Here is a 53,903-nt window from a genome sequence, read left to right on the forward strand (position 1 = left end):
GTTCCGTTCCAGCGTGGACCGTCGAGCGGTTGCGGAAAGCCGCTGATCTGCTGCGTGCAGCGGCCCTGCCCGTCGGACGCGCTGTTGATTGCGGCCTTGCCGGTGACGAAAGCAGCAATCGCGCGACGCTCGTCGTCGTTGCGCTCCTTCGCCATCGCGGCCATGCTGCCGGAGGTCAGCGTCCCCAGCACGTGATCGAACGACATCGCCTGCATGGCGCCGCGCGCGGGCGCGCGGTTCTGGGCATCGCCGGCATCGTGACATTGCGCGCAGTGGGTTGCGTAGAGCGCGGCGCCGTCCTGCTGCGCCAGTGCTGGCGTGGAGCACCAGATCAACAGAGCCGCTACGGCAAAACTCGGCTTCATGGCGTTCTCCGGTATCGTCGGCACGCGACCTAAAGACCGCGTCACACAACCTGAAGTGTATCGCCAGTGCGATCGCGGAAGCAATGGACGTTCCGCCTGCGTCCGTCACATCGCCGTGGCCATGCGGATACGATCGGGCAGTTCATCCAGACGCAATAGGGCAAGGCTCTTGTCGCGCCAGCCGCCGCTGCCCTCCTCGCAACGCTCGTTGATCAGCGCGCGCGGCGACGGCCAGTTGAATGGTGCCTTCTCCATGTTCAGCGCGCGCCAATCGCCATCCGCGCAATCGCGATTTGCATCCCATTCTGGAAATGTCGTGACCAGCAGGAAGCCCGCGCCGCTTTCGGCAAAGCGGGCCACGGCGCGGGCGATGTTGTCGAAGCTCAAATGAACCAGGCAGTCCCGGCACAGGATGACATCTGCGCGCGGCAGCGCATCGCGCGTGATGTCGGCAACGAGAAACCGGCCGGACAACTCGCCGCCGGCCACGCGCCGGCGATTGGTCTCGATCAGCGACGGCACGATGTCGATGCCGGTGTAGTCGAGGTCGAGCTTGATGCGGCCGATCCAGCCGGCATCGCCGCAGGGCGCATCGAGCAGCGAGCGCGCGCCGAGCCGTTGCAGCAGGGGAGGAAGCTCCTCCCGGATCGCGGCGGTCGCCGGGTCCTCCGAGCCGAGGCCCGAGACTGATGTGGCCGCGCCCCACAGGTTGGTCCGCTCGATCCGCTCGAACCGCGCGGCGAGATCGAGGCCGTCAAAGCTCTCGCGGTCCGCAACGAAGCGCTCATGGGCGAGCACGAGTGGACGATTGGTGATCATCGGGCGGGACTCGCGTCAAGACTCCGTCGCAAGCACACTATACAGTCGACGCGTCGCCTCCGAAATCTCCCTGGCGCGAGTTCGCTGATGATTACCCGACGAACGGCCATGACCGGCATCGCCGCGCTGCTGACGTCTATCCCTGCACACGGTGCACCAGGCGAACAGTTCAGCGTCACCTCCGGCAATGACGGCCTGCCTGTATCACGTTACGCGGCGACGGTGGCCGGGAAGCGCCCTGCCGTGATCGTGCTGCACGGGTCCCGCGGCATCGAGCTTAGGCTCCGCGCCTACGAGCGATATGCCGATGCGCTGTCCGCCAAGGGCATCGACGTCTATTTTCTCCGCTATATGACACCGGCCGATACGGCCGCGCTGACGCCGAAGTCCAGCACGCATGAGAGCCGCGATGCCTATCACACGACGCGGTTCGACGATTGGGCCGACACGGTCTCCGCCACCGTGACGGCCATCCTGGGCCGGTCCGACAGTTCCAGGCGCATCGGCCTGCTCGGCTTCTCGCTGGGCGGCTACGTCGCCGCCGACACCGCCGCGCGGGACACGCGTATCGCCGCGCTCGCGGTGCTCTATGGCGGCATCCCCGACGCTATGGCCGCCAAGGTCAAGCACCTGCCGCCCCTGATCGCATTGCATGGCGAGGCAGACAGGAACGTGCCGGTCGCGAAGGGACGGCAACTGGTCGAGCTCGRCAAGTCGGTCGGCGCCGAGGCCGAATTCGTGCCCTATCCAGGCAAAGCCCACGGCTTTGATTTCTCCGACACCGACCCGATGACATCCGATGCGATCGATCGCGTCACACGGTTCTTCCAGCCAAGGCTCGCCGCCTGACCGAGGCGGGTCACGAAGATGGCTCCTGACCGCAGATTGGACCGAAGTTCAACATCAGGTAGCATTCAGCCCGCATGCGCTCGACCACCAGCAAAGAGAAGGCCAAAATCGTTGCCGGCGCCGTGACGGCCGTCGTCATGACGGCGATGCTGTTGGTGTTCGCGCTCGGCCTCTTGCTTCCGCATTAGGCGCGGTGAGCGCGGCGGACGAGTGCCGCCGCACACACTTACGCCGCGCGCACGGTCCGCAAGAATTTTCCGACTTCGTCCTTCAGCCGGTTGCTGTCGGTCGCCAGCATCTTGGCGGTCGAAAGCACCTGCGAGGACGCCGAGCCGGTCTCGGCCGCGCCGCGCTGCACGTCGGTGATATTGGTGGAGACCTGCTGGGTGCCGTGAGCGGCCTGCTGCACGTTGCGCGAGATCTCCTGGGTCGCGGCGCCCTGCTCCTCGACGGCCGCGGCAATGGTGGACGACACCTCCGACAGCCGCTCGATCGTCGCGGAGATGTCGCGGATCGCGTTGACGGATTCCTGGGTCGCGGTCTGGATGCCGGAAATCTGCTGGCTGATCTCGCCGGTCGCCTTCGCGGTCTGCTCGGCCAGCGTCTTCACCTCGGAGGCGACGACCGCGAAGCCGCGGCCGGCCTCGCCGGCGCGTGCCGCCTCGATCGTGGCGTTCAGCGCCAGCAGGTTGGTCTGGCCGGCAATGGTGTTGATCAGCTCGACGACATCGCCGATCCGCGCCGCCGCGATCGAGAGCTCGCTGACCTGCGCGGTCGTGGTGCGCGCCTGGGTGACGGCCTCGCCCGCCATCCGCGCGGATTCCTGCACCTGCCGGCTGATCTCGTTGACCGAGGACGACAGCTCCTCCGTGGCGGTCGCAACCGACTGCACGTTGCCGGTGGCTTCACCCGAAGCGACCGCGACCACCGAGGTCAGCTCCTGCGCGCGTTGCGCGGTGGTGGCCAGCGTCGAGGACGACGCTTCGAGCTCGGTGGACGCCGAGCCCACCGTCTCGATGATCTCGCCGACCGCGCGTTCGAAGCCGTCGGCCAGGTTGACCATGTCACGGCGGCGCCGCTCGGCAGCCTGCTTCTCGATCTCGAGCTGCGCAGCCTTGAGACGTTCGACCTCGAGCGCGTTGGTCTTGAAGACTTCGACGGTCCTGGCCATGTCGCCGATCTCGTCGCTCCGCTCCTTCTCGGGCACCTCGGTCTTGAGATCGTTGCGGGCGAGACCCTCCATGGCGAGCTTGAGCCGGGCGATCGGCCGGGACATCGCATYGAGGCCGATGAACAGCGCGATCGCGATGCCGACGATCAGGCCGCCGGCGCTGACTCCGATCACGGTCCAGGTCGCGGATCTGGCGTCGCGGTTGATGGCTTCCTTGCGGGTGCTGACCGCCCGTGCGGACTCGGTCACGAACTGGACGATGCGTGCGAGGGCCGCGTCCAGCACCGGATCGCACTCCTTGTGCGCACGTTCGGCGGCCTTGGCATTCTCCTCCACGCTGCTTGCCTGCGCACCGGCCTGAAGTACCGGATCGCAGCTGGCGAACGCGGCCTTCAGCTGGTCCCCGATGCTCTTGACCTGGCTGGCGCGCGACGGGTCGTCCTGCACGGCCGCATCGAGGTACTGACTGATTTCGGTGCGGTTCTGGTTCGCGATCTTGAGACGGCCAGCGTTGCCCGCCTCCGTCGCTTCGGTGAAGACCGCATAGAGCGCGGCATGATAGGTCTCGGCGCGGCGCTGGGCCCGCGTCAGGTTGAGCGCCGAGGATTGTGCGGCGGAGAGTTCGGCAAATCCGTCGACGGTCGCCGAAAGTTCACGCGCGGCGAAGCCGGCGACGGCGAGCATCGCGCATCCCATCACCGCCACGATCAGTGCGACCTTCCATACGATTTTCAGATTGTTCAAAAAGCTCATCACAGCCGTCCCAATGCTTCTGCCGACGCATAATCCCAGCAACGGGCATTGGAACCGGTGGACGCTAAGATTTAATGCCAAATCCCCCGAGCAGTCTTACGGAAAAATAACTATTCGGGGGGTCGACGTAAGCCTCGCGTAAGCTTCTGCCTGTTTTGGGGGCGTGATCCGGCCGGAACCGGTCGACGGCGTCAGCCGTTGTCGCCCCATGCGGATCAAGGAAGAAAACCGAAACATGTTTCTGCTGGCGACGGTGACGCTATGCTCTGTCGCCGTGGCCGGCACCGTTGCGCTGTTCGAGCTGGCACCAGGACCGGCTCCGGCAACGCAGGTCGCCGAACGCGCGGCGATCGACCTTACGGCTCCGACGCCGGTCCGGGTGGTGGGCGCGCCGTTCGAGCCCAACATCAACCCGCGCGAGCGATAGCGCTCACGTCGGCGATGCCTCTGTGCCCGCCTCGGGCCGGCCTTGGGCCCGCGCCAATTCCTCCACGAACGCGATCACCTCCGCCCGCTTGTCGGGCGGCAGGGACAAGAACGCACGGACGAGCCTCAGGCCCTGCGCTTCGTCCCACTGGTCCGATTTGACGTCCATTCCCCACTGTCGGGCGGGCGGGAAAAATATGCAATCCCCAGCCGGACACCTCCTTGATTCGGCCGGCCAGCTTTGCTGGAATAGCTCCAACAGAGGTGGACCATGAAGTGGATCAGCGAGCGCGACGCACTGATCGCGCAGACAATGGCCTTCGTCCAATCGGTGACCGGCAAGAAGGGTGACGTCCATCCGCCGGAGAGACCGACGGCTGCACCGGACGTGCCGGTGGGGACCGTCACCGTCGAGACCGTGGCGGTCGAGATATTGCCGGTCGAGATCAAGCCGCCGCCAGTCCCGCTCGCCCCGCCCGTCATGATCCCGCCAGCACGGACAAGCGGCGATTTCCGCTCCGAGATGCAGGCCCGCATCGCCAATTTCCGCAAGCATCAGGAGCGATTCGAGCGTGAGCGGGAGGAGTATTGCGCGGCGACCCTGACCAGGCTCCGCGCGGCCATTCGCGACCCCTCCCTCCGTCCGCCAGCCGAAAACTAAGGCCGACGGTCGATCAGACACCTACAGCCAGGACCAAACCAACCAGAGATTGGCCGCACAGGCGCTGAGCAATCCCAGCGTCAGTGGCAGCAGCATGTGCCCGCAGCAGGTCTTGAGGTCAGTCGTCATGGCCGAAAACATCCGCTGATTCCGGCAAATGAGTCCCAGGGATTCTTTTTTTTGGGATTCAGGACTCGTTAAAGACTCAGGGTCCGCGGCTCCGATCACGCCCCCGTGATCGTCCCGGAACCCCCTGCCCCATGAAGCCGTTAACGCGCTTTCCGGGAGCGGGAAGAATGCCCTACGCCCTGTTCTGCAACGACGCCCAAATCAGCAAGGCCTATCCCAGCGAGGCCGACGTCTGGCAGCTCGCTCAGCAAAGCGGCCTCGTCGTGGATGTCAGCACCGACGACCAGCGCCACGGGCCGCGCCGGGTCCTGGACAATGATTACGAGATCAAGCCCTGCCGGGCCGCCCAAGGCGAGGACCCCGCCAGGAACAAGGCCGAGGCCGAGCAGCAGTCGAGGATGGAGCTTGAGCTGAATTCCTGAGGTTCGGCCGCAAGCCCAGGGTATCTCAGCGAGGGATCTCTCAGGGGGTCGCGGTCGCCAGCGAGGCTTGCTCGCCCGCCAGCACCACGCAGGCCTTGCGGCGGTGCAGCCCGCGGATCGCGCCCGTTACCTTCAGCACCTTGCCGGATGGGCAGGAAGCGTCCTTGACGAAGGCCACCTCATAGGGTGCCAGCATCAGAGGCTCGGATTTGAGGATTGTCTGTGCAGCGCACGGCAGGGAGATGAAGCACGAGAGCACTACTGCCGACACAAAGATACGCATGTCCGTCGTCCCACCAGCCCGGTAATTCTCATATAACGCCTTCCGGAGCGCGAGTTCCGTAGGCGGCAAAAATTATTTTTGCTTTACGCCAGTCCCATGACGCGCGTGAGAACGCGCGCGCCAGACCGTTTGCTTGCAAATGACGCGCCAGATGGTTCACGCAAAGCAAACAACAGGCAGGTAAACAAGGGTCTGGTGGCAAACGAAAGGCCGGCGTGAGCCGGCCCTTGTCAGGTCGTGGTCGCTGTTGGGCGTCAGTAGCGCGAGGCTGCCGGTCCGCCCCAGCCGAAGCGGTAGTTCACACCGACCTTGACGGTATGCTCGTCCTCCCGGCCCCGGACGCCGACGACGTCGGCCGGACCGGAGGTGAAGGTCGTGCTGCCAAAGTTGTAATACTGGTACTCGGCCTTGGCCGACCAGCTCGGTGCGAACATGTATTCGAGGCCGGCACCGACAGTATAGCCGTCCTTGTTGTTGCCAGTGGCGGTGAAGGGCTGCGCCACGCCGGCGACGTTGACGCCGAGGCCGCCATTACGCCAGGCGTAACCGCCCTTGGCATAGACCAGCGCCGGTCCCCAGGTGTAGCCGATGCGGCCGGTCACCGACCCGAGCTGGTCGGTGTTGGACGTCACCTGCGTCCCCAGCGGGAACGTGACACCGTTGTTGTTGGTCGGCAGCCAGGAGTACTGGGCCTCGATACCCACCACCCAATTGGGCGCGAACTGGTAGTCGAAGCCGCCCTGCACGCCGCCCAGGAAGCGGGCGTCGCTCGACTGGAAGCTGCTGTCACCGGCGAACGCGCCGCCGACATGGCCGCCGATGTAGAAACCGGTCCAGTTGTAGATCACCTGCGGCGGCGTATAGGCGGGCGCCTTGGTATAGGTGCGCGGCTGCATGTCGGCCGCGGCGGCCGGTGCAGCCAGCGCCAGCAGAGCGACGGCGCCCAGCAAAATCGTCTTCATGATCATCCCCGTTCTTTCAAATTCGACACTCAGGAAACAACGTGGCGTGAATTAGGTTGCTTCGCGGCGATGCCGGAACGTTGATCGTCTGTAACTGTGACGGGTTGGCAACAACGCGATTTTGTTCCGTCACACCTGCTTGCACCGACTGTTTTCGTCGTCTGCGCAAGGCGGGCTGTAACGATCTGTCGCAAGGCAAACCAGCCCCGTTCAAAGCTCGCCAAATTGTGATCCAGCGGCTCCGGCGGCCCCTGTCCTAGCACCTGCCGATGAAGGCCGGCTTTGCGCTACCGCGCCATCTTTTCCAGTTCCGGAAAGGGTGCGTAAACCGCACCGGCGCAGAGCTCGCCGGCGCGATCGACGATGCGGTCGCCCCGCCCGTTGACGAAGACGGCGGCCCGTTCGCGCATGCCCTTGTAGCTGCCGTCAGTCTCGCGTGGCGTGAAGTGCAGGCAGGCGACGTAGAACTGCCGTCCGCCGATCTCGCGCAGCACCGGATCGGCCATGCTGGCCTCGCGCACGCCGACGGGATTGTTGAGGTAAGCGCGCATCAAGGCCAGCGTGTCACTGCGAAAATTGTCGGGAAACGGCTGCGGCCCTCCCGCCTGGGTCCCCTCCATCAGGGATGGACGATCACCGTCGCTGCCGAAACATGCCGCGAGCGCCAGCGGCAAGACCATAACCAACGCCAAGATCACCGCACGCTTCGCCAATCGCCCCACAGGCCACGCTCTCCGCTCGATCAGACTCGGAGGATGTTCTAGCTCCAAGGTTGCACGAAGGGAATTCGCTCCTGCTCGTAGGCTGCGCAAATAACGCACCGCCCCGCCGTCGGCGCCTGCGCTTTCGCGCTGACGCCGAGACGACGGGCCGGGCCTGAATTCCGCACGCGGCGGCGGGCAATGCCAGGGATGCCGCCGCGCCGGATCAGTCGTTAGCTGCGCTTGTCGATGGCCGCCGGCTTGGTCACGTCAGGCTGCGCCTTCAGCGACTTCTTGGCCGACAGATGCTTGTTGTGGTGGCGATGCGTGCGCACGGCCTTGTGCTCGTCGGGCGTGACCGCGGCATTGGCGTTCATCGCCTTCGACTTGGTATCCACCTTGGCGTCCGCCTTGACGTCGGCGGCCTTCGTGTCGGCCTTGACGCCGGCCTCGGGTTTCACGGCGGTGGTCGACACCTTGGTCTGGCTCTGGTCCGCCTTGATCACCGGCGCGGTCGTGGTGGTCTTGCCGGCTTCAGCGGCGAAGGCCGGGGCTGCGATTACGGAAGCGGCGAGCAAGGCTGCGGAAATGGTCTTCAACATGGTCGGTCTCCTCTTTGAAGGATCTTGAGGCGGCGCCCTCTCGCCTACTCTTCGATCGTGGGTGGAGCCTAGGCGGCGTGCACTGAACCCAATCTGAAGCCCGTCGCAGGCTTCTGTTCATCTCGATGACAAGTTTGTCATCTGCGGAGGGGCGAATAGATCGTGCGAAGCGGGAATGTTTTTGCCCGCTGGGTGTTCCGGTCTTTGGGCAATCGTGTAGGATCGCCACGTTCCATACGGGAGAAGATAGATGCGCAAACTTTCCATGCTTCTGGTACCGGGGCTTGTCTCGATGGCGTTGGCCGCCGGACCGATGCTGACCAGCGCCTACGCCGCGGGCAGCGACGAGCCCTCGCCGCCGCCAAAGTCGGACAGCTCGGCCAAGAAGGGGAAGAAGAAGAGCTCCTCCATCAGCGATCCCAAATTCCTCGCGGCCTATCGCGCCGCCTACACCACGATCTACGACGGTCACGACTACACGAGCGCGATCGGCCAGCTGAAGTCGCTCGAGCGCGACGACGTCGCCGACGTCGCCAATTTGATCGGCTACTCCTATCGCAAGCTCGGCGACTACCAGTCGTCCAAGGTCTATTACGAGATCGCGCTGAAGGACGATCCGAACCACGTCCGCACCTGGCAGTATTACGGCCTCTGGCAGCTCGAGCAGGGCAACCGCGAACAGGCGCAGTACCACCTGAACAAGATCGCCTCGCTCGCCGGCACCGACAGCTCCGAGTATCGCTCGCTCGCCGCGGCGCTCGACAAGCCGACCGGCGCGACGCTCGTCTACTGAGACATCGCATCCTCGAACGAAACGAGCGGGCACAACCTCGGGGTTGTGCCCGTTCCGCTTTCTCGGTTAGCCTCTCGCATCAAGTGCTCCCCTCGCAAATTGGTGCGCAATGGATACGTGGCTGCGATCCGCGATCGACTACATCGGCTCCTGGATCGAATTCCAACAGACGACATTCCAGCAGCCCGGCGTCATCGTCGCATTTGCCCATCGCGGCGAAATCGTCGCCGAGCACGCCTTTGGTCTTGCCAATCTCGACACTGGCGAGAAGCTCACCCCGCGCCACCGCTGCCGTATCGCCTCGCACTCGAAGAGCTTTACCTCCGCCGGCATCATGAAGCTGCGCGACCAGCGCAAGCTCCGGCTCGACGACACGGTCGGCCAATATGTCGGCGGCCTGCACCCGCGCGTTGCCGAGACGACGATCGCGCAGGTGCTCTCGCACAGCGCGGGGCTGACGCGCGACGGCGCCGATTCCGGGCAGTTCATCGACAACCGTCCCTATCTCATGCGCCGCTTCCCAAGGGCGCATCGTTCGCGCGCGGCCACACGCGAAAAGTGCCCTTGGGCGAGCGTTGCGTGATCCCCGGCGACAATCCGACGCACGCGATGGCATCCGCTACGGGCTTCGCCGCCACCGCCGGCGATACGGCCCGCTTCTTCGCGCAGCTTGCGCCCAACGCCAGGAAGAGCGTGCTCTCAGTCGCAAGCCGCCGCGAAATGACCCGGCATCACTGGCGCATCCCGCAGAGTTTCGAGGCCTATTACGGCCTTGGCATCAACGCCGGCAAAACCGACGGCTGGGACTGGTTCGGCCATGGCGGCCATTTTCAGGGTTACATCTCCCGGACCTGCTCCATCCCCGCTTGCGAGCTCGCGATCAGCATCCTCAGCAACTCCATCGACGGCGCGGCGCCGTTCTGGATGGACGGCGCGATGCAGATCCTGCGCGTGTTCAGGACTCGCGGCGCCCCCGACCGCCGCGTGCGCGACTGGAACGGCCGCTGGTGGACGATCTGGGGCGCAACCGATCTCGTCCCCGCGGGCAACCGCGTGCTGGTCGCCAATCCGCAGTTCATCAATCCGTTCATGGATGCCGCCGAGATCGAGGTCACCGGCCGCGACACCGGCAAGCTCGCCTGGGCTGCCGGGTACTCCAGCCACGGCGAGCCGGTGCGCCGCGTCCGTGACGCGCGCGGCAAGGTCAGCGACATCTGGATCGCCGGCGCCAATATCAAGCCGGAGCGTGTCGTGGCACGCGAGATCGCGCGGAGATATCCGCCGCGCAAGCGGCGGCCTACTCTCGGATAAGAGCCTCGACCTCGCTCCGAAACGCCTGCCGCGAGCCGTCGCGCGAATAGAACATGTGGCCACCGGGATAGACGACGAACTTGACCCGCTGCGTGGCGAACGCCGGAAGCTGGTCGAGCACCCGCTTCGATCCGAAATAGGGCGTGGCGAGATCGAATAGGCCGTGCGCGACCAGCACGTTCAGCTTTCCGTCGGTGGCGAGGATCTGGCGCAGCTCCGACACCGACTGGGGCGGGTTGATGCCGCGGCCGAAATCCCAATTGCCCTCGACGGCGCCGTTGAGGACTTCATAGGAGCCATCCGGCCGCCAGTTGAGCTTGCGCGTGAGAACATCGACGGCCGCACTCGTCAGCGGCGCCTGGAGCGCATCGCCCGAGGGATCGCCGAACCGGGAGCTGCTCGAAGCCGGATAGGGATCATAGCCTCGCACCGAGGCGTCGTAGCGCCCCGTCACCTTGCCGTTCTTGCGGTCGAACTCGCGGCGGAATTCACCGACGTCGAAACGGCYGGCGAGCCGGCGGCTCACGGCCTGATCGATCCCGGTAAGCTCGGCGACCTTGTCGGCAAGGCGATTGGTGGCCTCCTTGTCCGCCTCGCCCTTGACGAGGTCGGCCAGGAACTCGCCCCGCGCGTAAGCCTCGACGTCGGCGAGATCGGCGCGCTTGACCGGCCCCTTGGCTTCGCGCGCCACCGCGACATAGCTCGGCAGCGTCGCGACATATTGCAGGAGGCTGGTGCCGGTGAACTCGCGGAAGTCCAGGAGCGGCGACACCAGGATCAATCCCCTGACGCCGACGCCATGCTGGAGCTGCAACTGGCGCACGACCTTCGGCCCGCGAATGCCGCCATAGCTTTCGCCGCCGACATATTTCGGCGAGGTCAGCCGGTCGTGCTTCTCCAGCCAGCGGCGGATCACGAGCGCGATCGAATTGACGTCGCCGTCGACTGAGTAGAAGGACTTGCGCGCGTCCTCGCCGCTGGCAACGAAACGGCTGTAGCCGGTGCTGACGGGATCGATGAAGACGAGATCGGTGAAGTCGAGCCACGTCTCCGCGTTCGGCTTCACATCGGGTGAGGCGGACGGCGACAGGGCTTCGCCATCGAGCGGCAGCCGCCACGGACCCGCAGCGCCGAACTGGAGCCATGCCGAGGACGCGCCGGGACCGCCGTTGAACAGGAACGTCACGGGGCGCGTCGCGCGGTCGGCACCATCGAGCTCATAGGACGTATAGGCGATGTCGGCGAGCGGCTCACCCTTGCCGTCGAACACGCGGATCGAGCCGGCCGTCGCGGTGAAGTCGAGTGCGCGGCCCGGCAGATCGAGCGTCTGCTTCGTGGTCGAATCCGACGGAAGTCGATGCGGCTCGGCGGCGGACGATGAACCCGGTGACGCGCCTGGCGTGTTGCCGCCGCGCCCACCACCCTTCTGTCCCGCTGGGGCCGCCGTCTCGGCGCGCGGCTGCGGCGGATCGTCCGCGCGGGCAAATCCCGCGAGCGCGAAAGTCGACACCGCCAGTACCAGGGTCGCGCGGCGGAGCGCCGGCAAACGCATGACCATGATCGTTCTCCTTGTCCGGCTGCGAGAGCCGGCGAGCATCGCAAGGCTAGCGAGAAATTGCGACGGTTTGGGGGATAGCCGGCCCGGCGGCGCCTGAAGAAGCCGGGCGAGCACAAATCGACCCGGATTTGCCCTGAATCGGGATGGACGCTGTTTGCCTTGAACAGCGGTCCTTCTCGACAATGGAGGCCCAGGTCGTATAGACGAGCCCGGCGGAACTTTCTCCAGCCAGCGGCCCTGCCCGGAAGCCATGACCAAGCCAGCGCGATACAACCGGATCGCCTTTGTCGCGAGCCCAAGCAGCGAGGCGCAAACCGCCTTCGGCCAGCTCACTCGGGACTATGGCAATTGCGACCCGAAAGACGCCGATGTCGTGGTCGCGCTCGGCGGCGACGGACTGATGCTCCAGACGCTGCACCAGAACATGCACTCGGGCAAACCGATCTACGGCATGCACCGCGGCACCGTCGGCTTCCTGATGAACGAGTATTCGACGGTCGACCTTCGCGCCCGTCTCGAGGCGGCGCAGGAATCCGAGATCAACCCGCTCCTGATGCGCGCCACCGACGTCAACGACCGCGTCCACCTGCATCACGCCATCAACGAGGTCGCCCTGTTCCGGCAGACCTTCCAGGCCGCGCGCCTGCGGATCCTGATCGACGAGCGCGAGCGCATGGCTGAGCTGATCGCCGACGGCATCATGGTGGCGACGCCCGCCGGCTCCACCGCCTACAATCTGTCCGCGCAGGGACCGATCCTGCCGATCAACGCCGCGCTGCTGGCGCTGACGCCGATCAGCGCCTTCCGCCCGCGCCGCTGGCGCGGCGCGCTCCTGCCCAATACGGCTTACGTCGTGATCGAGGTGCTGGAGGGCGACAAGCGGCCGGTGGCGGCGGTGGCCGACCATGACGAGGTGCGCGACGTCCGCCGCGTTGAGGTGCTGTCCGACAAGACCATCTCGATGCGCATGCTGTTCGATCCCGGCCATAGCCTGGAAGAGCGCATCCTGCGCGAGCAGTTCGGCTACTGAGCGCCGGCGCGGATCACTGGCCGCAAGACTGAATCGATTCCAGGCCGCCCGCCATGGCGGGATCACCGAGCAGATCGAAATCCCTGACGACGGGAACGAAGCTCTTCGTCTCCGACGTCATCAGATAGATCCTGACAGGCAGCGATCCCTGCGGCGCTGCGTTCGCGCGACAGAATTCCTTGGCTGCCACGCCGAGCCCCATCGACCCGCGTTTGCCTTGCTTCCCCTGCTCGACCATCGACGCACGTAGCGCTTCGAAGCGCGCAGCATCGCCCGGCGACAAGCGATAGGCGTAGGTCGAGGAGCCCAGCGGCGGCGCAGGCAGGCCGGCGCGATCTCGCGGGTCGCTCATCTCCATCATGGCGAAGCTCGTCCTGGTCTCGGCCTCGCCGGCCACTTTGGTGACGACGTCGAGCTTGACGCCGCCCGAACGTGGCCGTAGCGCGTCAGGCAACTGCACGGCGACGCGCAGCATCGACAGATCCGTCGTCCTGGCATCGATGCGGGCAAGCGGCGGGATCGATGTCAGCGGCACCGAGCTGCAACCGGCAAGCATGAGCGCAGCCGCGCTCGCAAGAACACGCGCCAGGCGGTTCATCGCAGGCATCTCCAATCTGGACTTGAAGGATTGGCTAGGCTGATTTCCGGCCGGCCCCGTGCGGCTCCAGCGCGTCGTCCGCGTTCTCGGGGACATATTCCAGGATATCGCCGGGCTGGCAGTCGAGCACGGCGCAGATCCGCTCCAGCGTGTCGAAGCGGATGCCGCGCACCTTGCCCGACTTCAGCAGGGAGACGTTCGCCTCCGTGAGCTCGATGCGCGCAGCAAGCTCGCGCGACCTGATCTTGCGCCTGGCGAGCATGACGTCGAGGTTGACGATGATCGGCATGGTCAGATGATCTCGCTGTTCTCGTGCCACATGCGAACGGCATCGGCCATCACGGTCGCGAAGGCGACGAGCGCGAGGCCACTCAGCACCGACAGCACATGCGACTGCTCGATCCCGAACATGACCACGAGCTGGCCCGGCTGGTTGGCCCGCGTCAGGTTGAGCGTGGTGAGCATCTGCACCAGCGGCGATATCAGCGCGTTGACGATCAGCGCGAGACCCATCCGGCGGATGCGCCAGGCGTTGTCAGTCACGAAGACCTCGCCGCGCGCGAAACGGGAGAACAGCATCGAGAGCCGCAACAGAGCGTAGAGGACAGGCGCAAGTCCGATCAGGCTGATCAGGGCGCCGGCGAGGCGCGTACTGAGGTTGAGCGTGAAGGGCCGCGCCCCCAGCGGGGATTGGGTCGCGATCCAGTGCCGGAGCATCTCGTCGCTCGACCAGAGCAGCGGCACCGCAAGCACGGCGCCGGCGACGCACAGGAGCGCGCCGACGGCCACGATCCGTCCGATGCGCCGCAACCGCGGCTCGACCGGCGCAGGAAAAGGAAACGCGACGACGCTCATCGGACTAGCCCCCATCCAATTGTATATTTTTATCGTTTTACAATAAAAAATGGTAGAATTACGATATTAACTTCTCCCCTTCTCACGCACGCCGCGAAATGCCGGCAGCAACCCTTCCTTAACCCTCGCCGCGATATGGTTAACGAAAGTTGACCGCTCCGGCCCAGGCGTCATGTTCCGCATCGATTTCAACAAGCTGCGCTTCCTCGTCTGCGACGACAATCCGCACATGCGCCGCATCCTGCGGACGCTGCTGCACTCCTTCGGCGCGCGCGAGGTTTACGAGGCCGAGGACGGCGCCACCGCGCTGGAAATGTACAGCCATTACGTGCCCGACATCGTCATCACCGACTGGGCGATGCCGATCTTCGACGGGCTCGAGCTCGCGCAGATGATCCGGCAGCCGGAATCCAAGGGCAATCCTTACGCGCCGATCATCATGCTGACCGGTCATTCCGAGAAGCGCCGCGTCACGGTCGCGCGCGATGCCGGCGTCACCGAATTCCTGGCCAAGCCGATCTCCGCCAAGGGCCTTTACCAGCGCATCCTCAACGTCGTCGCCAATCCCCGGCCCTTCATCAAGACCAAGACCTATTTCGGTCCGGACCGGCGCCGCAACACCAACTCCGCCTATATGGGCCCCGAGCGCCGCGTCGGCGAAAAGCACGAGGTGCTCCAGCAACCCTCGCTGCTCGACAAGGCTCGTTCCTCCATCTAGCGCAACGTCTCACGCGATCGGGGCAGACATCATGGCGAAGAACGGCGCAAAGGACATCGAGGTCACGGCCTTCGCCACGCACCAAGTGATCACGCAGCCCAATCCGCTGCGCAAGGTTCTGCGCCGGGTCGAAGAAAAGGACCTGGACGATCCGGTCGCCCGCGCCGAGCAGGCACTCGCGGGCCTGTCCAGTGAGTTCAAGGACTGGATGACGACCGAGGTCAATCGTCTGTCGGCCGCTTATGTCGCTGTTCGCCATGAGGGCTTCACCAAGGAGCGGCGTGACGAGCTGTTCCGCGCCGCGCACGACATCAAGGGCGACGCTGCGACGTTCGGCTATCCGGCGGCGGCGGGAGTTGCGGAGAGCCTGTGCCGCGTCATCGAGCACGCGCCCGATCTCGACAAGGTGCCGGCCGAGCTGTTCACGCACCACATCAACGCCATCCTCGCCATCGTGCATGAAAACACCAAGCTCGACAGCATCAGCGTCTCCGCCGAGCTCAGCCGCCGCCTGCGTAAAGTCGCCGACGACTATCTCGCCCACGTCAACCGCGACCGCCCCTAGCATCTCGAGGTGATTTTGGCACCGAGCATCGTGCCGGCGGAGTAGCGGCTCCCGCTCTCAATTGCGAGCGCAAGTATCGTAGGGTGGGCAAAGCGACTCGTCCGCCGTAGCTCGAAGAACGAAGGCGGAAGCGTGCCCACCAACTAATATAAGCTGTGCGGATAAATGGTGGGCACGGCGCTACGCGCCTTTGCCCACCCTACGGCGTCTCGTCACGCCGCAATCAGATCGTCATACACCGGATCGAGCGCGTCATCCGCAACGAGCTCGTCGCAGAACAGCCTTGCCTCTTCGCGCGCGGATTCCGTGGCGAAGCGGCGGAGCAGGACCATCAGCGGTTCGGTGGCGCCGCGGTCGGTCTCGCAATGGGTCAGCACGCGCTCGACCATGCGCCGGCGCAGCCGCGCCGCGCCGTCGTCGGTATCGACAAAACCTTGCTCGTGGCAGGCATCGAGCGCGACCTGGAACGCCGCAAAGGTCGCCTCGGGAAGTCCGGCGCGGCGGAGCAGCGCGTGCAGGCTATTGCCGCCACGGTCGTGCAGCAGCGCGCAGACGCGTGCCAGCGGCAGGTCGGCGAGTTCGGCGAGTGCCGCGTCGAACAGATCGAGATTGCTCGACAGCAGCGCGCGCAGGATCAGGCCCGCGGTGAGCTGGCCGGTGACGCGCAGATGATGCACCAGGCCCTGCATGTCCTCGCCGCGCGACCGCGCCGCGATGTTCATGGTGGAGCGATCGCGCACCTCGACCGTGATGCGCTCGGCGCGGTCGACACTCAACCAGTTCCGCGCGACGACGAATTGCGCAAGGGTATCGGAAAGTTTTGCCACCAGCGCGGCGCGCGTTGCGGCCGGCAGATCCTCAAGCACCAGCATCGCCTCGCGGATCGCGGCGAGATGGCCGTGGCGCTCGACGATGCGATTCCAGGAGAACGGCGCGAGTTCGGCGTGGGGATTTTCGATCAGCTCGAGCGCGGCCGCCGCGCAGCCGACTTCGGCGATGGCGGCGCAGACCGACACCGGCAACGCGACGCGGCGGGCGACCGCGCATTGCACCTCGTCATTGCCGGTTGCGACGATGTCGACGAGATCGGCGTCGATCAGCAGCGGCGAATGTTCGAGCACAGGCAGCGCGACGGTCGGCTGGTCCGCCGACAGCGCCCGCACGATCGATGCCGGCGCATCCGTGCTGCGCGCAAAGGCCTCGGCCATCGCCTGCCGCACCAGCGGCGAGGGATCGTCGAGCAGCATCAGGAGCGCACCTTCGGCCGCGATACGGTCGTCATGGGAAAGGTCTGAGATCAGCCAGGCCCGGGCCAATGCCCGCGTTGCCTCGGCCCGCTCGCCGGCGGGCGCCGTCCTGATCCAATTGATGAACTGCCGAACAATCATGTTGCTTCCGGCTTACACAACAAACGAAAACGGTGACGGCTTGTCACCTGCAACACAAAATAAACCACGACGCTTAACAAAGCGTTCACCATAACTGGCTGGTTTTATTGACGTTTTGTTAAGGGAACAAAGCCGCCTGCCACGCGTCCGGGACACGAGAGCAGGTTATTTGCTCGACGACATCAGCTCGAGAACGTACCGCTGCGATCGCTGAAGAGATCGAGCGGTTGCGGCGGACGCACGTCAGGCGTCGCCGATGCGATCGAGGCAAGCGAGGCGTTGTTGCCCCACAATTTCTGCACCGTGGTCGAAACCGGCTGCGTGGTATCGCCGGGCTGATAGATCGAGCGGAATGCGGGCGTGATCGGCGTGTTGTCCGCAGCCGTTGACGACGACGTCGCACTCACCGGCGTAACGCCGCGCGCCTCCGGAAAGGTCTGCAGATAAGCGGCGTTGTCGATGACAGGCGCGGTGGGTTGCACGCCGTTGGCACTTGCGACCTGCGTCGTGGGTGGCGTGTCGCCATACATCGCCATTGCGCTGCGGGTCGTCTTCGAATTCGCCGCGCTGGCGTAGCGCGCATCGAGCACCGAATAGACCTCGGAGACGCTGCGTGCGCGGCCGTCCCTGGCGTAGAAGATCGAGCGGTTGGCGGAGGCCGCGTTCGGGAACAGCCGCGCACCGACCGCTTGCGGATTGTCCTCGGCATTGGCAATCAGTTTGCGGCGCCGCCGACACCCATGAAATGCGCCATGTAGAGTTCGCTGTCAGACGGCCTGCGGCCGAGCAGGCCGGTCAGCTTGAAACTGTTCGACTGCGTCAGCGCTGCGGCCATGGTGGAGGCGGCTTCCGGATCGTCGCGCAGCTTCATGATCGACCGCTTCATGGCGGGATCATCGACAGCGTAGCTGCCCGACGACGTCCTTGTGATGGCGTCGGAATAGTTGCCATAGCCGAGCTGGGTGCCCGCCTCCTTCACCGTACCGAGCCAGGTCTGGTCGATGAACTGGTAGAGCCCGTGGGCGGATGACGTGGTGGCTTCCGCCGTCGGATCGAAATCCGATTCCATCTTGGCGGTCGTCAGCATGTACTGGAAGCTGACGCCCGTCCGGTTGGAGACCTGCTTGATCGCGCCGGCGACGCGTGCCCGCGACGGATCGAGACCCGTCGTCTGAGAGGCACTGGAATTGTCGACCGACATGATGGAGTGCCCGCCCCGTGCGGCGTTGAGCGACGCCGGCAATTCGGCGCCTGTCGTCTCACCGTGGGACAGGTATGGTTAATGCGGGGTTAATCTGCCCCTCCCCGTTATTGCGGCCCGAATTCGGGGTGACGGCCGGCTATTTCTTGTAGACGGCGTCCGGATCGAACAACCTGTCCGCATCAATGAAGACCAGCTTGGCGCCGCCGCCCTCGGCCTCGACCTTGCGGTAAAAGCAGGACCGGCGGCCGGTGTGGCAGGCCGCGCCGATCTGCTCGACACGGATCCAGACCGCGTCCTGGTCGCAATCGGTGCGGATCTCGACCACGCGCTGGGTCTGACCCGACGTCTCACCTTTTCGCCACAAGGCATTGCGCGATCGACTGAAGTACCAGGCCTCGCCGGTCGCAATCGTCTTGCGCAGCGCCTCGTCGTTCATGTACGCGACCATGAGCACGTCACCGGTGGCGACGTCGGTCGCCACGCAGATCACGAGGCCGGCGGCGTCGAACTTCGGCAGGAAAGCGAGGCCTTCCTCGATCTCATGGGAGTGAGCGGACACGGGCGTCCTCGCTAGAGCATGACGCGAACATAGACCTTCGCGAGGTCAGCGCGTCGTGCCTCGCACCAGGGACAGGAAACGAGCTTGCTCCGCCGGATTGTCGCGGAACATGCCTGTGAAGCGGCTGGTGAAGGTCGAGGCACCATGCTTGGCAACGCCGCGCACCGACATGCAGGTATGCTCGGCCTCGATCAGCACGGCCACGCCGCGGGGCTTGAGGATCTCGTCGATAGCCGCCGCGATCTGCGCCGTCATGTGCTCCTGGGTCTGGAGCCTGCGGGCGAAGATGTCGGTCAGGCGCGCAAGCTTCGACAGGCCGACGACGCGTTCCACCGGTGTATAGGCGATGTGCGCCTTGCCGTAGAACGGCATCATGTGATGCTCGCACTGCGAGGTGAACTCGATGTCGCGCACCAGCACGAAGTCGTCATAGCCGGCCGTCTCGCCGAAGGTGCGGTCGAGCACCTCGGCCGGGCACTGGTGGTAGCCCTGATAGAGCTCGTCGAAGGCCTCGACCACACGGCGCGGCGTGTCGAGCAAGCCTTCGCGCGCGGTGTTCTCGCCGATATAGGCGAGCAGCGTCTTCACCGCCGCTTCCGCCTCTGCGCGCGCCGGGCGCGGCTGGTCGGCGCGGACGGCGGCCGCGAGGAATTCGGCAGGGTCAAGCTCAGCCGGGCGGCTCTCGGGCTGGCGGTCGGAGGGCTTGCCCGGGCGGATGGATTTGATCGCAGCGTCCATGTCTACTCCGTTCGACGGCCTCGCGGCCGGAGTGTCACCGGCAGACGGGGCGGCAAGCCGCCAGACGCCTGAAGAGAACAGTTTTGACGAAAAAGGCCCTTTGGGTCATCACGCTGGCAGCGCAGATCTGGACCGCTGCCGCCGCACCGCTGGACTGTTTTTCCGCCAGTTCCGCCCCTATATAGGACCGTGGGCGGCGCCCGCCAAGGCCGATCCGGTGCGGAAGTGTTGGACTCCATCACATGCTGAACGACATCTATAACAAGCGGATCATCGAACTGGCCGGGAATATTCCACGCCTCGGGCGGCTGCCGGACCCCGACGCCACCGCCACCGCCCACTCCAAATTGTGCGGCTCGACCGTGAAGATCGACCTCAAGATGGAGGGCGACAAGGTCACCGACTTCGCCCATGACGTGAAGGCCTGTGCCCTCGGACAAGCCTCTTCATCCATCATGGCAAGTCGCGTCGTCGGCTCGACCGCGAGCGAACTCCGCGAGTTACGCGAAACCGTTCGCAAGATGCTCAAGGAGAACGGCGCGCCTCCTGAAGGCAAATGGGAAGAGATCAAGTTCCTCGAGCCGGTCCGCGACTACAAGGCGCGACACGCCTCGACCCTCCTGACCTTCGATGCCGTGGTCGATGCCATCGGCCAGATCGAGGCGAAAGCCAAGCAGCCGGCCGCGGCGCAGGGCTGATTTGGTCGAGATCGTTCCGGCGCGCGCGCCGGCATGACGATCAGGGAAATCCTACTTTTGCGAGCCTGCGCTTTGCGCTGCACCGGTCGGCACCAAGGCTTCCGCCGTCTTGGTCGATTTGACGGGCTGCGGTTCCGCTTCCGCGCCGAACCTCGCCTGCGTCTTCGGCGCAAGTTCCGCCACCGCGGGCGCCGCGACGTCCACATGCGGCAGCACGTCGGCCACCAGATTGGTGGTCACGAGATTGGTGAGCTTCAGCTCGCCAGCATCCAGCTCGTGCAGATCTTCCCACGGCGGCACGCTGAGCGCGAGCGAGAGCAGGTCGCCGGCGCCGCCCATATCGAACGTGTATTTGGCGAGCCGGCCGATGTCGCGCTCCACGATCATCAGGTCCTGCGCGCTGTAGCTCGCCGCCTTGGCATCGTCGGCACGATCGCCCATCCAGATCTGGTGGACCCGGACATGAGCGGCTTCCGGCACGTAGCGCTTCTTGCCGGCCAGCAGCAGGAACACGCACATGGATTCGCAATAGGCTTCGGGCGCAACCGCCGGACGGGCCGACTGCCCGCTGCGGTTCTGAACGCTGATGCCGACGGTGGTCGAAAGTCCTAGATTGCGGAAGCGCCGGCCGAGCGTGATCGCGTCGTTGACGGAACCGCCGCTGGAGTCGAGCACCACGGTCGTGCCGCCAAGCTGGCGTCCGCGCGAAAACTCCTCGAAATCCCTCGGCGTATCGGCGGTGATGATGCCGACCGCGCTGACCCAGCCGCGGCAGTTCGGGTCGCAGGCGACCCAGTTGAACTTCATCGGCAGCTTGCGCTCTTCGAGGGCGGCACCGGCATGAGCCGTTGTGCCGGTCGTGGCGACAGCTCCGAAGAGCGCGGCGCCAAGCGCGGCTGCCCCAAGCAACAACCAGCCGCGACGGTCGAGGGAATTCAGAAGTCTCAATCTGGTTCCTTCCCCAAGCCCCAAAGGTTCCCCAACAGTCCTCGGTAGCGCCCTCTGAGTCCATCATACGGGCGTATGTTTCTACACACGGTCGTCATAAAAATGGTATCCGGGGGAATACAGATCGTCCACAGGTACTTGCTGCACTGCTCCCAAAAAGCACGGGAAATATGGCGCAGAAACAACAACTTGCGGTTCCCTGCGCCGGAACCGCGCAATACCTCGCTCACGATCGCAGCACAGCGCTCATGAAGCATTCAACCTGCGAGCACTGTTCCACTCCCATCGAGGGCGCGCTCCGGCTCCCGCGCCGATTCGGCCGCGCACTGATCTGGCTCTACCGCCACACGCTCTCGCCGCTGGTCGGCTACAATTGCCGGCACCTGCCGACGTGCTCGGTCTATGGCGACGAGGCGATCGAACGGTTCGGGCTGTGGGCCGGCGGCTGGATGACGCTCGCGCGATTGCTTCGCTGCAATCCTTTCGGCACATCGGGAATCGACAACGTGCCCCTCAGCGCACCGCAAGGCGCGCGCTGGTATCTGCCCTGGCGCTATGGCAGGTGGCGCGGCGTCAACGCATCCTGAAGAGGACCCCGAACGCCGCGGCGCTTCGCGCATCGCTGCCTTGAATGGAACCGGAACTTCACCCTCGCGTTGTTGTGATGCTCCCACGGGAGGAAACAAGAATGCGCTGGAAAATCAGCCCACATTTTCACTTCAGGCTTGGTCCACATCCTGGTTCCAGAAGGCATCACGACCCAAGAACCCTCGACATGATTGCCATCATTGCGCTGCTGACGCTCGTGCTCGGCTCCGGCTGGTATCTGGCGACGAGCCTTGCCACGGCGCCGAGCACCACGGCCTTCATCGTGCCGAGCCAGAGCGTGCACTGGTAGGCTGGACGTTAGAGATCTAGCACCAACCGATCTACACCGGGTTTGGCGACATATCATCAGATGGCGTTCGCGTTCGTACGGCTGGTTGTCATCGCCCGGAGCGCGTGACACCCGCCTCAACAGGCAACCTAACGAAACCAGAAAAAGCGCCCGGGCGGTGGCGGGATCGACTCGGGCGGACGCAGCCGCTTCGGACGCGGCGGCTTTGGCGACGGCTCGGCGGACGAGGTGGTCTCCGCAGCCGGCGCCGTCTCGCTTCCCGGCACCCTCACCGACAGCAGCAAGTTCGATTCATGCGTCCGCCAGCGATAGCCGACGCCGAAATCGATCGGCTGGGCGCGCGTGAACAGTTCAGCGTAGCGCTCCTGGTAGCGGCCGGGGAATTCGTCGATCGGTCCGAGATAGCGGCCGAACGGGAAGAACCGCCACTGTTGCGCATTGTAGTTCGCAAGCGGAATGCCGGAATCGTCCTGGATGATGGTCGCGCTGTTGGCCAGCAGCCAGTTGCGAGCGACGGAGAAGTCGCCCTTGTGCAGGAGATAGGACGCGCTCTTGAGCAGGCTATTGCCGGGCCCGAGCGTCTCGCAGAATTTCAGAAATCCCGTGTTGCGCGCGCTGGCATTGGAGAGATCGGTCGAGAAATAGTACAGCGTGCGCGCCTCGCCGTCGCTTCCGGCAAAGGTGATGCGGACACCGCGCGTCGCGTTCCGTCCCGGATTGTCACCTCCCGTATGCACCCCGCCCTTGTCGTCGAGCGCGATCATCTCGACATTGCGGATGGTCTTGCCGGAGCGCGCGAGGAAGACATAGAGGATCGGCAACGTACCGTTGACCTGGTTGGCGTGCAGGTCGACCTTCATGTGCTTGGTGATGAAGAAGGAGAAGCTCAGGATCGAGCCGAGCGAACGCTCGACATTGTAGAGCGCGGCACCGACCGAGCCGCGCGGCAGCCGCGTCAGGTCAGGCACCGCGCCGACCGGCTCCAGCGCGCCGAGCACGTAGGTGCTGGCCTTGGAGTAGAACGCATCGGCGTAGAGGAAGTCGGGGCCGCTGAACAAATAGAACATGGTCGGCCGGGGCGCGGCCAGATTGACGTCGGCCCAATTGCGGATCTTCGAGAGCTGCCGCTGCTCGAGCTGGGCGAAGGCGCCGTCGAAGAATTTTGCGTGGCGCTGCCAGCCCGGGTCTTTGGTGAGCGTCACCAGCGGCGAGTCCGGCGAAGGCTGCATGCCCGCGAGAAAGCGCGCGGTATCATCGAAGGTGACGTCGGCGGCACGTGCAGACGAGACGGCCGCGGCCAGCAGGGCAAGAGCGACGGCCGCAATTCTCATGGGTCGAAACATGTCTATTCGCGGTGTGATGACGTACCAGCGGCGGCCGGCCGCCTGCGGAAAACAGCATAGATCACCAGACCCGAGAGCATGAGCAGCATCCCCGCCAGCGACTGCACCGGCCGCTCGGTCAACAGGTAGTACATCATGAACGCGGTCACGAGCAGGAAAACGAGCGGCGTGAACGGGTATCCCCAGGCGCGATAGGGCCGCGGCAGGTCGGGATCGGTGATGCGCAGCTTGACGACGCCGGCGACCGTGAAGAACGAACAGAACAACAGCGCGAACTGGATGAAGTCGAGCACCGCCTCGAAGCTGCGCGTGAACAACAGCAGATTGGCGACGGCAAGCTGAAACAGGATGGCATAGGCCGGCGCGCCGCTCACCGATCGCTTCGAGAACACGCGCAGGGCCGGAATGTCCTCGCCCATCGTCATCATCACGCGCGGGCCGATCCACATCATCGCGCTGATCGAGGAGATCAGGCCGACGCAGATCATCGCACCGACGATCCGGCCGCCGAGGCTGCCGAAGATCGCGCTGCCCGCGACGCTGGCAACGTCGAGCTGGCCGGCCAGCGCACTGACCGGCGTCGAGTAGAGAAACACCGCATTCAGCGCGACGTACAGGACGAGCACGATCAGCGTGCCCGCGAGCAGCGCGCGCGGCAGATCGCGTTGCGGCATGTTCATCTCGCCGATGATGTAGGTCGCGGCATTCCAGCCCGAGAACGAGTACATCACGAAGACGAGGCCGATCGCGAAGGGCGCGCTGACGATATGCGCGAGATCACCCGGCTGTGGCGTGAAGACAATCGGCTGCGGCGTGCCGATGACGAAGCCGGCGAGCAGGAAGGCGACGATCAGCACGACCTTGAGGATGGTCGAGATCAGCTGGAAGGTCGATGAGTGCCTGACGCCGGTCAATTGCACGATCGAGACCAGCCACACCACGCCGATGGCGAGCGGGATCGGCGGCAGATCGGGAACGACCGATTTCGCGTATTCGCCGAACGCCATCGCCGCAAGCGCGACAGGCGCTGCGAAGCCAACTGTCGCCGAGACCCAGCCGGCGAGAAAGCCGAAGGCGGGATGATAGGCGCGGCTGAGGAAATTGTACTCGCCGCTCGAGCGCGGAAACATGGCGCCGAGCTCGCTGTAGGAGAACACCCCGCACAGCGCGACGATGCCGCCGACGGTCCAAAGCAACAGGATCGAGAAGCCGGACGGGATGTCCTTGACCTGGAAGCCGAGGCTGGTGAAGACGCCGACCCCGATCATGTCGGCAACGACGATGGCGGTTGCGACCAGAACGGAGACCCCCGGCCCGCCCGTCAGCCGGCCGGTCCAAGGTGCGGGTCCCACATCTGATGCCGTCATCAGGGTCCTCAACCTCAGGCGTCACGTGTCGTTGGGAGCATCGTGCAGTCCGGTCCAGTCAATTCAAGCAGGGTTAACAAGGGTTAAATGTGGCGCGTGGAATCGGTATCACGGCACCTTTTGTACGCGATCCTGGGCAATAAAGCCCCGCCAACGCCGGAGAATCCCGTTTCGCACCCCCACAATCAGGACACGATTGCATGGTCCCCTTGAGCATTCCGGATTTGGGGAAGTTTCTCCGGACACTTAACGTCGCCTAAACGCCAGTCGGCTCAATTAGCTTGAATATTGCCGCTGGGCTTGTGGACATGACTTGGGGTCATGGGTGGATGGTCGGGGCCGCTCCGAAATTGAGAGCTGACATTCGTGCTGATCGGACGCTGTCCGGCGCGCGCAGTGGTGCGCGCCGGATCGCGCTGGTCTCAGCCTTGGTGCCGCTGTCGCTCACGCTGGTTCAATGCGGCAGGGCCCCCAACCCGGCGGCGCTCGCGGCGAACTCGCAGGCCAACGTCCAAATCGTCGCGAAGACCAATCCTCAGGTCGCAAGCAGCGACACGTTCGAGGATCGCTTCCCCGCCCCGCAATTCAAGGAGCGCTTCCCGTCGGCGAGCGAGAGTCTTCTGCAACGGCAGATGTCGGACTTCTCGCCCAAACGCGCCGTCCAGCAGCAGCCTCAGCCGGAGCAGGCGCCGTACAAGGTCGCCTCACTCGCACCGCAAATCCCCTACCAGCGTCCGGCACGTGAAGACCTGACAACGCTCGTCAGCATGAAATCGTCGGCCTTCCCCTATTTCGGCAACAACCCCGCCTCCGACGCGCCGTTCCTCAACATCTCCAAGGGCGATCGCCGCGGCCACCGCAGCTATTCCGGGCGTGTCTACTGGCAGGACGAGACCTACAGCGACAGCCGCGTGCTGATGCACGTGCCCGAGCATTTCGACGTGCGCAAGCCCGGCGTGATCGTGGTGTTCTTCCACGGCAACGGCGCAACGCTGGAGCGCGACGTGCGCGACCGCCAACTCGTACCGCAGCAGGTCACCGATTCCGGCGCCAACGCCATCCTGCTGGCGCCGCAGATGGCGGTCGATGCCGCCGATTCCAGCGCCGGCAAGTTCTGGCAGGCGGGCGGCCTCAAGCGCTTCATGGAAGAGTCGGCGGCCCATCTGGCCCGGCTCACCGGCGATCCCAACAACGCCCGCGCCTTCGCCAACATGCCGATCGTGATCGTCGGCTACAGCGGCGGCTTCCTGCCGACGGCCTGGAGCCTCGAGGTCGGCGGCATCAGCGACCGCGTCCGCGGCGTCGTCCTGCTCGATGCCGTCTACGGCGAAATGGACAAGTTCGCCTCCTGGATCGAGAGCCACCGCTCCGGCTTCTTCGTCAGCTCCTACACCCGCTACACCGCGCGGCGCGACCGCGAACTGATGAGCATGTTGCGGCAAAAGGGCATCAGCGTCTCCGAGGACATGGACGGGCCACTCCGTCCCGGTAGCGTGGTGTTCGTCGAAACCGGCGACGGCATCACGCATCGTGATTATGTGACGCGCGCCTGGACCCGGGACCCGCTCAAGGACGTGCTGGTGAAGATGTCGGCGACGCCGTCATTGGCGCTGACGCGCGTTGCGTCCACCAATCCAGCCGCATCGAGCCGCTAGCCTGTATTGCGCGCGCCGGCATTTGGCCGCGCTGTCCGCAATTGCCGCAGGCTTTGATCAAAATGTGATGTTGATGGCCGACATCCCCGGGAGCCACCGGATTGCTTCCGCTGGCCACGATCATAATTTGCCGGCCAAGTTTTAGCTTGAATTCTGCGGGGACAGACGGTGCGTCAGGGACTGTATAAGGTCGACTTCCACACGGTTCATGGAACCGGCTGCGGCGTCGTCTATGTGACGGATGGCAAGATGCGCGGCGGCAATTCCGCCTTCGCTTTCATCGGGACCTACGTCGGGGAAGGCGACAGCATCAAGGTCAAGATTTCGACCCAGCGCTACAACGACGATCCGTCCTTCAAGCCGCTGTTCGGGCACGACAGGATCACGCTGACGCTGGCCGGCCGTGAGGACGGCGACACGGCGGAATTCGAAGGCACCGCGCTGCAGGTGCCGGGCGTTGCCTTCAGGGCCGTGCTCAGCCGGATCAGCGACTAGCCGTCCGGCTTCCAGACCTCGGCTCTTGATCTTCAGGTATTGATGGTCAGGTCTTGATGTTCAGGTCTTGGGCAGCTTCGGAATGCTCTCGGCGAAGCCGTTGAAGCAGGCCAGCCGCTCGTCCTCTTCGTTGAAGAAGCGGCAATCGGCGTAACCCTTGGCCTTCGCCGGTTTCGGCTTCGGCTGCGGCGCGATCACGGCGTCGTAGCAGTTGAGGCGGTCCTTGGTGCCGTCATCGAGGTCGAGGCAGGCCTGGAGCCGTGCCGCGATCGACTGCGGTTTGCCCTTCGGCGCCGCGGCCGGCTTGGCCGCGGCCTCTTTGGTCCCCTTGGGCGTGACCTGCACCAGCGGCTTGTCCCCCACCATGGGTGGCTTGTCGGTTTGTGCAAACGCGGAGGCTGAATAGAGCACCGCGGCAACCGCCAGAATCATCCTCATGTCAGTCAACTCTCTTTGGTCCCCATGCCTCGCCTTCTAGCGCTCCCGCGCGTGGTTTGCCAAGCACCTTGCGCATAGGAAAACGCACCCTTCAGGCCGTGGTGGCAGCAGCCGGCCGGGGCCGGGTCAGGACCACGAGGATCAGCGCCAGGACGACGAAGCCGACCGCGACGAAGCCAAGCGGATGCAGCAGCTCGCGCGCGAACAGCAGCCCGCCGATGGCGGAGCCGACGGCCTGGCCGATATAGAGCACGGAGGTGTTGAGCGCGACGGTCGCCGATGCGAGCGGCGGCGCAGCCGCGACCAGCCGCACCTGCTGCATCGAATTGGTCGAGGCAAAGCCGAGGCCCCAGATCGCGACCGCGAGCGCCATCAACACCAGGCTCCCCGCGCCGAGCGCCCAGCCGGTGATGCCTGCAAGCAGCAGGCAGGTGAACAGCAACGAGGTTCGGTAGGGTCCCCAGGTGTCAACGATCCGGGTCGCGATGACGACGCCGAGGAAGCCGCAAACTCCGTAGATGCCGAACACCATGCCGATTGCATCCGGGCTCGCCTCGGTCAGCTTCTTGAGCAGCGGACCCATGAAGGTGAACACCACGAACTGCCCGGACATTTGCAGCATCGTGATCGCAAGCAGTAGCAGGATCGTCCTGCTGCGGCCGACCGCGCTCCACGTCTTCAAGTCCACCGGCGCGCCCTTCAGGCCCACCGGCAGGCGCAACAGCAACAACAGGAAGCTGATGCAGCCGAGCGCGCCGATCCCGCCATAGGCCGCGCGCCAGCCGTAGCGGCTGGCGATGAAAGTAATCAGCGGGAGACCGACGGCCGCAGCTAACGACCAGCCGAGAAAGATGTAGGCGATGGTGCTGCCCCGCCGCTTCACCGGCACGATCAGCGCCGCCGTGCCCGCAGCCTGCGGCGTGTAGAGCGCGCCGACCGCCAGCATCAGCAGGCGAATGATGAGGAGACTTGTGTAGTCAGGGGCAAATGCCGAGGCGAGATTGCCAAGGGCGAGCACCGCAAGCGTGGTCGCAAGCAGCGTCCGCCGCTCGATGCGGCTGGTCAGCCACGCCGTCAGCGGCGAGCCGATGCACAGCGTAATCGCGCCGAAGGTGATCAGGAGCCCCGCGGCATGGATGGTGATACCGAGCCCGGTCGACAATTCCGGCAGCATGCCCGCCGGCGCCAGCACCGAGCAACCGGTGACGAGATTGCCGAGCATCAGGGCGGTTGGCGTGAAACGGGCAACGGCAGGCGAATTTTCCATGCAAATGCATGTACAGCGGGCCTGCGGCCATTGAAAGGGTATCGCACGAAATAGTTGGTTCACGGCCCCGGCTTTTGCGCGCCACTTTCTTGGAAATGCCGGATTGCACAGGCCGAATCGCCTGATATATCGCTCGTTCCCGCTTACCTGCGCTCGTTCGCAGGAGTGAGCCTCAGGAGAAAAGCATGACCGACCAGCCCAAATCCGAATCCGGCTTTCAATACAGCCTCAGCAATCTGAGACCCGTGACCCCGCCCGAAAAGATCACCCTCACCTTCCCCGACGGCGCCCGGCGCGAATACGCCAAAAGCATCACCGGCCTCGAGATCGCCAAGGGCATTTCGCCGTCGCTGGCCAAGCGCACGGTCGCGATGGCGCTCGACGGCGAGGTCGCCGACCTCGACGATCCCATCGAAGCCGATGCCAAGATCGAGCTGATCAACCGCGACGATCCGCGCGCGCTCGAGCTGATCCGCCACGACTGCGCGCACGTGCTCGCCGAAGCCGTGCAGACGCTGTGGCCCGGCACGCAAGTCACCATCGGTCCCGTGATCGAAAACGGCTTCTACTACGACTTCTTCCGCAACGAGCCGTTCACGCCGGAAGACTTTGCCGCGATCGAGAAGAAGATGCGCGAGATCATCGCGCGCGACAAACCCTTCACCAAGGAAGTCTGGGATCGCGAGAAGACCAAGCAGGTGTTCCGCGACAAGGGCGAGGCATTCAAGGTCGAGCTGGTCGACGCCATTCCCGGCAACGAGCCGATCAAGATCTACTACCAGGGCGACTGGTTCGATCTCTGCCGCGGCCCGCACATGACCTCGACCGGCAAGGTCGGCAACGCCTTCAAGCTGATGAAGGTGGCCGGCGCCTATTGGCGCGGCGACAGCAACAACCCGATGCTGACGCGCATCTACGGCACGGCGTTCGCGAAGCAGGAGGACCTCGACGCTTATCTGAAGCAGATCGAGGAAGCCGAAAAGCGCGACCATCGCAAGCTCGGGCGCGAGCTCGACCTCTTCCACTTCCAGGAAGAAGGTCCGGGCGTCGTGTTCTGGCACGCCAAGGGCTGGACCATCTTCCRGCAGCTGATCGCCTATATGCGCCGGCGCCTCGCCGGCGACTACAGCGAGGTCAATGCGCCGCAGATCCTCGACAAGTCCTTGTGGGAGACCTCGGGCCATTGGGGCTGGTATCGCGAGAACATGTTCGCAGCGCAGTCGGCCGGCGACGAGGCCGAAGACAAGCGCTGGTTTGCGCTGAAGCCGATGAACTGCCCCGGCCACGTGCAGATCTTCAAGCACGGCCTGAAGAGCTATCGCGACCTGCCGCTCCGTCTCGCCGAGTTCGGCGTGGTGCATCGCTATGAGCCGTCCGGCGCCATGCACGGCCTGATGCGCGTGCGCGGCTTCACCCAGGACGACGCGCACGTCTTCTGCATGGAAGACCAGCTCGCCGACGAGTGCCTGAAGATCAACGACCTGATCCTGTCGACCTATGCCGATTTCGGCTTCACCGGAGATCTCACGGTGAAGCTCTCGACCCGGCCCGAGAAGCGCGTCGGCACCGATGCGATGTGGGATCACGCCGAGCGCGTGATGGCGACGGTGCTGCGCGAGATCCAGTCGCAGAACAATCACATCAAGACCGAGATCAATCCGGGCGAAGGCGCCTTCTACGGGCCGAAGTTCGAATATGTGCTGCGCGACGCCATCGGCCGCGACTGGCAGTGCGGCACCACGCAGGTCGACTTCAACCTGCCGGAGCGGTTCGGTGCGTTCTACATCGACCATGACAGCGGCAAGAAGGCGCCGGTGATGGTGCACCGCGCGATCTGCGGCTCGATGGAGCGCTTCATCGGCATCCTGATCGAGCACTATGCCGGCAATTTCCCGCTCTGGCTGTCTCCGGTGCAGGTGGTGGTCACCACCATCACCTCGGAGGCCGACGAGTATGCCAAGCAGGTGCTGGAACAGGTCCGGCGCGCGGGGCTTCGGGCCGAGATCGACCTGCGCAACGAGAAGATCAACTACAAGGTCCGCGAGCACTCGCTGGCCAAGATTCCGGCGCTGCTCGTGTGCGGGAAGAAGGAGGCCGAGACGCAGTCGGTCTCCGTCCGCCGGCTCGGCAGCGACGGCCAGAAGGTGATGACGACGGTGGAGGCGCTCGCCGCCCTCGTCGACGAGGCCACCCCACCGGACGTCCGGCGGGCGCGCGACGCGGCCTGATCCCTGAAATCGATCTAAACTCGCTTTCGGTTGCGGGCGTGCATGCTTATCTCGGCATGGCACGCCCGACGACCAGCCGAAGAGGACATCGCAGTGCCCGACGCCATCGAACTCCTGAAGACCCGCCGCTCGGTCAAGCCGCGCGAGATGACCGGGCCCGGCCCCTCCCCCGCCGAGCTCGAAACCATCCTCACCATCGGTGCGCGCGTGCCCGACCACGGCAAGCTCGCGCCCTGGCGCTTCATCATTTTCGAGGGTGACGCCCGCGAGCGGGCCGGCGAGGTCATCGCGACGGTCTTTGCCCGCAAGAATCCGGACGCACCGGCGGCGAACATCGAGACCGAGCGCAAACGCCTCACCGACGCGCCGCTGGTGATCGGTATCGTCAGCTTCACCAAGCCGCATCCAAAGGTGCCGGCGTTCGAGCAGGAATTGTCGGCCGGCGCCAGCGTCATGAACATTGTCACGGCCGCGACCGCGCTCGGCTACGGCGCCTGCTGGCTGACCGGCTGGTTCGCCTTCGATCGCGACGTGCTGGACGGCCTCGGCCTCAAGCCGGACGAAAAGCTCGCCGGCCTCGTCCATATCGGCACGCCGACCAAGCCCAGCGAAGACCGTCCGCGGCCGTTCCTTTCGGAAATCGTGACGCGTTTTTAATCGATGTCTTGTTGACGCCTCCAACGTCTTGCGGCTTTGATCCCGGCGAGGGAGGAAGCCCGGATGAAGCGTCGTGAATTTCTGGTCGGAGCCGCGCTGCTGGCCGGCTCCATGGCGCGAGGCAGCGCCGCCACCAACATCCCTACTCCGTCGGCTGACGGGCTCGACCGCATCACCGCCTATTTTGACAACGAGGTGACGCTTGGCCGCCTGCCGGGTGCGGTGGTCCTGGTGCAGCAGCACGGCAAGCCGGTGTATCTGAAGAACTTCGGCGTGCGCGACACCAGGACCGGCCTTGCGATGACGCCGGACACGATCTTCGCCATCCACTCGATGACCAAGCCGATCACGTGTCTCGGCGCGATGATGCTGATCGACGAGGGCAAGCTCGCGCTCACCGCCCCCCTGTCGAAATACGTCCCGCTCTTCGCCGACACCAAGGTGGGCCTGGAGCCGGAGGGCACCTCGAAGGTCGAACTCGAGCCGCCGATCCGCCCTGTCAACATCGAGGATCTGCTGCGGCAGACCTCGGGCATCAGCTACGACTATATCRGCGCTCCATGGGTGATGCAGGTTTACCAGGCCGCAAATATTTTCGAGGGGCCCTTCAACAACAGGCAATTCGCCGACCGCATCGCCAAGCTGCCGCTCACGCGCCAGCCCGGAACGCTGTGGCGCTACGGCCATTCCACCGACGTGCTCGGCGCCGTCATCGAGATCATCTCGGGCCAGACGCTGTATGAATTCCTCAAGCAGCGCATTCTCGATCCGCTCGGAATGAACAGCACCAAATTCGTGCTGAAAACGCCGGAGGAGCGCGCCCGGATGGCGCGGCCGCTGCCGAGCGACCCGGTCCTGCTCGCCGGCGAGCGCGACCGCCTCGACCATCCCGAATGGGAATCCGGCGGCGGCGGGCTGCTCTCGACCATCACCGACTATCAGCGCTTCTCGCAGATGCTGCTCAATGGCGGCGAGTTCGAGGGCAAGCGTTACCTCAGCCCCGCCGTGTTCAAGGCCATGACGACCGATCACGTCGGGCCCGGCTCCGGCGTGGGACGCGACTATTTCTATTTCCCGGGCGACGGCTTTGGCTATGGCTACGGCATCGGTGTGCGCACCGATCCCGGCAATGCGAAGCCGCCGCCGGCCGGATCGATCGGCGAATTGAAATGGGACTCAGGCAGCGGCACCTATTTCGGCGTCGATCCCAAGCTCGACATGGTCTACCTCTTGATGCAGCAGACCCAGAACGAGCGCAGTCGCATCACGCCCGCCTTCAAGGAACTGGTCTACGGCTGCTATCCCGAAGGGCTACGCCGCCCGTGAGGCGCGCTGGCCGAAATCGGCGAGCAGCTTTGCGATCTCGGCGGCGGGCCGCGCCGCGCTGAACAGAAACCCCTGCACCTCGTTGCAGCCTTCGGCGCGCAGCCAGTCGAGCTGATCCTCGGTCTCGACGCCTTCAGCCGTCGTGGTGATGTTGAGGCTGCGGCCGAGGCCGGAGATCGCGCGCACGATCGCGACGCAATCGGGCCGCTGCGCCAGATCCTTCACAAACGAACGGTCGATCTTGATCTTGTCGAACGGGAAGCTACGGAGATAGCTGAGGCTGGAATAGCCGGTGCCGAAATCATCCATGGAGATGCTGACGCCGAGCTCCCGCAATTGATGCAGAATCGCAAGATTGGCATCGGTCTCCGCCAGGAAGATCGACTCGGTGATCTCGAGCTCGAGCCGCTTCGGCGACAGGCCGGACTGCGCAAGCGCGGAAATCACGACTTGGACCAGGTTGCGGCTGCGGAATTGCGCCGGCGACAGATTGACCGCGACCTTGACGTCGACAGGCCATTTCACCGCCTCCGCGCAGGCCTCGCGCAGCACCCACTCGCCGAGCTGGGTGATGAGGCCGATGTCCTCGGCGACCGGAATGAATTCCGCCGGCGAGATCATGCCCTTGTCGGGATGACGCCAGCGCAACAGCGATTCGAAGCCGGAGATGCGGTCGGACGCGATCGACACCAGCGGCTGGTAATGCAGCTCGAACTCGCCATTGGCGAAGGCGCGGCGCAGATCGAGCTCCATGTCGCGGCGCTTCTGCGCCTGGAGGTCCATCTCGCGCTCGAAGAAATGGTGCACGCCGCCGCCATCGGACTTCGCCCGGTACAGCGCCATGTCGGCGTTGCGCATCAGCTCCTCCGACGTCGTGCCGTCGCCGGGCGACAGCGCGATGCCGATGCTGGCGCCGATCACCATCTCCTGGCCGTCGAGGTCGTAGGGCGCCTTCAGCATGTCGATCAGCAAGGTCGCGCAGGCGCTGGCTTCGTTGGGCGAGACGTCGGCTGCCAGGATCACGGCGAACTCGTCGCCGCCAAGCCGGGCCGCGAGATTGCCGCCGCGGACCGCGGTGGTGAGGCGTTCGGCAACTTGCTTCAGCAGGCGATCCCCCACCGGATGCCCGAAGGAATCATTGATGTTCTTGAACAGGTCGAGATCGATATAGAGCACGCCGACCCGTTTTCCGCCGGCCTGGTCGAGCGCCTGCTTCAAGCACTGCTGGAAATGTTCGCGGTTCGGCAGATCGGTGAGCCCGTCATGGTGCGCCATGTGGGCGATCCGCGCCTCGGCCTTGCGCCGCTCCGTGATGTCGACCACCGCGACCAGATAGCCGTCGCGATCGTCGAAGGCGACGCGGCGGCCGAAAGTGAGCACCTCGATCTCGCTGCCATCGGCACACAAATGGCGCCAGTTGCGCGAGGAATGATAGGTGTCGCCGATGCGTTCGAGCGCCTCGGCGTGGCTGTCCCACTCGTCCTCGGGCCAGATCTCGTGCAGCTTCATCCGCAGGAAGGTGGCGCGGCTGTAGCCGTAGTGCTGGACCGCGGCATCGTTGACGCTGAGGAATTCCTTGGTCTGTGCCTCGAACACCCACATCGGCATCGGGTTGTTGTCGAACAGCAGACGAAATGAGGCGTCGCGCCGCTTCAACGCGGTGACGTCGGAGATCGTCAACGAGACCAGATCGGCGAAGGCGGTGGCACTGAGCCGAAGGTAACGTCCGTCGTCCTCGATCTCGAGCTGCTCGCCGCGGCCGCCGGAGACGACCTTGAGCAGGAAGTCCATGATTTCGGGCGAGGCCAATAGCGTATTCCCCTCGCCGATCCGCCGCCACAACAGGCCCGCGCTCGCGGCTTTCAGCAGCGCTCCGGCGCTCTTGTTGTGGTGCACGATCTGGAGATCGAACGGCTTGCCGGCGGCATCGCGTAGCGTCGCCAGCGAAACCACGGCGTCATCGGTCGACGAGAAGATCGCGTCCAAGAGATTGTATTGCGCGCCGCGCTCGTTGATGTAGGCGCCGACCAGTGTGGCGCCCCAGCGCGAGGCGGTCGGCAGCGCCAGCACATCGTAGGTCCGGACCATGCCGTCGCGCACGCAATGCGCGCTGGCCTGGTGCGGACGTCCGTTCTCGAGCGCGCTCGCCACAGCTTCCGACAGCGCCGTGGCGCAATCAGGAGAGAGCTCCGCGACCGGGATATCCCAGCGCTCCTCGCCGAGCCATTTCTGCACGTAACGCCCGCTGCGCGACAATTCGAGCGCGCCATCGTTCTTCAGCAGCGCGATGTGGTCGGCGAGCCGTCCGAGGCTCCCAAGCATCACGTCCTCATAGCGCGGCAGCCGCTCGCCCGGCTTCAACGCGGCACGCCATTTGCGTTGAAGCACCGGGATGTCGTCAAACATTTCGGCGGCCGGTTTTCCCGGCATCTTCTTCGCGGCAGTCATTGCAGTCCCCAACGCACTTTCCCAGGGCATCCAATGCAGCCGCGCTTAATGCCGTGTAAAAAGGACGCAGCCGCGGGTTCCATTCGGCGATTATGACAGTTTTAAGTCAGGTGTTGGTTAGTGCGCGTTAGAGACTATGACGGTTGCCTAAAATGCGATGCGTGCGCGTGAGAGTGAAGTTATGGCGCACAGCTGCTTCATCCTCGTCATTGCGAGCGCAGCGAAGCAATCCAGACTGCCGCCGCGGAAAGATTCTGGATTGCTTCGCTGCGCTCGCAATGACGGAGTGCGCAGGAGCCGCGCCCGCCTCTCTCGAGTCCCGGACGCGACGCAGCGCGTAGCGGTGCGGCGCAGATCCGGGACCCAGCAGATGACATAACACGCTGACCCATGGGCCCCGGCTCTGCAGCGTATCACTTCGTGCTGCGCTGCGTTCGGGGCACGAGAGCGTCGTTGAATGACTGACATGGGCTCGCATCCTCGCGGCGCATTTCGCCCGAGCTTTGCCTGATCGCCTCATCCTCGAATGAAAGAGGGCGCAGGGAAGACCGGGAGCCCGCTGGCACCCGCGGTCCACTGTGCGAAATTGTGGTGAGAAATCTGCACAGCGGCATACAGGTGTAGCCAAGACATCCCGGCCTTCCCTGCGCAGTAGTTGGAACGGCTTATGTCGTGCTCGCCCCGGGGAGCGATGCACTATTGCCCCCGTCGCCTTGCAGATGGCTGATGCGCCCGCCCGGCTGGGCAACACGCACCACCACAAGACTTGGCGCACAGACCCCGGGCGCCAGGACGACACGATTTGGCCGTACGTGGATCACACCGGTCGTGCGTACGACATGTCTCGCTCACGGTTTCCCGCCCTGCGATCACCTTCGCACCAGTGTGCCCCACGTCCACCGCCGCCCGGCCCGCGTTCGTGACGATCGCGATACGCCCCTCTTCCTTGGGCCGGGTTGATGCGGACTATCCGTCAATTCCGAATTTCGGTAAAGTGGAATATTTTTGTAGGCACGCATTGACCGACGATTGGCGTGTTTTGCCCGACGGGCAACGCAAGGGATTGTGGATGCGTAGGGTGGGCAAAGCGGAGCGTGCCCACCGTTACCAGATGCGATTGTTGAGAGATGGTGGGCACGGCGCGCGAAGTGCGCGCCTTTGCCCACCCTACGGGCTACGAAGGCGCCTCCAACCTTTCAATCACCAGATCGAGCAGCGCGCGCAGGCGCGCCAGGCGCCGGAGATCGCGGTGATAGCCGACATACGTGTCGCGGCCGGGCGGCGTTGCGCCGATGTCGAGCGCGACGAGACGGCGATCGCGGTCGCCGAGGGGGCGTGGCAGCACGGCAAACCCGCCGCCGCAGGCACACAGCTCCGCCTGCGCCTGGCGGTTGTTGCTGCGCGAGGCGATCTCCGCATTCGGCAGCGCGCGCTTCAACCAGATCGCATCTGGCATGTCGGCGAATTCGGCATTCATGGTGACGACACGGGCGCCGCTTCCGTCGCCGGCGCGCGGCGGCTTGCTGCCCTTCCTGCCATACAGCGCGTAGGGAATGTGGAGCAGCTTTCTCGAGATTACCTCGGGCTCGCTGAACGGCTTGATGCGGAAGACGAGATCGGCCTCGCGCCGCGGCAGGCTGTAGAGGCGCGCATCGGTCAGGAGCTCGACGATCACCTTGGGATGGCGCTTGCCGAAGGCGGCGATCACCGGCGACAGCATCACCGTGCCGAACCAGTCCGACGACGACAGCCGCAACATGCCGTCGAGCTGCGTCTCCGCACCCGAGGCGTGGCGCTGAAGCGCGAGCGCCTCCTCCTCGATCCGCTCGGCGTGGCGCAGCACGGCGGCGCCCTCGTCGGTCAGCACAAAACCATCGGCGGTGCGCTGGAACAGCGTTTGTCCCAGCGCGGTTTCGAGCGCGCGAAGCCGCCGCCCCATCGTCGGCTGGGTCTGGCCGATCTTGCGCGCGGCAGCTCCGAGCGTGCCTTCGCGCGCAATCGCCAGGAAGATGCGCAGATCGCTCCAGTCCATCGAAATGACCTCATACAGAAATGCACGATCGTCGTACATCCTTGTTTATTTCCATGCAAAAATTCATGGGCATATTGGAGGCCAACAACGGAGCAAGACGATCATGACGAGACAATCGACGATGCGGGCTGCGATCCTGGAGACCCACAACGCGCCGCTGCGCCTCTCAACCGTCTCCACGCCCGAGGTCGGGCCGCGCGAGGTGCTGGTGCGGGTGCATGCGAGCGGGGTCAATCCGCTCGACACCAAGATTCATGCCGGCGCGGCGGCGCATGCGCGCCATCCGCTGCCCGCCATTCTCGGAATCGATCTCGCCGGCGTGGTCGAGCAGACCGGGCGCGACGTGACGCGGTTCAAGCCGGGCGACGAGGTCTATGGCATGACCGGCGGCGTCGGCGGCGTGCCGGGATCGCTCGCCGAGTTCGCCGCGGTCGATGCCGACCTGCTGGCGCCCAAGCCCGCCAATCTCAGCATGCGCGAAGCGGCCGCCCTGCCGCTGATCTTCATCACGGCCTGGGAAGGCCTGATCGATCGCGCGGCGCTGATGGCCGGCCAGAAGGTTTTGATTCATGGCGGTGCCGGCGGCGTCGGCCACGTCGCGATCCAAATCGCGCGCGCCATCGGAGCAGACGTGTTCGCGACCGGCTCGGCAGCGCAGCGCGCCACCATCGAAGGCTTTGGCGCTGTGTTCATCGACCGCGGCACTGCGATCGAAGCTTACGTTGCAGAGCATACCGGCGGCCGCGGCTTCGACATCGTCTACGACACCGTCGGCGGCAAGGTGCTCGATGCCTCCTTCGAAGCCGTGCGCCGTTTTGGCCATGTGGTGAGCGCGCTGGGCTGGGGCACGCACGCGCTTGCGCCGCTGTCGTTCCGCGCCGCCAGCTATTCCGGTGTGTTCACGCTGCTGCCGCTGCTATCAGGCGAAGGCCGCGCGCATCACGGTGAGATCATGGCGGAAGCGACGCGCCTGGTTGAAGCCGGCAAGCTCGCGCCGCTCGTCGATGCAAGGCGCTTCACGCTGGAAAGTGTTGGCGATGCCTACGCTCTGATCCGGTATCACGCCGCCAAGGGCAAGCTGGTCGTCGACATCTGAGGTGAGGCTCGTAGCCCGGATGGAGCTGTCTGCTGCTCCCGCCGCTAGTCCTCGCTGGCCGCCGCGGAGCGATTGCGCAAGTAAGCCTGCGACAACAGGAAGAACAGTGCGCGCTCGCCATGATACTTGGCGGACGGCCGGGTGCGCTCGAAGCCATCGGCAAATATCTTGCCGGACTGGCACACCTGCCATCGCCAGCCAAACCGCTTACGCCTGGTGATGATCACTTCAAACATGCCGACGGGCTTGGTCCCCTGCTTCTGCCGGTCTCGCAAGTCATGCGCCTGCTCCGGCCTCCCCCGTTAGACGGATGCCCGACATATAGCGCAGCAGGACGGAAAGAGAATAAAATTGATTATCGGAAATCCGTATCTTCCACCGGCTATGACGAAGTCGCGACGCTTGCGGAATAAGCCTGTGCCGGCGGTGTTAATCGCTTCCTTCAACGCTGCTTGCAACGCTGCTTGCAACGCTGCTTGGTAGCGCTGGCAAAGGTATTCAAGTCGGAACACAAGACGCGCATGCCCGGTAAGCGAACGCTCACCGGGCATTCACGCCGCAGCTCAGCGGCCGACTCGCGCCTGGAGATGCGCAGGATAGCGGTCGCCCTGCACGGCGACCTTGGACAGCACCCCTGCAATTGCAGTGAGGTCCGCGTCCGACAGCGTCACCGCAGCCGCGCCGAGATTTTCCTCGAGCCGGTGCAGCTTGGTGGTGCCCGGGATCGGCACGATCCACGGCTTCTGCGCGAGCAGCCAGGCCAACGCGATCTGCGCCGGCGTCGCTTTCTTCATTGCGGCGATCTCGCCAAGCAGATCGACGAGGGTCTGATTGGATTTGCGTGCGCTGGATGAGAAGCGCGGCACGATGTTGCGGAAGTCGCTCGCATCGAACGTCGTGCGCTCGGTGATCGCGCCGGTGAGAAAACCCTTGCCGAGCGGGCTGAACGGAACGAAGCCGATGCCGAGCTCTTCCAGCGTCGGCAAGATCTCCTGCTCCGGCTCGCGCCACCACAGCGAATACTCGCTTTGCAATGCGGTCACGGGCTGCACCGCATGGGCGCGGCGAATGGTCTGCGCGCCCGCCTCCGACAAGCCAAAATGCAGCACCTTGCCGGCCTGGATCAGATCCTTGACCGCGCCCGCGGTCTCCTCGACCGGCACGTCGGGATCGACGCGGTGCTGGTAGAACAGATCGATGCGATCGGTCTTGAGCCGCTTCAGGGCTGCCTCCGCCACCGCCTTGACGTTGGCGGGCCGGCTGTCGAGCCCGGCCTCGACCTTGCCGCCCTTGAAGCCGAACTTGGTGGCGATCACGACCTTGTCGCGGAACGGCTGAAGCGCCTCGCCGAGCAGCTCCTCGTTGGCAAAGGGCCCATAGGCCTCGGCGGTGTCGAAGAAGGTCACACCGCGCGCGACGGCGGTCCTGATCAGTGCGATCGCCTGCGACGTCTCGGTCGCCGGGCCATAACCGTAGCTCAGGCCCATGCAGCCGAGGCCGAGGGCCGAGACCTCGAGGCCGCTCTTGCCCAATGTTCGCATCTGCATCGTCAGCTCTCCCTTGAGTTCATGTTCGGCAGCGAATTTAGGCCACGCGCCGGCCCGCGATTAGATGATAAAAGCGGTATGTACTGATGAGATGGATTCATGAATGACCCGCACCAACGTCAATGACCTCCTGGCCTTCCTTGCGGTCGCGCGCGAGCGCAGCTTTACCCGCGCGGCAGCCCAGCTCGGTGTGTCGCAGTCGGCGCTCAGCCATACTGTGCGCGGCCTGGAGGAACGGCTCGGCCTGCGGCTGCTCACCCGCACCACCCGCAGCGTCGCGCCAACGGAAGCGGGCGAACGTCTACTTCGCAATGTCGGGCCGCGCTTTGCGGAGATCGACGCAGAGCTGTCGGCGCTGACCGCGCTCCGCGAGACGCCGGCGGGCACCATCCGCATCACCACCGGCGAGCACGCCGCACAGACGGTGCTGTGGCCGGCGGTCGCAAAGCTGCTGCCGCGCTACCCCGATATCAAGGTCGAGCTCGTCGTCGACTATGGCCTGACCGATATCGTCGCCGAGCGCTACGACGCCGGCGTGCGCCTCGGCGAGCAGGTCGCCAGGGACATGATCGCGGTGCGGATCGGGCCGGAGATGCGCATGGCCGTGGTCGGCGCGCCCGCCTATTTCGCCGCGCGGGGCAAGCCGAAGCTGCCGCAGGATCTCACCGAGCACAATTGCATCAACCTCCGCCTGCCGACCTATGGAGGGATCTATGCCTGGGAGTTCGAGAAGCGCGGACGCGCGATGAAGGTGCGGGTCGACGGCCAGCTCGTGTTCAACACCGGCCTGCTCAGGATGAATGCCGTGCTGGCGGGGCTTGGCCTTGCCTATATCCCCGACGATCTCGTCAAGCGCGAGATCGCCGACGGCCGGCTGATCCGCGTGCTCGCCGACTGGTGCGCACCGTTTGCGGGCTATCACCTCTATTATCCGAGCCGTCGGCAGCCGACGCCGGCGTTCGCCGTGCTGGTGGAGGCGCTGCGCTATCGGAAGTGACGGGGCGCGGCCCTCCTCCTGGTCATTGCGAGCACTGCGAAGCATCCAGAATCTTTCCGCGGAGGTACTCTGGATTGCTTCGCTGCGCTCGCAATGACGGTGGGGAAACAGCTGCGCGTCGAAACTGCGCTCTCGTGCCCCGGACGCGGCGCAGCGCTCCTTCAGCGGTGCGCCGCTGAGCCGGGGCCCATCTATCGAGATATGTGCTTGTGGCTTCCTGGGTCCCGGCTCTGCGGAGCGGCATTGCATGCCGCACCGCGTCCGGGACACGAGACTAGCGCGCGACCACTTCCACTTCGCCGTCGACGCCGTTGACGACGTTGAAGCCGCGCTCGTAGACCTTGCCCTCGTTCTTGGCGATGGCGCGGTATTCGCCTTCGGAGAGCACGACGCGCGGGAAGGCGCCGATCGATTCCTTGATGACGTCGCCGCCGGGGGTCAGCACCGACCAGGCGGTGTTGGCGAGCGCCTCGCCGCCCCTGTCGCTGACGAGCTTGAGCGTGATCACGGCGGCGCGGTGGGTGATGGTGACATCGGTGAGCTTGCCAGCCTGGACGCGGATGTCCGAGCGCACCACCGAATTGGCATCGCCATAATTGGAGATGATGTAGTAGGTGCCCTCCGGGATCAGCACGACGTCGCCGGCGGCGACGTTCGGGACCAGCGAGGCGCGCTCGCCGGACTCGAACTGGCTGCCCTTGTAGATCGCGAACGAGATCTGGTTCTGCGGAATGCGGCTGGTGCCGACGCGGCCCTCGATGCGCAGGCCGCCGGCCGGCAGCACGAAGGATTCGCGATCGGTCTCGGCCTTCAGGCTGACGGTGCGCACCGCACTGACGAGGCCGAAGGCGACGTGCACGACGTAATTGCCCGGCGGCAACACGATGTTCGGCGTGGCGTTCCGATCCTCGCGGATCAGCTTGAAGGTGCCGTTCTCGTCAGGACGGTCGGCAAACACGCGCCAGACCAGGCCGCTGGTGATCGCGGGTGTGTCCTTGCCGTATTTCGCGGTCAGCGACAGAACGCCCTGGCCGGGCACGGCCGCGTTGAGCGGCGGGGCCGCCGGCACGGTGCTGACCGCGGGCGGCGGCATGCTGGGCGTGTTCGGCTGGAGCAGGGTCGGCGGCAGGCTCGGCGGCGCAGCACCCGGGCCGGAGGGGGGCGCGAGGCTGACGGCGCCGCCGGGGTCGGGCACCGAGGCGGGCGGCACCGGGGGCGGACGATCGGAGAAAAGCTGCGCCTGGGCAGCATTTTGGCCAAGGATATAGAGGCAGGCAGCAAGGAGAAGCGTCGGCAGCAGCGATGTGCTGCGCCGCCATCCGATGATGCCGTCACCCCCGAGAGTCATGCCACCTGCTTTTCACCGAAAACGCGGCAAATTCAAGCCTCCGAATCCCCAAGGAATACCGCCCGATACGGTTCTTTGGAACCCGGTTGACGCCTGCGTGATTAAACGGGAGGCAGCCGCTCCTCGCCACACTCCTGCCCCCTGCTTCCCGAACGGTATAAACCATGCTTTGCCCTCGTTCTGGCGGAGCGGAAGTACGGCGCCTACTCTGCTGTGAGGGCTGGCCCGGGGTAGGAGGGTTTCGGTGCTTGATATCTTGAAGGGTCGGGGCGCGAACGGCTCCAATGGAGAGAAGGTCGGTCTTGGCAGCGTGCGACGGCCGGTCATTGGCCTGGCGCTCGGCGGTGGCGCGGCGCGCGGCTTTGCCCATATCGGCATCCTCAGAACCCTGGCCGCCAATGGCATTGTGCCTGACGTGGTGGTCGGCACCTCGATCGGCGCCGTGGTCGGCGGCCTCTATGCGGCCGGCCGGCTCGACACGCTGCAGGAGTGGGGACGCAGCCTGCAGGGGATGCGCAACATCCTCGGCTATCTCGACATCCGACTGAGCGGCTCCGGCCTGATCGGCGGTGAGAAGCTGGCAACCCGGCTCGAGGATGCGGTCGGCCAGACCCTGATCGAGGATCTTCCGATCAAGTTCGCCGCCGTCGCAACGGAGGTCCGTACCGGCCACGAGATCTGGCTGACGCGCGGCCGCGTGGTCGACGCCATGCGCGCCTCCTACGCCCTACCCGGCATCTTCTCGCCCGTCCTGATCGGTGACCGCTGGCTGGTCGACGGTGCGCTGGTGAATCCGGTGCCGGTCTCGGCCGCCCGCGCGCTCGGCGCCGAAATCGTCATTGCCGCAAATCTTTCCAGCGACATCTTCACCCATTCCACGACGATCTATTCACACGGCGCGGTGCCCGAGACGGTCCCGCCGGCGGCCGAGGCGACCACGGCGAAGCGGCGCTTCCCGCGATTGTTCTCGCCCGAGAAGACCATGAAGCGCGAGTTCTTCGGCGGCGCCGGACGGCCCGGCATCTCCTCGGTGATGGTCGACGCCTTCAACATCATGCAGGACCGCATTACCCGCGCGCGCCTCGCCGGCGATCCGCCCGATCTCCTGATCACGCCGCGGGTCGGCCATTTCGGCTGGTTCGACTTCCACCGCGGCGAGGATCTGATCGCGCACGGCACCCGCGCCGCCGAGCGCGCACTGGAGTCGATCCAGGAGGCGATCGAGGTGCTCGCGCCGGCGCCCGCGGGCAGCGCGCCCAAGGCGGGCGAGCCCAAGACAGACGAGTGAAGCCGCTCAGGCCGTCTTGATATAGTCGCGCAGGGCTTCCTGCTCGGCCTCGTATTCCTGGACGCGGCGCTTGACGATGTCGCCGATCGAGATCAGGCCGACCACCTTGCCATCGTCGACGACCGGCAAATGGCGGAACTTGCCGGTGGTCATCGTCTCCATGAGCTCAGCGACCGTGTCCGTCTCCTTGCAGGTCACCACCTTGCGGGTCATGACCTGGGAGACCGGCTCCTCCAGCGCGCCGGCGCCGCGCTCGCCGATCACGCGCACGATGTCGCGCTCGGACAGGATGCCTTCGAGCCGGCTCTGGTTCATCACCAGCACCGCGCCGATCTTCTTCTCGCCGAGCAGTTTGACCGCGGCAGCCAGCTTGGCGTCGGGCTCGACGCTCATGATCTGGTGGCCCTTGGTGTTGAGAATGGAACGTACCGTCATTGTCGGCCTCCCTGAATCGGATCCGTCCGCATTTCGCGGACCGGACTTGTTCGTCGAGTCTTCAACTAACAGTTTAGGCGCCGGTTGCACGCTGAGGCGCTTTGCGAAGCATCGCCRCTAGTGGCTTGTCGCTTCGGAACATTCTTCTCGGGAATGATGGATGAATTCGGGCGGCGCCGCAAGCGGCGCTTCAAATGCGGTTTGAAATGTCCTGTGATGACGCATCCGCAGCATCGTTTCGCACGCGCGGCACGGGATCGAACAGCGCGAACAGCAGAAGGCCCGCGAAGAAGCCGCCGATATGTGCCTGCCAGGCGACGCTCGTGGTTTCGGAATCGACGCCGATCGCGCCGACGCCGAAGATGATGTTGACACCGAACCAAACGGCGAGGAAGCCGACCACCCGCCCGTCGCGCAGTGCGCGCGACAGCGGCAGTGCCGGAACCCTTGAGGCGGTATCGGCGTCTGATCGGTTGAACGACAGGAAGCTGCCGCGGACAAAGGCAAAGCGGATCGCCGCCGCCATCGCGCCGGACACCGAGGCCGAGGCGCCGATCATCGGCGCCACCGCGTGCTCATGGGTGACGAGATGGGCGAGCGCGCCGGCCGCCGCCGTCACCGCGAGAAACAGGAAGAACCTGATCGCGCCAAAGCGCCGCGCCAGCGCGCTGCCGAACGGCAGCAGCCACAGCACGTTGAAGCCGAGATGGGTCAGATTGGCGTGCAGCAGCGAATAGGTGACGAAGGTCCAGACCTTGGCGCCGGCCCCGCCGGGGATCTGCAGGTTGAGCAGCGAGGAATCGTAACGTTTCGGGATGAAGCCGAAGACGTCGATGGTCCAGTTCTCGAGCTCCGGCGGCAGCAGCACCCGCAGATGGATCACCGCCAAAAGGAGGATATAGGCGGTCAGCGCGACCGGCAGCGTCAGGATCGGCTCGCGCGGAGCTTCCTCGACAACGGCCGGCAGCTCCGGCGGAGAATCTTGCGGGGAATCCAAGGCAGCTTCGCTTTCAGGCGCGATCGGAGCGACAGGCTTAACGACAGCCTTGGAGATAGTCGCCTTTGCCGGCCTTGCGCAAGTGCACAAAAGGAAAAGGCAGGGCCCTGGGAAAGCCCTGCCTGTCCATGTCGGTCTTCCGGTACCCAGAGGAATAAGGTGTATCCCCACCCCTCCCCGCGGCCCGTGACCAAACTGTTTGACGCCCGTGTACAGGCCCCGCCGAAAACCTGGATGAAAGCGGCGAGGCTTGCGACCGCGATCACCATAGCAGCGGCGCGCCGGACGGAAAGCGGATAGTTAATTTAACGTTAACGACGCAAAGACAGCCTCCGGGGGCCCGAAAACGCCTCCACGGCATGGACGCTGCAAATCCCCTCCTGCACAACAACGAAAGGGATCGCGGGTGCACTGAAGCGGGACAGGTCTGTCCCGCGAGCTAGCGCCCCGGGGTAAGCGTTCAGTCATGAAACATCCGTCGAGCCGCGCGTTCTTCGCGTATTGGGACAAGAAGCGCGGCACTGCGCGAGCCCCTGATCGGGCCGATATCGATCCGGCCGCGGTCCGCGGCCTGCTCGGCGATATCTTCGTGCTGTCCTGCGAGCAAAACCTCGGCTTCCCGTTCCGCGTCGCCGGCACGCGCGTCTGCGCGCTCGCGGGGCTCGACCTCAAGGACCAGAGCTTTGCGGCGCTGTTCACCGCGGCCAGCCGCAGCGAGATCGAGGAGATCACCACGATCGTCGCCGACGAGACGCTAGGTGCGATCGCCGGCGTCACCGCCGCGCGCGAGGATGGCAGCAAGGCGCATCTCGAGCTGCTGCTGCTGCCCTTCAACGCCCGCCCGCATACGCCGGTGAGTGTCACCGGCGTGCTCGCACCGTTCAACGACGAATGCGGCGCGTTGTCCGCATTCGCCCTCACCTCCTGGCGCTATCTGCATCAGCCGGAGAAGCTGCTGCCGCGCGCAATCCGCAAATTGCAGATCGCACGCGGGCTGATGGTGTATGAGGGGCTGAGGTAGTTTTCGTTTCGACGAGGGCGAACGCCGCGACCTCGATACAGTCTCTCACCGGGATGACACAGCCATGTCCGACATCATCAGTTTCGGTACGCTTCAGCTCCGCTTCCTGCACAGCAAGGACGACACCGGCGGCAGCGTCGACATCTTCGAAATGACGCTCCAGCCGAATGCGCGGATGCCGATCCCGCATTATCACGACCGCTGGGACGAAACCATCTACGGGCTGTCCGGCGTATCGACCTGGACGATCGACGGCAAGCAGAACGATCTCGGCCCCGGAGAATCGGTCTTCATCAAGCGCGGCATCGTGCACGGCTTCACCAACCGTTCGACGGGACCGGCAACATGCCTGTGCATCCTGAGCCCCGGGGTGCTGGGCCCGCAATATTTCACGGAGATGGCCGCACTCCTGTCGGCCGGCGCGCCACCCGATCCCGCGAAGATGAAAGAGACGATGCTGCGCTACGGACTGGTGCCCGCGCCGACAGCGTGAGCCAGGCTCGCGATCCATCATTGGAACCTTACCTGCTGCAGGACGTTTAGCTGTTTGCCGGGCATATGCCTGCACGGCAACGCGGCTCGGCCGGAGACGATGCGTTTGCTCGCCGCCGGGCCTCCGTCGAGGGACGATTCCCCGTGATGGAGCACGCGACCAGAGTTGGTAATCGCCTGTTAGCTGCATTACCGCCGGCCGACTTCGCGTTGCTTGCACCGTATCTCCGGAAAGTACCGCTCCAGCACGACGCAGTCCTGGTTAACGACGGCGTCGTCGGCCTCATGACTGCGCTCGGCCCCGTGCGATCTCCCCTGACGGCGGTTGTCCGCGTGGCCGGGACCGCACTGCAGATCTCGCCCGCGCGATTTCAAGCGACGCTCGAACGCAGTCCTGCCCTCGCAAGCGCAGTTCAGATCGTCACCAGGGCGATGATGACGCAATTCCTGCACGTCGCGGCCTGCAATGCCCTGCACTCCGTCGAGGCCCGGCTGGCCCGCTGGCTGCTTCACATTCACGATCGAACGGAGGGCAGTGGTGACGTCCTGCACCTGACGCAAGAGACGTTGTCGGAATTGCTCGGCGTCCGGCGGACCACCGTCACGCACGTCGTGAGCGCACTTCGAACCTCAAGGGCCCTGAAATCCAGTCGGCGCGGCCAACTCGAGATCGACAGGCCGCGACTCGAGGTCGTCGCCTGCGAGTGCTACAAGGTGATGAGCCGCAGGATCGATCGGATCGTTTCGCAGGATGCCGTCAGGCGGCTTCACACCGCGCCCGCGCGGAATGGCTGCCCGCCCCCGGACTTCCCGTTCGCCAAGACCGATTCATAGACCCAGGCCTCTCTGGCGAACCACTCATGCGTCGCCGCGCACATCCCGCAATATGTGCGCGAAAAGAACACCGTACTGCACCGAAATCTTTCGCGATCTATCTCGATGCCCGTCGGAATGGCGTGGCCCGTTTCCGGGCATTTGATCATCACCATACCCATCCTGACTTCCTCCAGCTTGGCATCACCTCACGGCAAGGCTTCTCACGGCAAGGCTTCACCGCCTCGGCTGGACCGCGCCCCTTCTGGCGAAGACGCTCGTCCAGCCGATCCACGCGGCCAGTAGCCTCGATTCAAGCAGCCCTATGCACAACCAGGTTGAAACTCTTCTTGATCGGCTCGGCCGTCTCGGTTGCGACCTTCTGGGCGAGGTCCCAAAGCTCCCGGTTTTGGCGAGAAGCCGCTTCAAAGGTCTTGCGGCTGTGGGTGGTGGAGAGGTTCACGACATCCGCAAACGACCTCGCATCCGCAAGCTGGGACAGGAACTCCAGCGCGGAGCTGGTATTGATGTTTGATATTTCGATGACCTTGGTGCCGTAATCGGCGGCACGCGTGGCATTGGTCGAACAGGCTTCGCGGAGCGCTTCGGTGATCTCCTCGGAAGCCGCCCTCATCCGCTCTAAATTTGCCTTGGCCCGGGCGGCGCCCTGCTCGGCAAGATCGCCGAAGGTCGCCTGGAAGTTGAAAAACGGCAGGTCGAACCTGGGCATTGCACCGCCATTCGCCGTCCCATTGAGCGCAGTGGCGTTCGTCTCGGCTTTCAGATTGGCATCATTCATGGTCATTCATTCCCTCACGCGAAACCAGATAATGGATTGAAGACTCCCAGAAGCTCCCAGGTGCGGACCGCACCGGGAAACCAGTGCCCCTACTCTCAAATGGAGGGATGCTGCTGCCGATATGCCGCTTTCGCCCCCTGCCGGAACCAACTATGACCAACCAAAATCGGGCCTTCGGTTCGCTTTCGGACTCTCGACTTGAATAAATTCGATTCAAGCGACGACGCGCCACAGGCGGCATTCTTCCTTCTTTGAAGTTGTCGCGATTACTTCCGCCAACTTGAGATCAGTCCGGCGAGCGGTTCGGAGACGCCGGCGCCGGTGGCCTTCCTCGGGGTGCGCGGCGAGGATTCGGCCGTTTCTGGATGGCGCCCTGTCATTGATTGATTGCGAGTTGATGGAGCCGCACCGCAGCGCACCGCATTGAACGATACGTCGCATCGCCAATGCGGCGTTGCGCTGCGTCCGAGGCACGAGACCGGTGGCATCTCGTCAATGTCAGACACCACCTCGCATTGCCGCGGCGGATTGTCCGCTCACGGCATCGCCAGATGCCAGGCGCCGTTCAGAAAGCCGTCGCCGGTGATGTCGCCGGGCTTCTGGTCCTTGGCGAAGGTGTAGAGCGGCTTGCCCTTGTAAGCCCACTGCCTGGATCCGTCGTCGCGCGTGATGACGGTGTAGCCGTCGGCCGCGGCATCGCTCGCCTCGGCCTTCAGCACCGGCCAGTTTGTCGCACACGGTCCGTTGCAGGCAGACTTGCCGTCCGCATCCTTGTCGAAGGTGTAGAGCGTCATGCCCTTGGCGTCGGTGAGCACGTTGCCCTTGTCGGACTTGCCGGTCTTGGTCGGCGGCGCGGCGAAGGCAGCGGGGATGATGGCGAGCGATACGGCGAGCGTGAGCGCGAGGCGGATCGAGGACGTCATGGGTTCTCCTGTCATGCAATTGGCTTGCATGGGGTAGGACGCCGCGCAACGCTTCGTATTCCTGGGACGGTGGCAAAGATATTTTTCGCTGCGCGCATCGTCGCGACGGAATAAACTGGAATGGGTATGACCGACCAACGGACCGACATGAGCAAGCCGCATTGGCGTCCCGCGCGCGCCTCCGACCTGGTCGCGATCAGCGCGATCGCAGCGCGGATCCATCCCGATCTTCCCGAGAGTCCCGACGTGTTCGCGGAGAAGATGCGACTCTATCCCGATGGCTGCCGTCTGCTCATCGCCGACGAAGAGATCGCCGGCTACGGACTCGCGCATCCGTGGAAGCAACACCGGATTCCGCCGCTCAACGGCTTCCTGCAACAACTGCCAGATGATGCGGATTGTCTCTACGTGCACGACGTCGCCGTGCTGCCCGATTTCCGCGGTGGCGTCGCGCGCGATTATATTGCCGCTATCGAGAAGCTCGCGCGCGCATCACACATCACAACGCTCGCGCTGGTCTCGGTCTACGCCACGCGGCCGTTGTGGGAGCATCTCGGCTTTCGGCCCGTCGCGGCGGATGCGGAAGCGCGTGCAAAGCTCGCCTCCTATGGCGAAGGCGCGACCTACATGCTTCGCGACCTCGCTGCGACATAACGTCCCCGCCCGGCTCACGCGGGCGTGAAGCCGTCCCTCGAACCGCCTTCGATCACCCCCCGTCGAAGGTGTGCGCGGGCCGTTCTGGTCTCGCCGATCCGAGACTGGAGAATTTCCATGAAACTCACATTGTCGAAAGTTGCTTTGATTGCATTCGCTGCGGCGGCCGCGTTCAGCGCGACCAGTGCCAACGCGGCGCAGGTCCGGACCTACGGCTGCGATTCCGCCTTCTTCGAGGGCTGCGGTATCCTGGTCGAGACGCCGACCCCGGGTGGCAGAAGCCGCGTCAACCTCACTCACGACACCTCGCCCATCTACATGAAGCAGACCGACCCCCGCTACAGCTCGTCGATGCGTGATGCCGGCGGTGGCGGCGGCGGAGGTGGTGGCGGCGGCGGCGGTGGCCGCTGAGTTCGCAGCTGACTTTTCAGATGATGTCGCCGGCGCAATCCGGCGGCATCATTGCTGTCTGCACAATCAGGCGCAGTTCAGCCCCGATGCTTTTTCTTCGCCTTCTTTTTTCCAGGCGCGCCCTTCAACGGCCACGGCGTCACCGCCGGCTCGGCATGGCCAGGCTTGTTCTTGTGCTTCTTTTTCTTTCCGAACGAAGGAGCATCGTCGAATTTCGGCCTGCGCTCGCCGTGAGCCTTGTCGCGTGGCTTGAATCCAGCTGCATCGCGCGGGCGATCGTCGCGACGTTCGCGATGATCGCTGTCGCCGCTCTCGCGCCGGGGCGGCTTTGACCGCTCTTCCGAAGGCGCCTGCCGCTGCGGCGCATCCGTCATCGGTTCGAGGCGGATATTGTCTTCCTTGTCCGGACGCTTGATCTTGGCGGCGAAGGTTTCCGCGACCCGCTCGGAAATTTCGAACTCGGTCGTCGTGTCCATGATCTTGATGGCGCCGATGTCGCCCTTGTCGATGCCGCCGCGGCGGCAGATCATCGGCAAGAGCCAGCGTGCTTCCGCATTCTTTCTTCGTCCGATGTTGGCCCGGAACCAGACGCTGCCGTCCGCCATGCCGTGTTTCGCCGACGATTTTCCTGATTTGGGTCGGGCTCTTTCGGGGCGATCATCGCCGCGCGAAGTGCGGGCATCGTCGCGCGGTGCGCGGACATTGTCGCGCCCGCGATCGTCGCGCGGCCGGCCGGCTCGCTCGCCGGGATCGATGATGTCTTCGGGCGACGGCAGCCGTGCGCGATAGAGCCGCGCGAGTGCGGCTGCGATATCCTCGGCCGACCGCTCGGCCAGCAGCGCCTGCGCCAGCACCAGATCGTCGGTGGTCGTCTCCTCGGTGAACAACACGTCCTTCATGCGGTCGTGATCGAGCTTGCGGATTTCCTCAGCTTGCGGCGCCGTTCCCCAGACCGCGTCGATCCCCGAGACATTCAGCAGCATTTCCGCACGTCGCCGCCGTACAGGCGGCACCAGCAGGACGCTCGTCCCCTTGCGGCCCGCCCGCCCGGTGCGGCCGGAGCGATGCTGCATCACCTCGGCGTCGTTGGGCAGATCGGCATGGATGACGAGATCGAGGCTCGGCAGGTCGATGCCGCGGGCGGCGACGTCGGTCGCCACACAGACGCGGGCGCGTCCGTCCCGGAGCGACTGCAGCGCCGTGGTCCGCTCGTTCTGCGTCAATTCGCCTGACAGCGCGACCACGGAGAAGCCGCGCTCCAGCAGCGCCGCCTGCAAATGCCTGACGTGATCGCGCGTGCTGCAGAACACCAGCGCGCTCGGCGCCTCGTAGAAGCGCAGCACGTTGACGACGGCATGTTCGACATCACCGGGGGCGACCCTGATGGCACGGTACTCGATGTCGGCGTGACCGCCTTCATCGCCGGCGACCTCGATTCGAAACGCCTGCTGCTGATATTGCTTGGCCAGCGCCACGATGCCGCGCGGAAACGTCGCCGAGAACAGCAACGTGCGGCGTGTCTCCGGCGTGGTCTTGAGGATGAATTCCATGTCCTCGCGAAAGCCGAGATTGAGCATCTCGTCGGCCTCATCGAGGACGACCACTTTCAATTCCGTGATGTCGAGACGGCCGCGACGCAAATGGTCGCACAACCGGCCGGGCGTGCCGACGACGATGTGAGCGCCCGCCGCAAGCTCGCGCTGCTCGCGCCGCGGATCCATGCCGCCGACGCAGGAGACGACCCGCCCGCCGGCATGCCCATACAGCCATGCCAGTTCGCGCTGAACCTGCAAGGCGAGCTCGCGGGTCGGCGCCACGATCAGGGCGAGCGGCGCCCCCGCCTGCTCGAACCGCTCGGCATCGCCAAACAGATCCTTGGCCATGGCGAGGCCATACGCGAGGGTCTTGCCGGAGCCGGTCTGGGCCGAAACCAGGAGATCGCGGTCGGCGGCTTCGTCTGCGAGCACGGCGAGCTGGACAGGGGTGGGTGAATCATAGTTCCGCTCGGCCAAAGCGTGGGCGAGCGGCGGGGTCAGGGCCGGAAAAGACACGGGATGGAGAACCTTGGTTAATGTCAGGCGCGGAACGGTGAACCGGCGGACCTGAGTTGCGTGCGCGGCAAACGGCCCGGCCGCACGCTGGATGTGATCAGGGCGCTCTTTACGCCAAGTGCTCTGAAATCACCATGCCTATGATGCATGGCTTGACGGAAAGAACCGCGCCTGAAGGTTGCAGCGGACGTTCGCGGCCACCTCCGTTAACCTGAAGCCAACCGGCTTAGAGGGGGACGACCGCGTGACGCCTTCCGCCACACGCGCCTGCGGCGATTGCACGCTTTGCTGCAAGGTCATGGYCATCGAGGCGCTGGCCAAACCGGCTGGAAGCTGGTGCCGGCACTGCAAACCCGGCCAGGGCTGCGCGATCTATGCCGAACGCCCGGCCATCATGGGCCAGCGCATGATCCTCATCACGCCGGACCGCGAGTTCGATCTCGGCATCGTCGGGCCGGACGAGCGGATCGTGCGGGAGCTGGAGGGGACCAAGGTCGTCGGCGCGACGGTGGTGAAGGAACATCAGATCAGCCATGGCTGGTTGGTGAACGTCCCATCAGCCGATGCTAGATAGGTCCGGTGACCTGGCAGAGTTAAGTTCAGGCAAAGCAGCACGGGGAGCACGACGATGCGATTGGCAGTCATTTCCGATATCCACGGCAATCTCGCTGCGTTGGAAGCGGTGCTGGCCGACATCAAGGCGCGCGGCGTCGATCGTACGGTCAACCTCGGCGATTGCGTCACCAGCCCGCTGTGGCCAAAGGAAACTTTCGAGGCTCTCCAGTCGCTGTCGTTGCCGACGGTGCGCGGAAATCATGATCGCTGGATTGAGGAGTTTCCAGACGAAAAGCTCTCGCCGGCAGGTCTGTTTGCGCGTAGCGCATTGACCGCGGAGCAGCGCCGCGCACTTCACAGCCTGCCCTCCCAAATACGGCTGGACGACGGGATCCTGGCCTGCCACGGCACACCCGACGACGATACGACGTGCCTGCTCGAAGAAGCGCTCGAGGACGGCCGCTTCGTGCCGGCGCGTCGCGACGTGCTGACCGCGCGCCTTTCGAGCGCGCCAACGGCGCGTGTCGTGCTGTGTGGTCACAGCCACCGCCAGGCCGCTGTTCAGGGCCCGGGCGACCGCCTGGTCCTCAATCCCGGCAGCGTTGGTTGCCCGGTGTTCGCGGACATTCCTTTTGCCGCATACCTGGAGCATCGCTCGCCTCACGCCCGCTACGCGATCCTCACGAAACGAACAAGAGGCTGGCAAGTCGAACTGCTGGCCCTGGAATACGACTGGGAAGCCGCGTCCGCGCAGGCGCTCGCCAACGGCCGCCCGGAATGGGCGGAGGCCATGTTATCAGGACATGTCAAATAGCTGGCCTTGCCACGTTGGTCATTCGATCCCAAATCGTGCCTCACAAGAGCGCAAAGGGGGAAACATGGCCGACAGCATATCGCTTGCCGACAAGCTCGCGACCTTTGGGGATTATTGGTCGCCGCGCACGGTCACGACCTTCAACGATTGCGACGTGATGGTGGTGAAGGTGAAGGGCGAGTTCACCTGGCACAAGCACGATGACACCGACGATTTCTTTCTCGTCCTGAAAGGCAGTCTGGACATCGAATTGCGGGATCGCACAGTGACGCTCGGTCCGGGCGAACTCTATGTCGTGCCCAAAGGGGTGGAGCATCGCCCGGTGGCACGCGAGGAGGTTCACCTCCTGCTCATCGAGCCCACCGGCACCCCGAACACGGGCGACAAGGCCACCGCCGCAGC

57 protein-coding genes and 2 pseudogenes (1 of these 59 running past the window's edge) are annotated in these 53,903 nt (G+C 64.9%); 28 read left to right on the plus strand and 31 right to left on the minus strand.

Translation table 11 applies throughout. The features are described 5' to 3' along the window. Together AB4Z51_RS24965 and AB4Z51_RS24970 are read right to left on the minus strand one after the other, a co-directional pair. Positions 1 to 365 (minus strand): c-type cytochrome (locus AB4Z51_RS24965; RefSeq protein ID WP_441498198.1); only part of this gene is annotated, 365 nt, incomplete at its 3' end. A gap of 105 nt (positions 366 to 470) precedes the next feature. Next, complete coding sequence (locus AB4Z51_RS24970) at positions 471 to 1,184, minus strand: class I SAM-dependent methyltransferase (RefSeq protein WP_441498199.1); 714 nt, start codon at positions 1,182 to 1,184, stop codon at positions 471 to 473. 87 nt (positions 1,185 to 1,271) lie between these two features. Here AB4Z51_RS24970 and AB4Z51_RS24975 point away from each other — a divergent pair, with 87 nt between their 5' ends. Further along, positions 1,272 to 2,033 (plus strand): dienelactone hydrolase family protein, encoded by a 762-nt coding sequence (locus AB4Z51_RS24975; RefSeq protein ID WP_441498200.1) that lies wholly within the window; start codon positions 1,272 to 1,274, stop codon positions 2,031 to 2,033. A gap of 226 nt (positions 2,034 to 2,259) precedes the next feature. Here the strand turns inward: AB4Z51_RS24975 and AB4Z51_RS24980 are convergent, their stop codons facing one another. Next, positions 2,260 to 3,957, minus strand: coding sequence for a methyl-accepting chemotaxis protein (locus AB4Z51_RS24980; RefSeq protein WP_441498201.1), 1,698 nt, complete (start codon positions 3,955 to 3,957; stop codon positions 2,260 to 2,262). Positions 3,958 to 4,165: 208 nt separating this feature from the next. Between AB4Z51_RS24980 and AB4Z51_RS24985 the strand changes: the two genes are divergently transcribed. Then, positions 4,166 to 4,384 (plus strand): hypothetical protein, encoded by a 219-nt coding sequence (locus AB4Z51_RS24985; protein ID WP_441498202.1) that lies wholly within the window; start codon positions 4,166 to 4,168, stop codon positions 4,382 to 4,384. A 3-nt stretch (positions 4,385 to 4,387) separates the two neighbouring features. On the opposite strand, the gene AB4Z51_RS24990 is transcribed toward AB4Z51_RS24985, so the two are convergent. Then, positions 4,388 to 4,552, minus strand: coding sequence for a hypothetical protein (locus AB4Z51_RS24990; RefSeq protein ID WP_441498203.1), 165 nt, complete (start codon positions 4,550 to 4,552; stop codon positions 4,388 to 4,390). A gap of 102 nt (positions 4,553 to 4,654) precedes the next feature. Here AB4Z51_RS24990 and AB4Z51_RS24995 point away from each other — a divergent pair, with 102 nt between their 5' ends. Together AB4Z51_RS24995 and AB4Z51_RS25000 are read left to right on the plus strand one after the other, a co-directional pair. Continuing rightward, positions 4,655 to 5,044 carry a hypothetical protein gene (locus tag AB4Z51_RS24995; protein WP_441498204.1) on the plus strand — a complete coding sequence of 130 codons (390 nt, stop codon included), beginning with the start codon at positions 4,655 to 4,657 and terminating at the stop codon, positions 5,042 to 5,044. A gap of 296 nt (positions 5,045 to 5,340) precedes the next feature. Further along, positions 5,341 to 5,595, plus strand: coding sequence for a hypothetical protein (locus AB4Z51_RS25000; RefSeq protein ID WP_028150218.1), 255 nt, complete (start codon positions 5,341 to 5,343; stop codon positions 5,593 to 5,595). A 40-nt stretch (positions 5,596 to 5,635) separates the two neighbouring features. On the opposite strand, the gene AB4Z51_RS25005 is transcribed toward AB4Z51_RS25000, so the two are convergent. The 4 genes from AB4Z51_RS25005 to AB4Z51_RS25020 form a co-directional block, all read right to left on the minus strand. Further along, on the minus strand, positions 5,636 to 5,878 hold the full coding sequence (locus AB4Z51_RS25005) for a DUF6719 family protein (protein WP_038935984.1): 243 nt from the start codon (positions 5,876 to 5,878) through the stop codon (positions 5,636 to 5,638). Positions 5,879 to 6,132: 254 nt separating this feature from the next. Then, positions 6,133 to 6,840, minus strand: a complete 708-nt coding sequence (locus AB4Z51_RS25010; RefSeq protein ID WP_071917379.1) for an outer membrane protein — start codon at positions 6,838 to 6,840, stop codon at positions 6,133 to 6,135. Positions 6,841 to 7,127: 287 nt separating this feature from the next. Beyond that, positions 7,128 to 7,520, minus strand: a complete 393-nt coding sequence (locus AB4Z51_RS25015) for a hypothetical protein (RefSeq protein WP_135216506.1) — start codon at positions 7,518 to 7,520, stop codon at positions 7,128 to 7,130. 254 nt (positions 7,521 to 7,774) lie between these two features. Next, positions 7,775 to 8,143: a His-rich protein BRANT gene (locus AB4Z51_RS25020; RefSeq protein ID WP_135216507.1), complete on the minus strand. Its 369-nt coding sequence runs from the start codon at positions 8,141 to 8,143 to the stop codon at positions 7,775 to 7,777. Positions 8,144 to 8,393: 250 nt separating this feature from the next. On the opposite strand from AB4Z51_RS25020, the gene AB4Z51_RS25025 reads away from it, so the two are divergent. Both AB4Z51_RS25025 and AB4Z51_RS25030 read left to right on the plus strand, forming a co-directional pair. Further along, the gene (locus tag AB4Z51_RS25025; protein ID WP_135216508.1) at positions 8,394 to 8,936 is read left to right on the plus strand and encodes a tetratricopeptide repeat protein; all 543 of its coding nucleotides are present in this window, start codon (positions 8,394 to 8,396) and stop codon (positions 8,934 to 8,936) included. A gap of 109 nt (positions 8,937 to 9,045) precedes the next feature. Further along, positions 9,046 to 10,247: pseudogene (locus tag AB4Z51_RS25030) on the plus strand (serine hydrolase domain-containing protein). Here AB4Z51_RS25030 and AB4Z51_RS25035 read toward each other — a convergent pair. Further along, positions 10,234 to 11,805 carry a S10 family peptidase gene (locus AB4Z51_RS25035; protein WP_441498205.1) on the minus strand — a complete coding sequence of 524 codons (1,572 nt, stop codon included), beginning with the start codon at positions 11,803 to 11,805 and terminating at the stop codon, positions 10,234 to 10,236. The pseudogene AB4Z51_RS25030 and the gene AB4Z51_RS25035 overlap by 14 nt on opposite strands. Positions 11,806 to 12,055: 250 nt before the next feature. Between AB4Z51_RS25035 and AB4Z51_RS25040 the strand changes: the two genes are divergently transcribed. Further along, on the plus strand, positions 12,056 to 12,835 hold the full coding sequence (locus AB4Z51_RS25040; protein WP_135216511.1) for an NAD kinase: 780 nt from the start codon (positions 12,056 to 12,058) through the stop codon (positions 12,833 to 12,835). 13 nt (positions 12,836 to 12,848) lie between these two features. On the opposite strand, the gene AB4Z51_RS25045 is transcribed toward AB4Z51_RS25040, so the two are convergent. Genes AB4Z51_RS25045 through AB4Z51_RS25055 form a run of 3 tightly spaced genes read right to left on the minus strand, consistent with a single transcriptional unit; the run spans position 12,849 to position 14,288 of the window. Beyond that, positions 12,849 to 13,433: a hypothetical protein gene (locus AB4Z51_RS25045; RefSeq protein WP_354125858.1), complete on the minus strand. Its 585-nt coding sequence runs from the start codon at positions 13,431 to 13,433 to the stop codon at positions 12,849 to 12,851. 34 nt (positions 13,434 to 13,467) lie between these two features. After that, a complete protein-coding gene (locus AB4Z51_RS25050; protein ID WP_441498206.1) occupies positions 13,468 to 13,722 on the minus strand; it encodes a helix-turn-helix domain-containing protein in 255 nt (84 codons plus the stop codon). Positions 13,723 to 13,724: 2 nt separating this feature from the next. Continuing rightward, complete coding sequence (locus tag AB4Z51_RS25055; protein WP_441498207.1) at positions 13,725 to 14,288, minus strand: DUF2975 domain-containing protein; 564 nt, start codon at positions 14,286 to 14,288, stop codon at positions 13,725 to 13,727. Between the two features lie 172 nt (positions 14,289 to 14,460). Between AB4Z51_RS25055 and AB4Z51_RS25060 the strand changes: the two genes are divergently transcribed. Next, entirely contained in the window at positions 14,461 to 15,006 is a 546-nt protein-coding gene (locus tag AB4Z51_RS25060; protein WP_008549760.1) for a response regulator, read from the plus strand. A gap of 31 nt (positions 15,007 to 15,037) precedes the next feature. Continuing rightward, entirely contained in the window at positions 15,038 to 15,571 is a 534-nt protein-coding gene (locus AB4Z51_RS25065) for an Hpt domain-containing protein (protein ID WP_441498208.1), read from the plus strand. A 212-nt stretch (positions 15,572 to 15,783) separates the two neighbouring features. On the opposite strand, the gene AB4Z51_RS25070 is transcribed toward AB4Z51_RS25065, so the two are convergent. The 4 genes and pseudogenes from AB4Z51_RS25070 to folE all read right to left on the minus strand — a co-directional run bounded on the left by AB4Z51_RS25070 (position 15,784) and on the right by folE (position 19,460). Continuing rightward, positions 15,784 to 16,959 (minus strand): DUF2336 domain-containing protein, encoded by a 1,176-nt coding sequence (locus AB4Z51_RS25070; RefSeq protein ID WP_135216516.1) that lies wholly within the window; start codon positions 16,957 to 16,959, stop codon positions 15,784 to 15,786. A 182-nt stretch (positions 16,960 to 17,141) separates the two neighbouring features. Beyond that, a pseudogene (locus AB4Z51_RS25075) lies at positions 17,142 to 18,160 on the minus strand (lytic transglycosylase domain-containing protein). 139 nt (positions 18,161 to 18,299) lie between these two features. Continuing rightward, positions 18,300 to 18,722: a phosphoribosyl-AMP cyclohydrolase gene (gene hisI / locus AB4Z51_RS25080; protein WP_135216518.1), complete on the minus strand. Its 423-nt coding sequence runs from the start codon at positions 18,720 to 18,722 to the stop codon at positions 18,300 to 18,302. 45 nt (positions 18,723 to 18,767) lie between these two features. Beyond that, a complete protein-coding gene (gene folE, locus AB4Z51_RS25085; RefSeq protein WP_028150233.1) occupies positions 18,768 to 19,460 on the minus strand; it encodes a GTP cyclohydrolase I FolE in 693 nt (230 codons plus the stop codon). A 242-nt stretch (positions 19,461 to 19,702) separates the two neighbouring features. Here folE and AB4Z51_RS25090 point away from each other — a divergent pair, with 242 nt between their 5' ends. Then, the gene (locus tag AB4Z51_RS25090) at positions 19,703 to 20,158 is read left to right on the plus strand and encodes an iron-sulfur cluster assembly scaffold protein (RefSeq protein WP_014494348.1); all 456 of its coding nucleotides are present in this window, start codon (positions 19,703 to 19,705) and stop codon (positions 20,156 to 20,158) included. A gap of 51 nt (positions 20,159 to 20,209) precedes the next feature. On the opposite strand, the gene AB4Z51_RS25095 is transcribed toward AB4Z51_RS25090, so the two are convergent. Further along, entirely contained in the window at positions 20,210 to 21,106 is an 897-nt protein-coding gene (locus AB4Z51_RS25095; protein ID WP_167768283.1) for a hypothetical protein, read from the minus strand. Between the two features lie 248 nt (positions 21,107 to 21,354). On the opposite strand from AB4Z51_RS25095, the gene yidD reads away from it, so the two are divergent. After that, positions 21,355 to 21,693 (plus strand): membrane protein insertion efficiency factor YidD, encoded by a 339-nt coding sequence (gene yidD, locus AB4Z51_RS25100; protein ID WP_063982515.1) that lies wholly within the window; start codon positions 21,355 to 21,357, stop codon positions 21,691 to 21,693. Positions 21,694 to 21,794: 101 nt separating this feature from the next. Then, the gene (locus AB4Z51_RS25105; protein ID WP_167768284.1) at positions 21,795 to 22,004 is read left to right on the plus strand and encodes a hypothetical protein; all 210 of its coding nucleotides are present in this window, start codon (positions 21,795 to 21,797) and stop codon (positions 22,002 to 22,004) included. A gap of 128 nt (positions 22,005 to 22,132) precedes the next feature. Here the strand turns inward: AB4Z51_RS25105 and AB4Z51_RS25110 are convergent, their stop codons facing one another. Beyond that, positions 22,133 to 23,347 (minus strand): hypothetical protein, encoded by a 1,215-nt coding sequence (locus AB4Z51_RS25110; protein WP_135216520.1) that lies wholly within the window; start codon positions 23,345 to 23,347, stop codon positions 22,133 to 22,135. 2 nt (positions 23,348 to 23,349) lie between these two features. Beyond that, on the minus strand, positions 23,350 to 24,714 hold the full coding sequence (locus tag AB4Z51_RS25115) for an APC family permease (RefSeq protein ID WP_354125861.1): 1,365 nt from the start codon (positions 24,712 to 24,714) through the stop codon (positions 23,350 to 23,352). 329 nt (positions 24,715 to 25,043) lie between these two features. Here AB4Z51_RS25115 and AB4Z51_RS25120 point away from each other — a divergent pair, with 329 nt between their 5' ends. Next, the gene (locus AB4Z51_RS25120) at positions 25,044 to 26,369 is read left to right on the plus strand and encodes an alpha/beta hydrolase (RefSeq protein ID WP_071912671.1); all 1,326 of its coding nucleotides are present in this window, start codon (positions 25,044 to 25,046) and stop codon (positions 26,367 to 26,369) included. Between the two features lie 168 nt (positions 26,370 to 26,537). Next, positions 26,538 to 26,864 (plus strand): GrlR family regulatory protein, encoded by a 327-nt coding sequence (locus AB4Z51_RS25125; protein WP_063982511.1) that lies wholly within the window; start codon positions 26,538 to 26,540, stop codon positions 26,862 to 26,864. Positions 26,865 to 26,924: 60 nt separating this feature from the next. On the opposite strand, the gene AB4Z51_RS25130 is transcribed toward AB4Z51_RS25125, so the two are convergent. Continuing rightward, positions 26,925 to 27,302, minus strand: coding sequence for a hypothetical protein (locus AB4Z51_RS25130; protein ID WP_135216523.1), 378 nt, complete (start codon positions 27,300 to 27,302; stop codon positions 26,925 to 26,927). A gap of 91 nt (positions 27,303 to 27,393) precedes the next feature. After that, positions 27,394 to 28,569 (minus strand): MFS transporter, encoded by a 1,176-nt coding sequence (locus AB4Z51_RS25135; RefSeq protein WP_441498209.1) that lies wholly within the window; start codon positions 28,567 to 28,569, stop codon positions 27,394 to 27,396. Between the two features lie 185 nt (positions 28,570 to 28,754). Between AB4Z51_RS25135 and thrS the strand changes: the two genes are divergently transcribed. The 3 genes from thrS to AB4Z51_RS25150 all read left to right on the plus strand — a co-directional run bounded on the left by thrS (position 28,755) and on the right by AB4Z51_RS25150 (position 32,780). After that, the gene (thrS, locus tag AB4Z51_RS25140; protein ID WP_441498210.1) at positions 28,755 to 30,797 is read left to right on the plus strand and encodes a threonine--tRNA ligase; all 2,043 of its coding nucleotides are present in this window, start codon (positions 28,755 to 28,757) and stop codon (positions 30,795 to 30,797) included. Between the two features lie 93 nt (positions 30,798 to 30,890). After that, a complete protein-coding gene (locus tag AB4Z51_RS25145; RefSeq protein WP_028154760.1) occupies positions 30,891 to 31,454 on the plus strand; it encodes a nitroreductase family protein in 564 nt (187 codons plus the stop codon). A gap of 63 nt (positions 31,455 to 31,517) precedes the next feature. Beyond that, positions 31,518 to 32,780, plus strand: a complete 1,263-nt coding sequence (locus tag AB4Z51_RS25150) for a serine hydrolase domain-containing protein (protein WP_441498211.1) — start codon at positions 31,518 to 31,520, stop codon at positions 32,778 to 32,780. On the opposite strand, the gene AB4Z51_RS25155 is transcribed toward AB4Z51_RS25150, so the two are convergent. Beyond that, positions 32,766 to 35,228 (minus strand): putative bifunctional diguanylate cyclase/phosphodiesterase, encoded by a 2,463-nt coding sequence (locus AB4Z51_RS25155; RefSeq protein ID WP_135216527.1) that lies wholly within the window; start codon positions 35,226 to 35,228, stop codon positions 32,766 to 32,768. The two genes, AB4Z51_RS25150 and AB4Z51_RS25155, sit on opposite strands and share 15 nt — an antisense overlap. A 1,174-nt stretch (positions 35,229 to 36,402) precedes the next feature. Beyond that, a complete protein-coding gene (locus tag AB4Z51_RS25160; protein ID WP_441498248.1) occupies positions 36,403 to 37,260 on the minus strand; it encodes a LysR family transcriptional regulator in 858 nt (285 codons plus the stop codon). 103 nt (positions 37,261 to 37,363) lie between these two features. Between AB4Z51_RS25160 and AB4Z51_RS25165 the strand changes: the two genes are divergently transcribed. Continuing rightward, entirely contained in the window at positions 37,364 to 38,356 is a 993-nt protein-coding gene (locus AB4Z51_RS25165) for an alcohol dehydrogenase catalytic domain-containing protein (protein WP_167768359.1), read from the plus strand. 44 nt (positions 38,357 to 38,400) lie between these two features. Here the strand turns inward: AB4Z51_RS25165 and AB4Z51_RS25170 are convergent, their stop codons facing one another. Then, complete coding sequence (locus AB4Z51_RS25170; RefSeq protein ID WP_014494328.1) at positions 38,401 to 38,631, minus strand: hypothetical protein; 231 nt, start codon at positions 38,629 to 38,631, stop codon at positions 38,401 to 38,403. Between the two features lie 288 nt (positions 38,632 to 38,919). Continuing rightward, positions 38,920 to 39,903, minus strand: coding sequence for an aldo/keto reductase (locus AB4Z51_RS25175; RefSeq protein WP_135217325.1), 984 nt, complete (start codon positions 39,901 to 39,903; stop codon positions 38,920 to 38,922). 103 nt (positions 39,904 to 40,006) lie between these two features. On the opposite strand from AB4Z51_RS25175, the gene AB4Z51_RS25180 reads away from it, so the two are divergent. Continuing rightward, positions 40,007 to 40,900, plus strand: a complete 894-nt coding sequence (locus AB4Z51_RS25180; protein WP_071912654.1) for a LysR family transcriptional regulator — start codon at positions 40,007 to 40,009, stop codon at positions 40,898 to 40,900. A 274-nt stretch (positions 40,901 to 41,174) separates the two neighbouring features. Here AB4Z51_RS25180 and AB4Z51_RS25185 read toward each other — a convergent pair whose 3' ends face one another. Then, positions 41,175 to 42,248: a hypothetical protein gene (locus AB4Z51_RS25185; protein ID WP_441498212.1), complete on the minus strand. Its 1,074-nt coding sequence runs from the start codon at positions 42,246 to 42,248 to the stop codon at positions 41,175 to 41,177. Between the two features lie 244 nt (positions 42,249 to 42,492). Between AB4Z51_RS25185 and AB4Z51_RS25190 the strand changes: the two genes are divergently transcribed. Continuing rightward, a complete protein-coding gene (locus tag AB4Z51_RS25190) occupies positions 42,493 to 43,536 on the plus strand; it encodes a patatin-like phospholipase family protein (protein ID WP_231142219.1) in 1,044 nt (347 codons plus the stop codon). Between the two features lie 6 nt (positions 43,537 to 43,542). Here AB4Z51_RS25190 and AB4Z51_RS25195 read toward each other — a convergent pair whose 3' ends face one another. Further along, complete coding sequence (locus AB4Z51_RS25195) at positions 43,543 to 43,971, minus strand: CBS domain-containing protein (protein WP_071912650.1); 429 nt, start codon at positions 43,969 to 43,971, stop codon at positions 43,543 to 43,545. Between the two features lie 190 nt (positions 43,972 to 44,161). Next, a complete protein-coding gene (locus tag AB4Z51_RS25200; RefSeq protein ID WP_441498213.1) occupies positions 44,162 to 44,968 on the minus strand; it encodes a rhomboid family intramembrane serine protease in 807 nt (268 codons plus the stop codon). Positions 44,969 to 45,434: 466 nt separating this feature from the next. Between AB4Z51_RS25200 and AB4Z51_RS25205 the strand changes: the two genes are divergently transcribed. The 3 genes from AB4Z51_RS25205 to AB4Z51_RS25215 all read left to right on the plus strand — a co-directional run bounded on the left by AB4Z51_RS25205 (position 45,435) and on the right by AB4Z51_RS25215 (position 47,315). Beyond that, the gene (locus AB4Z51_RS25205) at positions 45,435 to 45,989 is read left to right on the plus strand and encodes a PAS domain-containing protein (protein ID WP_441498214.1); all 555 of its coding nucleotides are present in this window, start codon (positions 45,435 to 45,437) and stop codon (positions 45,987 to 45,989) included. A 64-nt stretch (positions 45,990 to 46,053) separates the two neighbouring features. After that, a complete protein-coding gene (locus tag AB4Z51_RS25210) occupies positions 46,054 to 46,482 on the plus strand; it encodes a cupin domain-containing protein (protein ID WP_441498215.1) in 429 nt (142 codons plus the stop codon). 143 nt (positions 46,483 to 46,625) lie between these two features. Further along, entirely contained in the window at positions 46,626 to 47,315 is a 690-nt protein-coding gene (locus AB4Z51_RS25215) for a Crp/Fnr family transcriptional regulator (protein WP_441498216.1), read from the plus strand. Positions 47,316 to 47,607: 292 nt separating this feature from the next. Here the strand turns inward: AB4Z51_RS25215 and AB4Z51_RS25220 are convergent, their stop codons facing one another. Beyond that, positions 47,608 to 48,099 carry a phasin gene (locus AB4Z51_RS25220; protein WP_441498217.1) on the minus strand — a complete coding sequence of 164 codons (492 nt, stop codon included), beginning with the start codon at positions 48,097 to 48,099 and terminating at the stop codon, positions 47,608 to 47,610. Positions 48,100 to 48,629: 530 nt separating this feature from the next. Then, positions 48,630 to 49,016, minus strand: coding sequence for a COG4315 family predicted lipoprotein (locus tag AB4Z51_RS25225; RefSeq protein WP_063982498.1), 387 nt, complete (start codon positions 49,014 to 49,016; stop codon positions 48,630 to 48,632). Positions 49,017 to 49,163: 147 nt separating this feature from the next. On the opposite strand from AB4Z51_RS25225, the gene AB4Z51_RS25230 reads away from it, so the two are divergent. Both AB4Z51_RS25230 and AB4Z51_RS25235 read left to right on the plus strand, forming a co-directional pair. Further along, positions 49,164 to 49,670 (plus strand): GNAT family N-acetyltransferase, encoded by a 507-nt coding sequence (locus AB4Z51_RS25230; RefSeq protein ID WP_283018892.1) that lies wholly within the window; start codon positions 49,164 to 49,166, stop codon positions 49,668 to 49,670. 117 nt (positions 49,671 to 49,787) lie between these two features. After that, entirely contained in the window at positions 49,788 to 50,081 is a 294-nt protein-coding gene (locus AB4Z51_RS25235; RefSeq protein WP_441498218.1) for a hypothetical protein, read from the plus strand. A 77-nt stretch (positions 50,082 to 50,158) separates the two neighbouring features. Here the strand turns inward: AB4Z51_RS25235 and AB4Z51_RS25240 are convergent, their stop codons facing one another. Then, the gene (locus AB4Z51_RS25240; protein ID WP_441498219.1) at positions 50,159 to 52,132 is read right to left on the minus strand and encodes a DEAD/DEAH box helicase; all 1,974 of its coding nucleotides are present in this window, start codon (positions 52,130 to 52,132) and stop codon (positions 50,159 to 50,161) included. A 244-nt stretch (positions 52,133 to 52,376) separates the two neighbouring features. On the opposite strand from AB4Z51_RS25240, the gene AB4Z51_RS25245 reads away from it, so the two are divergent. The 3 genes from AB4Z51_RS25245 to AB4Z51_RS25255 form a co-directional block, all read left to right on the plus strand. Beyond that, positions 52,377 to 52,706 (plus strand): hypothetical protein, encoded by a 330-nt coding sequence (locus tag AB4Z51_RS25245; RefSeq protein WP_441498220.1) that lies wholly within the window; start codon positions 52,377 to 52,379, stop codon positions 52,704 to 52,706. 54 nt (positions 52,707 to 52,760) lie between these two features. After that, on the plus strand, positions 52,761 to 53,501 hold the full coding sequence (locus AB4Z51_RS25250) for a metallophosphoesterase family protein (RefSeq protein ID WP_441498221.1): 741 nt from the start codon (positions 52,761 to 52,763) through the stop codon (positions 53,499 to 53,501). Positions 53,502 to 53,565: 64 nt separating this feature from the next. Continuing rightward, on the plus strand, positions 53,566 to 53,903 hold the 5' portion of the coding sequence (locus AB4Z51_RS25255; protein ID WP_028154742.1) for a cupin domain-containing protein. Its footprint extends 16 nt past the window's final position; 338 of the gene's 354 nt are visible here — the first part of the coding sequence; its start codon is at positions 53,566 to 53,568; its stop codon lies beyond the right edge, outside the window.

Source organism: Bradyrhizobium sp. 2TAF36, from assembly GCF_052114925.1.
GTDB lineage: Bacteria > Pseudomonadota > Alphaproteobacteria > Rhizobiales > Xanthobacteraceae > Bradyrhizobium > Bradyrhizobium barranii.

What these genes read in the sequence shown, in the direction of transcription:
- AB4Z51_RS25010 (WP_071917379.1), bottom strand. Translation starts at nt 6,840, where the DNA reads ATGAAGACGATTTTGCTGGGCGCCGTCGCTCTGCTGGCGCTGGCTGCA.
- AB4Z51_RS25090 (WP_014494348.1), top strand. Translation starts at nt 19,703, where the DNA reads ATGCTGAACGACATCTATAACAAGCGGATCATCGAACTGGCCGGGAAT.
- AB4Z51_RS25210 (WP_441498215.1), top strand. Translation starts at nt 46,054, where the DNA reads ATGTCCGACATCATCAGTTTCGGTACGCTTCAGCTCCGCTTCCTGCAC.
- AB4Z51_RS25220 (WP_441498217.1), bottom strand. Translation starts at nt 48,099, where the DNA reads ATGACCATGAATGATGCCAATCTGAAAGCCGAGACGAACGCCACTGCG.
- AB4Z51_RS25135 (WP_441498209.1), bottom strand. Translation starts at nt 28,569, where the DNA reads ATGGAAAATTCGCCTGCCGTTGCCCGTTTCACGCCAACCGCCCTGATG.
- AB4Z51_RS25005 (WP_038935984.1), bottom strand. Translation starts at nt 5,878, where the DNA reads ATGCGTATCTTTGTGTCGGCAGTAGTGCTCTCGTGCTTCATCTCCCTG.
- AB4Z51_RS25180 (WP_071912654.1), top strand. Translation starts at nt 40,007, where the DNA reads ATGACCCGCACCAACGTCAATGACCTCCTGGCCTTCCTTGCGGTCGCG.
- AB4Z51_RS25060 (WP_008549760.1), top strand. Translation starts at nt 14,461, where the DNA reads ATGTTCCGCATCGATTTCAACAAGCTGCGCTTCCTCGTCTGCGACGAC.
- AB4Z51_RS25120 (WP_071912671.1), top strand. Translation starts at nt 25,044, where the DNA reads ATGGTCGGGGCCGCTCCGAAATTGAGAGCTGACATTCGTGCTGATCGG.
- AB4Z51_RS24970 (WP_441498199.1), bottom strand. Translation starts at nt 1,184, where the DNA reads ATGATCACCAATCGTCCACTCGTGCTCGCCCATGAGCGCTTCGTTGCG.
- AB4Z51_RS25155 (WP_135216527.1), bottom strand. Translation starts at nt 35,228, where the DNA reads ATGACTGCCGCGAAGAAGATGCCGGGAAAACCGGCCGCCGAAATGTTT.
- AB4Z51_RS25185 (WP_441498212.1), bottom strand. Translation starts at nt 42,248, where the DNA reads ATGACTCTCGGGGGTGACGGCATCATCGGATGGCGGCGCAGCACATCG.
- AB4Z51_RS25250 (WP_441498221.1), top strand. Translation starts at nt 52,761, where the DNA reads ATGCGATTGGCAGTCATTTCCGATATCCACGGCAATCTCGCTGCGTTG.
- AB4Z51_RS25000 (WP_028150218.1), top strand. Translation starts at nt 5,341, where the DNA reads ATGCCCTACGCCCTGTTCTGCAACGACGCCCAAATCAGCAAGGCCTAT.
- AB4Z51_RS25050 (WP_441498206.1), bottom strand. Translation starts at nt 13,722, where the DNA reads ATGCCGATCATCGTCAACCTCGACGTCATGCTCGCCAGGCGCAAGATC.
- AB4Z51_RS25040 (WP_135216511.1), top strand. Translation starts at nt 12,056, where the DNA reads ATGACCAAGCCAGCGCGATACAACCGGATCGCCTTTGTCGCGAGCCCA.
- folE (WP_028150233.1), bottom strand. Translation starts at nt 19,460, where the DNA reads ATGGACGCTGCGATCAAATCCATCCGCCCGGGCAAGCCCTCCGACCGC.
- yidD (WP_063982515.1), top strand. Translation starts at nt 21,355, where the DNA reads ATGAAGCATTCAACCTGCGAGCACTGTTCCACTCCCATCGAGGGCGCG.
- AB4Z51_RS25165 (WP_167768359.1), top strand. Translation starts at nt 37,364, where the DNA reads ATGACGAGACAATCGACGATGCGGGCTGCGATCCTGGAGACCCACAAC.
- AB4Z51_RS25205 (WP_441498214.1), top strand. Translation starts at nt 45,435, where the DNA reads ATGAAACATCCGTCGAGCCGCGCGTTCTTCGCGTATTGGGACAAGAAG.
- AB4Z51_RS25225 (WP_063982498.1), bottom strand. Translation starts at nt 49,016, where the DNA reads ATGACGTCCTCGATCCGCCTCGCGCTCACGCTCGCCGTATCGCTCGCC.
- AB4Z51_RS25115 (WP_354125861.1), bottom strand. Translation starts at nt 24,714, where the DNA reads ATGACGGCATCAGATGTGGGACCCGCACCTTGGACCGGCCGGCTGACG.
- AB4Z51_RS25175 (WP_135217325.1), bottom strand. Translation starts at nt 39,903, where the DNA reads ATGCAGATGCGAACATTGGGCAAGAGCGGCCTCGAGGTCTCGGCCCTC.
- AB4Z51_RS24990 (WP_441498203.1), bottom strand. Translation starts at nt 4,552, where the DNA reads ATGGACGTCAAATCGGACCAGTGGGACGAAGCGCAGGGCCTGAGGCTC.
- AB4Z51_RS25065 (WP_441498208.1), top strand. Translation starts at nt 15,038, where the DNA reads ATGGCGAAGAACGGCGCAAAGGACATCGAGGTCACGGCCTTCGCCACG.
- AB4Z51_RS24985 (WP_441498202.1), top strand. Translation starts at nt 4,166, where the DNA reads ATGCGGATCAAGGAAGAAAACCGAAACATGTTTCTGCTGGCGACGGTG.
- AB4Z51_RS25130 (WP_135216523.1), bottom strand. Translation starts at nt 27,302, where the DNA reads ATGAGGATGATTCTGGCGGTTGCCGCGGTGCTCTATTCAGCCTCCGCG.
- AB4Z51_RS24995 (WP_441498204.1), top strand. Translation starts at nt 4,655, where the DNA reads ATGAAGTGGATCAGCGAGCGCGACGCACTGATCGCGCAGACAATGGCC.
- AB4Z51_RS25015 (WP_135216506.1), bottom strand. Translation starts at nt 7,520, where the DNA reads ATGGTCTTGCCGCTGGCGCTCGCGGCATGTTTCGGCAGCGACGGTGAT.
- AB4Z51_RS25070 (WP_135216516.1), bottom strand. Translation starts at nt 16,959, where the DNA reads ATGATTGTTCGGCAGTTCATCAATTGGATCAGGACGGCGCCCGCCGGC.
- AB4Z51_RS25025 (WP_135216508.1), top strand. Translation starts at nt 8,394, where the DNA reads ATGCGCAAACTTTCCATGCTTCTGGTACCGGGGCTTGTCTCGATGGCG.
- AB4Z51_RS25235 (WP_441498218.1), top strand. Translation starts at nt 49,788, where the DNA reads ATGAAACTCACATTGTCGAAAGTTGCTTTGATTGCATTCGCTGCGGCG.
- AB4Z51_RS25045 (WP_354125858.1), bottom strand. Translation starts at nt 13,433, where the DNA reads ATGAACCGCCTGGCGCGTGTTCTTGCGAGCGCGGCTGCGCTCATGCTT.
- AB4Z51_RS25110 (WP_135216520.1), bottom strand. Translation starts at nt 23,347, where the DNA reads ATGTTTCGACCCATGAGAATTGCGGCCGTCGCTCTTGCCCTGCTGGCC.
- AB4Z51_RS25020 (WP_135216507.1), bottom strand. Translation starts at nt 8,143, where the DNA reads ATGTTGAAGACCATTTCCGCAGCCTTGCTCGCCGCTTCCGTAATCGCA.
- AB4Z51_RS25105 (WP_167768284.1), top strand. Translation starts at nt 21,795, where the DNA reads ATGCGCTGGAAAATCAGCCCACATTTTCACTTCAGGCTTGGTCCACAT.
- AB4Z51_RS25055 (WP_441498207.1), bottom strand. Translation starts at nt 14,288, where the DNA reads ATGAGCGTCGTCGCGTTTCCTTTTCCTGCGCCGGTCGAGCCGCGGTTG.
- AB4Z51_RS25160 (WP_441498248.1), bottom strand. Translation starts at nt 37,260, where the DNA reads ATGGACTGGAGCGATCTGCGCATCTTCCTGGCGATTGCGCGCGAAGGC.
- AB4Z51_RS25195 (WP_071912650.1), bottom strand. Translation starts at nt 43,971, where the DNA reads ATGACGGTACGTTCCATTCTCAACACCAAGGGCCACCAGATCATGAGC.
- AB4Z51_RS25230 (WP_283018892.1), top strand. Translation starts at nt 49,164, where the DNA reads ATGAGCAAGCCGCATTGGCGTCCCGCGCGCGCCTCCGACCTGGTCGCG.